Genomic DNA, 55515 nt, shown 5'->3' on the forward strand with positions numbered 1-55515 from the left:
CCCCGCGGCCCTGCTGCTCGGGGCGGCGCTGGCGCCGACCGACCCCGTCCTCGCCTCGGACGTCCAGGTCGAGGGGCCCACCCTCGAGGGGGACGACGACGACCTCGACGAGGACGACGAGGTGCGGTTCGCGCTGACGAGCGAGGCCGGGCTCAACGACGGCCTCGCGTTCCCGTTCGTCTGGGCGGCGATCTTCCTCGCCGGCGCGGCCCCGGCCGGCGGCGTGCTGCGCTGGGTCGGCTGGGAGCTCGTGGGGAAGGTCGTCGTCGGCATCGCGGTCGGATGCCTCGTCGGCTGGGTGCTGGCCCGGCTGGCCTTCCGGGCCTCGCGCCGCTCGCTGCGGCTGGCCGAGGTCGGTGAGCCGCTCCTCGCCCTCTCGGCCCTCCTCCTCGCCTACGGCGCGGCCGAGTTCGCGCACGGCTACGGCTTCCTCGCGGTCTTCGCCTGCGCGATGACCATCCGCTCCTTCGAGCGCCACGACCAGTACCACCGGCACATGCACGACGTCGTCGAGCGGCTCGAGACCCTGCTCACCCTCGTCATGCTGCTCGGGCTGGGCTTCGCGATCACGACCGGGCTGCTCGCCAACCTCGACTGGCGCGGCGTCCTCGTCGGGATGCTCCTCGTCTTCGTCATCCGGCCGGTCGCCGGCTACGTGTCCTTCCTCGGCCACCGCAAGGGCACCCGCACCGCGTGCCTCAGCGTGCCGGAGCGGCTCGTCATCGGCTTCTTCGGGGTCCGGGGCATCGGCTCCCTCTACTACCTCGCCTTCGCGCTCGGCCACGCGCGCTTCACCGAGGAGCGCTGGCTGTGGTCGGCCGTCGGGTTCACCGTGGCCCTCTCGGTCGTCGTCCACGGCGTCCTCGCCACCCCCGCCATGCGCTGGTTGGAGCGCCGGCGCGACGAGGCGGCCGCCGAGGGCGGGGGGCGCCCCGGCGGGCCGGGCGGACCGGACGGGATGGCCCGTGCGACCTGAGGTCCGTGACACCCCACTCGTCCTCGTCGTCGTCAACGACCCCGACAGCGGCCCCGGGCGCTTCGGGGCCTGGCTCGAGGAGGCCGGGGTGCGGCTGCGGGTCGTCGACGGCCTGTCCGTGCCGGCGACGACGGAGGGTCTCGACGGCGTGCTGCTCCTCGGCGGCGGCTTCATGCCGGACGCCGACGAGCGCGCCCCCTGGCTGCCGGCCGAGCGCCGGCTCGCGGCCGCCTGCCTCGACGACGGCACGCCGCTGCTCGGCATCTGCCTCGGCGCCCAGCTCCTCGCGCTCGTCGCCGGCGGCCGGGTCATGGCCGACTCGGGGCGCCCCGAGCGGGGGTCGGTCGTCGTCCGGCGCACGCCCGCGGCCACCGGTGACGCGCTGTTCGGCGGCCTCCCGGACACCTTCCCGGCGATCCAGAACCACCGGGACGAGGTGACGGCGCTACCCGAGGCGGCCGTGCACCTCGCGGCCTCCGACACCTGCCCGCACCAGGCCTTCCGGGTCGGCGCCGCCGCCTGGGGCGTGCAGTTCCACCCCGAGGCCTCGGCCGAACGCCTCGAGCGCTGGGACGCCAGCCGGGTCGCGGCCGAGGGGTTCGACCTCGACGCGCTGCGGGCCGCCGCCCGCGCCGCCGAGCCCGCGTCGGAGGCGGCCGCCCGGGCGCTGCTCGTCGCCTTCGTGGCCGTGGTCGGGCGAGGTCAGGAGCGGGCGAGCGAGCGGCCGGGGATCGCGTCCAGCAGCCGGCGCGTGTAGTCCTCGCGCGGGTCCGCGAACAACGCCTCCGGGTCCCCGTGCTCGACGATCCGGCCGTCCTTCATCACGTAGACCCGGTGCGCCACCAGTCGCACGACGGCCAGGTCGTGGGTGATGAACAGGTAGGACAGCCCGAGCTCCTCCTGGAGCCGGACCATGAGGTCCAGGACCTGCTCCTGGACGAGGACGTCGAGCGCGCTGACGGCCTCGTCCATGACGACGAGGCGCGGGTCGAGCGCCAGGGCGCGGGCGATGGCCACGCGCTGACGCTGCCCGCCCGACAGCTCGTGCGGGCGGCGCTCCGCGAGCGCGACCGGCAGGGCGACCCGGTCGAGCAGCTCGCGGACGGCGACCCGGCGGGTGCGGGCGTCACCGACGCGGTGGACGACGAGCGGCTCCGCGACGGCCTGGGTGCGGCCCCCGTCCTCACGGCGCCACACTGGGCGCGTGCCGTCCGCCGCCACCGTCCTCGCCTTCGCCCTCGCCTCGGTCGTCATCGTCGCGATCCCGGGACCGTCGGTGCTCTTCACCATCGGCCGCGCCCTCGCGGCGGGGCGCCGCGCCGCGCTGCTCACCGTGCTGGGGAACGCGGGTGGCATCCTCACCCAGATCGTCGCGATCGCCGTCGGTCTCGGTCCCCTCGTCGCCTCGAGCGCGGCCGTCTACACGGGGCTGAAGCTCGTCGGCGCCGGCTACCTGGTGCACCTCGGCGTCCAGTCGGTCCGCCACCGCCGCGACTTCGCGGCGGCGCTGTCGTCCGGGCTGCCGGCCGCGCCGGCCTCGCACGCGGTCCGGGCGGGCTACGTCGTCGGCGTCACCAACCCGAAGTCGCTCGTGTTCTTCATGGCGCTGCTGCCGCAGTTCGTCGACCGCACGGGCCCGGTCGCGCTCCAGCTCCTCGTCCTCGGCGCCGTCTTCGCGGTCGTCGCGCTGGCGGGGGACGGCGCGGTGGCGCTCGCCGCCTCGCGGTTCCGCGAGTGGTTCGCGTCGTCCCCGCGCCGGATGGAGCGGGTCGGTGGCGTCGGCGGGCTCATGATGGTCGGCCTCGGCACCGGCCTGCTCGTCACCGGCCGCCCCGACTGAGCCGGGCGTGGCCGGCGCCGGGAAACACGGCGGAGGCGCCCCCGACCGCGTCGTTAGACTCGCCGACGTGATCGACATCAGGCTGCTCCGGGAGGACCCCGACACGGTGCGCGCGAGCCAGCGCGCCCGCGGTGAGGACGACGGCGTCGTCGACGCCGTGCTCGCCGCCGACGAGCGCCGCCGCTCCTCGCTCACCGCCTACGAGCGGCTGCGCGCCGAGCAGAAGTCGATGGGCAAGGACGTCGCCCGCGCCCAGGGCGACGAGAAGCAGGCGCTCCTGGCCCGCACCAAGGAGATCGCCGCCGAGGTCAAGGCGCTCTCGGCCGCGGCCGACGACGCCCAGACCGAGCTCGACGCGCTGATGCGCACGATGGGCAACGTCGTCGAGCCCGAGGTGCCGGCCGGCGGCGAGGACGACTACGTCGTGCTCGAGGAGGTCGGGACGCCCCGCGACTTCGGGGCCGAGGGCTTCGAGCCGAAGGACCACCTCGCGCTCGCCGAGGGCCTCGACGCGCTCGACATGGAGCGTGGCGCCAAGGTCGCCGGCTCGCGCTTCTACTTCCTCAAGGGCGTCGGCGCGCGGCTCGAGATGGGCCTGCTGCACCTCGCGATGCAGAAGGCGATCGGCCTCGGGTTCGTGCCCCTCATCACCCCGACGCTCGTCAAGCCCGAGGTGATGGCCGGCGCCGGCTTCCTCGACCACCACGCCGACGAGGTCTACCGGCTCGAGGCCGACGACCTCTACCTGACCGGAACCTCGGAGGTCGCGCTCGCGGGCTTCCACGCCGACGAGGTCGTCGACCTGTCGGCCGGGCCGGTCCGCTACGCCGGGCAGTCGACCTGCTACCGCCGGGAGGCCGGCTCGTACGGCAAGGACACCCGCGGCATCATCCGCGTGCACCAGTTCAACAAGATCGAGATGTTCGTCTACTGCCGTCCCGAGGACGCCGCCGCCGAGCACGAGCGCCTGCTCGCCCTCGAGAAGGAGATGCTCGCGCTCGTCGAGGTGCCCTACCGGGTCATCGACACCGCCGCCGGCGACCTCGGTGGGCCGGCCGCGCGCAAGTTCGACTGCGAGGGATGGGTGCCCACGCAGGGCCGCTACCGCGAGCTGACCTCGACCTCGAACTGCACGACCTTCCAGGCGCGCCGCCTCAACACCCGCTTCCGGGGCGAGGCGGGCAACGAGGTGGCGGCCACGCTCAACGGCACGCTCGCCACGACGCGCTGGCTCGTCGCCATCCTCGAGAACCACCAGCAGGCCGACGGGTCGGTCGTCGTCCCCGAGGCGCTGCGGCCGGTCGTCGGCCTCGACGTCCTGACGCCCGTCCGCTGACCCGCCCCGCCCCGGCCACCCCGGCCGGTCAGGCCGGGAGGTCCGGGTTCCTGCCGAACCGCCGGATCTCGTGCGGCCAGCCGCAGGCCGCGGAGATGCGGGCGCCCCACTCCCGGGCGGCCGCGTCGTCGGGCACGTCGACGACCGCGAACCCGCCGAGGAACTCCTGCGTCTCGACGTACGGGCCGTCGGTGACGACCACCTCGTCGCCGACCGTCGGGTCGACGGAGTAGACCGGGGCGTCCTCCTCGAGGCCGCCCGCGAAGACGTAGACGCCGGCGGCGCGCATCTCGTCGACGACGGCCAGGGCGAGGGGGGCCCTCGACGCGAACCACTCGGCGGGGTGCTCCCCGACCCACTGCTGGTTGAAGTACAGGAGGTACTCGGCCATCACTCGTCCTTCCGTCACGGCGGCCCGCCCGTCGAGCCGTCCCACGTCCCGATGACGAGCGAGCCGCGCCGGGATCGACACGCTAGCGGCCCGATCCCGTGGACGGCGGCGACGGCGTCAGCGCACGGGCAGCCCGGCGGCGGCGAAGGCCCGGCGCGCGATGTCGCGCAGGACCTCCTGCTTGCGGGCGTTGTACTGCATCGCGTGCTCGCCGGCCCCGACCGCGGCGTCGGACGCCTCGCGCTTGACGGCGGCGTAGCGGTCGCGGTCGTCGTCGTGCGCGCGCAGCCAGTCGCGGAAGACGCGGTCGCGCCACGGGCCGGCGCTGTCGGGCCCGAACACGTGGAGGTTGGCCGCCGGGTCGGCGTGCCGCAGCAGGCGGTGGCCGTCCCACCACGGCTCGCGCACCCAGAGGACGAAGCCGGCGCCTCCAGCGCGGGGACGTAGTGCTCCTCGTCGTCGGGGTCCGCGACGACGAGGTCGAGGTCGATGACGGGCTTGGCGGGCAGGCCGGGGACCGATGTCGAGCCGATGTGGTCCAGCTGCAGGACCCGGGGCCCGAGCGCGTCGCGGACGAGGCCGTCGAGCCGCTCGAACGACGCCGGCCAGGCCGGATCCGGGTCGACGACGGCGACCATCGGGGACGGCCCTCCGGCGACCCACGGCGAGGCGCCGGGGGGCGGGGTGTCGTCGGGGAAGGACGCGATCTCCTCGGCGGTGGCCACCGCCGCACCCTAGTCCGGTGGGCCGAGGTCGGCTCCCCCTCGCGGGGGAGGCCGCACACCGCGGCCCCGACCTAGGCTGGTCGCCATGCCCAGCCCCGTGCGCTCCGCGCAGCCCGCGCGACCCGTCCTCGCCCGCGTCGCCGGGTGGTTCGGGGCCGACGAGACGTGGCAGCGGCCGCGACCGCCCGTCGGCCGCGCCGATGTCGCCTGGGCGGTCGCCATCGGGGTCTTCGGCCTCGTCGCGCTCGAGCTCGTCCGCAGCGTCGGCGTGCTCCGTGAGACCGGCGCCCCGTGGTGGGTGCAGTGGCTCGCCGTCGCCACCGGTGCCGGGCTGCTCGTCGGCCGGCGGCGCTGGCCGGTCACCGTCGCCGCGCTCGCCGCCGTCCACATGATCGTCGTCGGCGTGACGATGCCGATGGTCATGGGCCAGTTCACGATGCAGGTCATCTACTTCGTCGCCCTCATGTCGGGGGTGGCGTGGGCGCGCGACCGGCGCTGGATGCTCGTCGTCGTCGGGGTCATCGTCGTCGTGATGTTCATGTGGATCGCGCTGCAGTTCGCCCTCGGCAACGCGGCGCAGGACTACGTCGACGAGGCCACCGCGGGCGAGCGCTACGGGGTCCTCGGGCAGATCCCCGCGGCGGTCCTGCTCACCCTCGTCATCAACGTCGTGTACTTCGGCGGGGCGGTCGTCATCGGCCAGCTGCAGTGGCGCTCGGCGCGCGACCGCGCGGTGCTCGAGCGGCAGGCGGCCACCATCACGGCCCAGACCGAGGCGCTGCGCCAGCGCGCCGTCACCGAGGAGCGGCTGCGCATCGCGCGCGAGCTGCACGACGTCGTCGCCCATCACGTGTCGGTCATCGGCATCCAGGCCGCGGCCGCCCGGCGGGTCATGGACCGCGACCCGGAGGCCACGCGGACGGCGCTCGCCGGCATCGAGGGCTCCTCGCGGGAGGCGGTGACGTCGATGCGTGGCCTCCTCGGCACGCTGCGCGAGGTCGAGCGGCCGGGCGCCGCGTCGGACGACGCCGGCCCCGGGCGCGCGCCCCAGCCGGGCCTCGCCCAGCTGCCCGACCTCGTCGCGGCCTGCTCGACCCCGGGTCGCCGGGTGGCGCTCGACGTCGTCGAGGCCCGGCCCGGGGCCGCGTCCCGGCTCGGCACGCCGCTGGCCCACTCCATCCACCGCACGGTGCAGGAGGCGCTGACCAACGTCGAGAAGCACTCGACGGCCACGCGCGTCTCGGTCGTCGTCCGGCTCGACGACGTCGCGGGGTTCGCCGAGGTCGAGGTCGTCGACGACGGCCGCCCGCGCGCCGGCACCTCCGGCAGCGGCCTCGGTCAGCTCGGCATCCGCGAGCGGACGGCCTCGCACCGCGGCACCGTCGAGATCGGCCCGCGGCCGACGGGCGGCTACCGGGTCCGGGCCCGCTACCCGTGGCGCGAGGCGGCGCCGGGCGTCCCCGACAGCCCGGACGGCCTGCCCGACGCCGAGGTGGTGGAGCAGTGAGCGGCGAGACCGGCCCGACGGACGCGACCGACGCCGCCGCACCGCTGCGGGTGCTCCTCGTCGACGACCACGCGATGGTCCGCTCGGGCTTCACGATGATGCTCTCGGTCGAGGACGACCTCGAGGTCGTCGGCCAGGCCGCGAACGGTGCCGAGGCCGTGGTCGTCGCCCGCGAGACCAGGCCCGACGTCGTCCTCATGGACGTGCAGATGCCCGTGCTCGACGGCATCGAGGCGACGCGGCGGATCGTCGCCGAGGACCTCGGCCGGGTCGTCGTCCTCACGACGTTCGACCGCGACGACTACCTCTTCGACGCGCTCGACGCCGGGGCCAGCGGCTTCCTCCTCAAGAACGCCGAGCCCGAGCAGCTCGTCGAGGCCGTGCGCGTCGTCGGCTCCGGCTCGGGCATCCTCGCGCCGGAGGTGACGCGCCGGGTCATCGAGCGGATGACGAGCGAGCGCCCGGCCCCGCGCCGCCCCGACCCGCCGGGCCTGGACCGGCTGACCGAGCGCGAGCGCGAGGTGCTCGTCCTCGTCGGGCGCGGCCTGTCGAACGGCGAGATCGCGCGCACGCTCTTCCTCGGGGAGGCGACGGTCAAGACGCACGTGTCGAACTGCCTCGCCAAGCTCCAGCTGCGCGACCGCGTGCAGGCCGTCGTCCTCGCGCACGAGGCGGGCCTCATCACCCCGGCGGAGGGCTGAACCCACCCACGGGGGGATCCGCCGACGGCCGCGGGCGCCTAGCGTCGGAGGCATGTTGGAGATCAAGGGACTCACCCGGCGCTTCGGTGACACGACCGCCGTCGACGGCGTCAGCTTCGACGTCCGCGACGGCATCCTCACCGGCTTCGTCGGCGGCAACGGGGCGGGCAAGACGACGACCATGCGGATGGTCATGGGCGTCCTCGGCATCGACGGGGGGGAGGTGCGCTGGCGCGGCCGCCCGGTGACCGCGCAGGACCAGCGGCGCTTCGGGTACATGCCGGAGGAGCGCGGCCTCTACCCCAAGCAGCGCGTCCTCGACCAGCTCGTCTACCTCGCCCAGCTCAAGGGGATGGAGGCCGCGGTGGCGCGCGGTGCGGCGCAGGAGCACCTCGAGCGGTTCGGGCTCGACGGCCGTGCGGGCGACCGGCTCCAGGAGCTGAGCCTCGGCAACCAGCAGAAGGTGCAGGTCGTCGCCGCGTTGCTCCACCGGCCGACGGCGCTCATCCTCGACGAGCCGTTCTCCGGCCTCGACCCGACGGCCGTCGACTCGATGGCCGACATGCTGCGCGAGCACGCGAGCACCGGTGTGCCGGTGCTGTTCTCGAGCCACCAGCTCGACCTCGTCGAGCGCCTCTGCGACCGCCTCGTCATCCTCTCGCGGGGGCGCGTCGTCGCCTCCGGGGGCGCCGACGAGCTGCGCTCGCGCGGTCCCGTCCGCTACCGACTGAGCCTCGACCGCGACGCCGGCTGGGTGCGCGAGGTGCGCGGCATCCACGTCGTCGACGTCGACGGCCGCACCGCCCTCGTCGAGGTCCTCGAGGAGGGCGCCGAGCAGGCCGTGCTGCGCGAGGCCGCCGGGCGCGGCGCCGTCCACGAGTTCGCCCCCGTCCGACCGGCCCTGGCCGACATCTACCGAGAGGTGGCCGCCTGATGACCACGACGCTGACGCCCCCGCAGACCTCCGTCACCGACGAGCCGGTCGCCGGCCGCGCGGCGTGGACGCTCGTCGCCCGCCGCGAGGTCGTCGTCAAGCTGACCGACCGCGCGTTCGTCATCGGCACCGTCGTGACCCTCGTGCTCATCGCCGCGTTCATGGGCTGGCAGGCCTGGAGCGCCGAGCGCACGAGCACCTACACGGTCGCCGCGACGAGCGCCGACCGGGCGATGGCCGACCGGCTCGCGTCGTCCGCGACCGGCATCGACGACAAGGTGGAGGTGGGCGTCGACCCCGTGGCCGACGACGCCGCCGCCCGCGCGCTCGTGACGTCCGGTGACGCCGACGCCTGGCTGCACCGCGTCGACGGCGGGTGGGTGCTGACCTCCGACACCGAGTCGCAGGACGACCTGACCCGGGTCACGCAGGAGGTCGTCCGGCAGGCGACGCTCGAGCAGCAGGCCGGCGAGCTCGGGACGAGCGTCGAGCGGCTCGAGGCCGGCAGCCGGGTGACGACCTCGCTGCTCACCGGCGACGCCGAGAAGGCCGGCCTCGCGCAGGGCGTGGCGTTCGCGTTCGCCTTCCTCTTCTACATCGCGACGCTGACCTTCGGCATCACGCTGGCCAACAGCGTGGTCGAGGAGAAGCAGTCGCGCATCGTCGAGATCATCGCGACCTCGATCCCGGTGCGGCAGCTGCTCATCGGCAAGATCGTCGGCAACAGCGTGCTGGCCATCGCCCAGATGGTCCTCTACGCCGGGGTCGGGCTCGTCGGGCTGTCGCTCACGCCGTACGCGTCCCTCGTGACGGCGGTCAGCGGGCCGGTCGTGTGGTTCCTCGTGTTCTTCGTCGCAGGCTTCGTCGCCCTCGCCGCGCTGTGGGCCGTCGCCGGGGCCCTCGCCTCGCGCACCGAGGAGGTCCAGAGCACCGCGACCCCGCTGACGATGCTCGTCATGGCGGTGTTCTTCGGGTCGCTCTTCCTCGACGGGTCGGCGAAGGTCGTGGCCTCGTACGTGCCGCCGTTCTCGGCCGTGCTCATGCCGACGCGGGTCCTCGAGGGGACGGCGCAGTGGTGGGAGGCCGTCGTCGCCCTCGCCGTGCTCGTGGCCGCGGCGGTGCTCGTCCTCCGGGTGGCCGAGCGCCTCTACCGGCGGGCGCTGCTCCAGACGAGCGGCAAGCTCTCGATGAAGCAGGCCTGGGTGGCCCCCGAGTAGGCGCCCCACCCGTCGAGTGAACAGAACACGCCGTCCGTGGTCCGCCGCGCACGGCGTGTTCTGTTCACTCGACGGGGTCACTGCCGGGGGAGGGGCGCCTGCGCGGTCCCGATGGCGGGGGAGGTTGACGGCGGCACAGCGAGTGACGCTAAGGTGAGGCTCACCTAAGTAAGGCAAGCCTCACCCCGACTGGAGTCCATCGTGCCCTCGCGTCGCCGGCTGCTCACCGCCGCCCCCCTCGCCGCAGCCGCCCTCGTCCTCGCCGCCTGCTCGACCGGCCCGACCGGGGCCTCGACCCCGAGCGCGTCGACCGCCGCCACCGCCGACGCGGCCGCCTTCCCCGTGACGATCGAGCACGCCTACGGCTCGACGACGGTGACCCGGGTCCCCACGCGCATCGCGACCGTCGGATGGGCCGACGCCGACACCCTCGCCGCGCTCGGCATCGTCCCGGTCGGCGCCCCGAAGATCACGTGGGGAGGTAACGACGCGGGCTCGACCGACTGGTTCGACGAGCAGGTCGAGGAGATCGGCGCCGACACCTCCGGGATGACCCGCTACGACGACTCCGCCGGCATCCCGTTCGACGACATCGCGGCCACCACCCCGGACCTCATCCTCGGCCTCAGCTCCGGTGTGTCGCAGGAGGACTACGACAAGCTCTCGAAGATCGCCCCGACCGTGCCCTGGACCGAGAAGGCGTGGGGGACCCCGTGGCAGGACCAGGTGGCGGCGATCGGTCAGGCGGTCGGCAAGCCGTCGGAGGCGGCCGCGCTGACCGCGAGCACCGAGAAGACCATCGCCGACGCCGTCGCCGCCAACCCCGAGATCAAGGGCAAGACCGCCGCCTGGGCCTGGTTCACGCCCACCGACCTCAGCACGATCGGCCTGTACACGACCTCCGACCTGCGCCCGCAGATGCTGCGCGAGTTCGGGTTCGCCGACTCCCCGACCGTCGCCGAGCTGAGTGCGAAGGACCCGTCCGCGTTCACCGCCAACCTCAGCGCCGAGAAGGCGTCGAGCCTGCAGGCCGACGTCGTCGTCTTCTACGCCGAGCAGGGCGCCGGCGCCGAGGAGCTGCGCAAGAACGCGCTCATCGGCCGCATCCCGGCGCTCGAGGACGGCCATTACGTGGCGAGCGCCGACAACGAGGTCGCCCTGTCGATGTCGCTGCCCAGTCCGCTGTCGGTCCGCACGGCCGTCGAGGACTTCCTGCCCAAGCTCGTCTCCGCGGTCAAGGGCGAGCCGTCCGCGTGACCACCACCGCCGCGCCGCCGACCCGGCCCGCCCCCGCAGGGGGGTCGCGGGGCGGGTCGGCACGCGTCGCGCTCCCGTGGGCCCTGGCGGGGTCGGCGCTCGTCGTCCTCGCGGCGGTCGCGGCCTCGCTCCTCCTCGGGGTGCAGCACCTCGCGCCCGGTGCCGTCCTCGACGCACTGACGGGGGGTGGCGCCGACCCCGAGACGGCTGCGATCGTCTCCTCCCGCGTCTCCCGCACCGTCATCGGCCTCGTCGTCGGCGCGGCCGTGGCGCTGTCGGGAGTCGTCCTCCAGGGCCTGAGCCGCAACCCGATCGCCGAGCCCGGCATCCTCGGCCTCAACTCCGGGGCCGCGCTGGCGGTCGTCCTCGGCATCCGCTTCCTCGGGCTCGACTCCGTCGGTGGTTACGTCGTCGCCGCGATCGCGGGCACCCTCGCGGTCGCCGTGCTGGTGCAGTCGCTCACCCTCATGGCGCCGCGGGCCAGCGCGCCGGTCTCGATGGCGCTCGCCGGCGCGGCGGTGATGGCCCTGGCGCAGAGCCTCATCGGCGCCGTGCTCGTCACCGACCGCGGCTCGCTCGACAGCTTCCGGTTCTGGCAGGTCGGGTCGGTCGCCGGCCGGGACGCCGGCCAGGTCCTCGACGTCCTGCCGTTCCTCCTCGTCGGCGCCGCGCTCGCCCTGACCTCCGGGCCGACCCTCGACGCCGTCGCGCTCGGCGACGACCTCGCCCGCGGCCTCGGCCAGAACGTCGTGCTGCACCGCGGGCTCGCCGCGGCCGGCGCCGTGCTGCTCGCCGCCACGGCCACGGCCCTCGCCGGGCCCATCGCCTTCGTCGGGCTCGTCGTGCCCCACCTGGTGCGCGTCCTCGTCGGCGTCGGGCACCGTCGCGTCCTCCTCGTCTCGGCCCTGCTCGGCCCGGCCTTCGTCGTCCTCGCCGACGTCGTGGGGCGCCTCGTGGCCACGCCGTCGGAGGTGCAGGTCGGCATCGTCTGCGCGGTGCTCGGCGCGCCCGTCCTCGTCCTCGTCGTCCGCCGCGTCAAGGGGCTCTGATGTCGACCGCCGTGCGAGAGAGCGAGGTCCGCGACTCCTCCGCGACCGCCGACGCCCTGGCCCGGGCACGGCGCGGCCCGCGGCGTCGTCGCCGCCTCGTGGTGGGCGTCCTCCTGCTGCTCGTCGTCGCCCTCGTCCTCGTCCGCGCGCTGCTCGGCGACTACCGCGTGTCGCTCGTCGACGCCGTGCGCATCATCGGCGGCGAGCAGGTCCCCGGGGCGTCCTTCGTCCTCCTCGAGTCCACGCTGCCCCGCGCCCTCATGGCGGTGCTCGCCGGCGCCGCCTTCGGGGCCGCCGGGGCCGCGTTCCAGACGATGCTGCGCAACCCGCTGGCCAGCCCGGACGTCCTCGGCATCACCCTCGGTGCCAGCGCGGGCGCGGTGCTCGTCGTCGTCGCCTTCGGGGTGCGGGGCACCCCCGTCACGCTCGCGGCCCTCGCCGGGTCGGTCCTCGCGGCGGTGCTCATCCTGTCCCAGGCCGGGGGGAGCGGCGGGGCCACCGGCCGGATGGTCCTCGTCGGCGTCGCCCTCGCGGCGGGCCTGTCGGCGCTCGTGCACTGGCTGCTCGTGCGGGCCAGCATCTACCAGGCGCAGGACGCCCTGGTCTGGCTCAGCGGCAGCCTCAACACCGTCACGTGGACCGACATCCTGCGCCTGCTCGCCGTCGACGCCGTGCTCCTGCCGCTGCTGCTCGTCGCCACCGGGCGGCTGCCGGTGCTCGGGCTCGGCGACGACCTCGCCGCGGCCCTCGGGGTGCGCGTCGCCCGCCTGCGCGTCGGCGTCACCGTCCTCGTCGTCGGTCTCGTGGCGGCGGCCACGGCGGTCGTCGGCCCGGTCGCGTTCGTCGGGTTCCTCAGCGGCCCGATCGCCCGCCGGCTCGTCCCCGGTCGGCCGTCCGTCGGCGTCGCCGCCCTCGTCGGCGCCGTCGTCGTCGTCGCGTCCGACCACGCCGCCGCCTACGCCGTGCCGGGCACTGCGCTCCCGGTCGGCCTGGTCACCGGTCTGCTCGGTGCCCCCGTCCTGCTCTGGATGCTCCGCTCCCGTCCCACGTCCCAGGAGGGCCGATGACCGTGACCGAGACCGCACCCCGCGTGCCCCAGCACCCGGCGGAGGCGCCGGCCGGATCCCGCCTCGCCGCCCGCGACCTGCGGCTGGCCTACGACGACCGGGTGGTCGTCGACGGCGTGACCCTCGCCGTGCCGACGGGCCGGACGACGGCCGTCGTCGGCCCGAACGGCTGCGGCAAGTCGACGCTCCTGCGCGGGCTCGGCCGCCTGCTGCGGCCGCGCGGCGGCCAGGTGCTCCTCGACGGCGACGAGATCGGGTCGCTGCCGACGCGCGAGATCGCGCGCCGGCTCGGGCTGCTGCCGCAGCAGCCGATCGTCCCCGAGGGGGTCAGCGTTCTCGAGCTCGTCGAGCGCGGACGGCATCCGCACCACGGGCTCTTCCGCACCTGGGGTCGCGACGACGAGGTGGCGGTGGCCGACGCCCTCGAGCGCACCGACCTCGTGCACCTCGCCGGCGTGCCCGTCGACAGCCTGAGCGGCGGCCAGCGGCAGCGGGTCTGGCTCGCGATGGTGCTCGCCCAGCGCACGCCGGTGCTCCTCCTCGACGAGCCCACGTCCTTCCTCGACATCGCCCACCAGCTCGACGTCCTCGACCTCGTGCGCCGCCTGTGCGACGACGACGGCACGACCGTCGTCATGGTGCTGCACGACCTCGCGATGGCCGCGCGCTACGCCGACCACCTCGTCGCGATGCGCGACGGCCGGGTCGTCGCCGAGGGCACGCCGCACGAGGTCGTGACCCCCGAGGTCGTCGAGGCCGTCTTCGGGGTGTCCGCGCGGGTCATCGAGGACCCCGAGACCGGGACGCCGGTGGTCCTGCCGCGCCGGAGGGTGTCGTGAGCGCCGTGGCCCGCGAGCGCCGCACCGACGCCTCGACCGGCATCGTGCGCGCCGACTTCCCGCAGTACGCGGCGACCGTCGCCGAGGTGCACGACCTCGGGGCCGGGATGCGCCGGCTCGTCTGCGAGGCACCGGGACTGCGCGACTTCGTGCCGTGCGGCCCGGACGAGTACGTCGGCCTGCTCATGCCGCCGGCGGGCGCCCCGCTCGTCCTGCCCGACCCCGAGCCGGTCAACGTGCGCGCGACGGTGGCCGCGCTGCCGCCCGCCTGGCGGCCGGCGCTGCGCTGGTACACGGTCCGCGAGCACGACCCCGTCCGCGGGCGGGTCGACATCGACGTCGTGACGCACGGCGACAGCGGCCCCGGCTCGTCGTGGGTCTCGCGCGCCCGGCCCGGCGACGCCGTCGGCATCCGGGCGAGCGGGGCGCTCTACCGCGGGTTCGAGGCCGGCGGCCGTCAGGTGCTCGTCGCCGACGAGACCGCGGTGCCGTCGGTCGCGGCGATCCTCGACGCGTGGGGCGGCGCCGACGACGCCCGCGACCACGGGGTCGAGGTGCACGTCGAGGTCGCCGACCCGCGGGTGCTCGACGCCTACGACCTCGGCGACGCCCGTGTCCACGTGCGCCGGGGTCGCCCCGGGAGCGCCGTGCTGCCGGCCCTCGACGCCGAGCTCGCCCGGCGCCCCGGCCCGGTCGCCTACGGCTGGGCGTGCGGCGAGGCCTCGCTCGCCGCCGGCGCCCGGCGCGTCCTCGTCCGTCACGGCACCGACCGGCGCGACGTCTTCTTCTGCGCCTACTGGAAGCTCGGCCGCCCCCGCCCCTGACGCAAAACCCGGCACGTGCGGGGTTGTCGCTGTCAGAACAGGGCCGCGGGCTCGGGAAGCCCGCACGTGCGGGGTTGTCGCTGTCGGAAACGGGTGCCGGGCCCGATGAGCCCGCACGTGCGGGGTTGTCGCTGTCGGAACAGGGCCGCGGGCTCGATAAGCCCGCACGTGCGGGGTTGTCGCTGTCGGAACAGGGCCCCGGGGTCGTCGCCGGTCCGTGACGTGGACACCCGGCGTTCACCCCGCCTCGGTAGCGTGGGCAGCGATGAGAACTCCACACCTCGTGTGCCTCGACATCGACGGCACGACGGTCGACCACGACGGCCGCCTCCACGACCCCGTCCGCAGCGCCGTCCGCGCCGTCCTCGGGGCCGGCCACCACGTGACGATGGCCACCGGCCGCGGCGTCCTCGGCACGCTGCCGGTCCTCGACCAGCTCGGCCTCGTCGACGGGTACGCCGTCTGCGCCAACGGCGCCATCACCCTGCGCCTCGACCCCGCCCTCCCCGACGGCTACGAGGTCCTCGAGGCGGTGACCTTCGACCCCGCCCCCGCCCTGCGCGTCCTGCGCGAGGAGTTCCCCAGCGCGCTCGTCGCGGTCGAGGAGCTCGGCGTCGGCTTCAAGGTCTCCGCCCCGTTCCCCGACGGCGAGCTCGACGGCACGCCCCAGGTCGTCCCCTTCGAGGAGCTGATGGCCCACCCGGTGACGCGCCTGACCATCCGCGACCCCGAGAGCTCGAGCGAGGAGTTCCTCGCCGGCACCGAGCGCATCGGCCTGCACGGCGTCGAGTACGCCGTCGGCTGGAGCGCCTGGCTCGACATCACACCGGAGGGCGTGTCCAAGGCTGCCGCGCTCGAGGTGGTCCGGCGCCGCCTCGGCGTCGAGCCCGGCGCCACCGTGGCCGTCGGCGACCAGCGCAACGACCTCGAGATGCTGCGCTGGGCGGCCCGCGGGGTCGCGATGGACAACGCGCCCGACGAGGTCAAGGAGGCGGCCGACGAGGTGACCGGCCACGTCGACGAGCACGGCCTCGTCACGGTCCTCGACTCGCTCCGCTGACATCCGCGGGGGCGGATCTCGACGCCACCTCCCCGGGGGTGGCAGGGTGTCCTGCCATGAGCAGCGCCGACGTCTCCCGTGTCACCCGTGAGGCCAACGAGAGTCCTGTCGTCGAGTGGGGCGCACGGGTCGGGTACGCCGTCCTCGGGGTGCTGCACCTCGTCATCGCCTACCTGGCCGTCAAGATCGCCTGGGGCATCGGCAGCTCCGGCTCGCAGAGCGCGGACCAGTCCGGGGCCCTCTCGACGGTCGCCGGCTCCACGACCGGACCGTTCCTCCTCTGGGTCGCCGTCGTCGGCTTCGCCCTCCTCGGGCTCTGGAACCTCACCGAGGGCGCCATCAGCCACGGCGAGGCGACCGACCGGCTCAAGCTCGCCGCCAAGGGCGTCATGTACCTGTTCTTCGCGTGGACGGCGTTCAAGGTCGTCGCGCTCGGCACCGAGGGCTCGAGCGAGAAGGACACCGAGGACGCAACCCAGGCGCTCATGGGCAGCCCCGCCGGGCAGGTCCTCGTCGGGGCGCTCGGGCTCGTCGTCCTCGGCATCGCCGGGTACCACGTCTACAAGGGCTGGAAGAAGAAGTTCCTCGGCGACCTCACCGAGCACCCCGGGGACTGGGCGGTCCAGGCCGGCCGCGCGGGCTACGTCGCGAAGGGCGTGGCGCTCGTCGTCGTCGGCGTGTTCTTCCTCGTCGCGGCGGTGCAGCACGACGCCGACAAGGCGCAGGGTCTCGACGGGGCGCTCAAGTCGCTCAAGGACATGACGGGCGGCTCGGTCGTCCTCACCGTCGTCGCGCTGGGCATCGCCGCGTACGGCGTCTACTCCTTCGCCCGCGCGCGCTACGCGCGGCTCTGAGCCGCCCGGTCGCCCGACCCGTCCGTCGACGCGCCGGTGTCCCGGCGCAGGTAGCCCCACGCCAGCAGCGCGCACGCGATGCCGTTGGCCAGCCCGACGACGATGTCGGTCACGTGGTGCGCGCCCCGGTAGAGGCGCGCGAACGACACCGCGAGCGGCACGAGGACGCACACCGCGATGACCGCCCGGCGCACGGCGAGGTTCGGGATGCGGGTGGCCATGAGGACGAACGAGACGTACAGCGCGGTCGACGCGCCGACGTGACCGCTCGGGTAGCTCGACGTCGGCGGCGTGGGGTCGAGGCGCTCGACCGTGGGGCGGGGTCGCCCGACGACGGCCGTCGCGATGACGAAGATCGTCGCCTGCAGCGAGATCGCGAGCAGCGGGACGACGGCGAACCACCACTGCCGGGTGCGCCAGAGGACGACGAGGGCCACGAGCACGGCGACGGCGATGACGTACTCGGTGTTGCCGATCATCGACATGACCTTGGTGATGCTCTCGCCGACGGGCGTGCGGCGGTCCTGGAACCAGCGGCTCACCGCGTTCTCGGCCTCGAAGCCGCGCAGCGGGCCCATGATGACCAGCCCGATCGCGACGATGACGGCGAAGACGCCGACGCCCGGCAGGACGGCACGGACCGCCGCGTCGCGCAGGGCCGAGCCGAACGAGGGACGGGACGTGTCGTCGTCCCAGCGCGTGAGGAAGGACATCAGGACTCCTGGCGAGAGGCGGAACGGTCGGAGGCGACGTCGGTGTCGGCGGGGTGGCGCGTGGAGTCGGGGTCACGGGCGTCGTCGGGGTCGCGCGGGTTCCAGCCGGTGTAGCCCGCGTAGGAGGCGAGGACGAGGCCGGTGCCGGTGAGGACGCCGACGGTCACGTCGCTCGGGTAGTGGACGCCGAGGAACATCCGGTCCAGCGCCGTGACGACGACGACGGCCGCGCCGAGGACGACGGCGACCGTGCGGGCGGCGCGGGTCCTCAGCAGCGGCCACACCAGGATGAGCAGGACCGACACCCACGCCGCCGAGTTGAGGGCGTGCCCCGACGGGAAGGAGTACCCCGGTGCCTCGGAGACCGGGTCCTCGACGACGGGCCGGGCGCGCTGGAAGATGTACTTGGCGACGAGGCCGACGAACCACGAGAGCATGAGCGTCGCGAACGCCCACCAGGCCCGCGTCCGCATCCCCTTGCGCAGCCAGACCCAGAGGCAGACGAAGGTGCCGACGACGTGCAGGTTGACGGGCTGGCTCACGGCCTGCCACACGATGAACGCCTCGCGCAGACCCGGGTGGGCGCGGGTGACGTCGGTGAGGTGCCGGATGACGTCGTCGTCGAGGCTGATGAGCGGGTCCCAGCGGCTGCGGACGAGGAACCCGACCCCGAAGAGCACGAGCCCGGTGACCAGCGCGTAGAGGGCGGCCCGCCCGAGGCGGCGGGTGCGCGTGCGGGACGGGGTCGCCTCGTCGGTGCTGGTCATCCGGCATGTCTACCGCACCCGGGGCGGGCCGCGGTGGGCGCGGGCCCCTCCGCCGCGTGGGATGCTGGGCGCGCCATGGCCGAGCTCCACGTCACCTCCGCGACCAACCCGCGCCTCAAGGCCGTCGCCGCGCTCCGGCGCCGCCGGGCCCGCGAGGCCGAGGGGCTGACCGTCGTCGACGGCTACGACGAGCTGCTGCTCGCCGTCGACGCCGGGGTGCGGCCGCGCACGCTGCTCTACTGCCCCGAGCTGATGCTCGACGCCGACGCGCAGCTGGGGCTCGTCGAGCGGGTCCGCGACCTCGGGGCGAGCACGATCCGCTGCGGGCGCGCGGCCTTCGAGAAGGTGGCCTACCGCGAGGGGCCCGACGGCTTCATCGCCGTCGTCCCGGTCGCCGGCACGCCGCTGCGGACGCTCGACCTGCCCGAGGACCCGCTCGTCGTCGTCCTCGAGGGCCTCGAGAAGCCGGGCAACCTCGGCTCGGTCCTGCGCAGCGCCGACGCCGCCGGGGTCGCGGCGGTCGTCGCCGCCGACCCGGTCACCGACTGGGGCAACCCCAACGTCGTGCGCGCGAGCAAGGGCACGGTCTTCTCGGTGCCGGTCGCCTCCGCCCCGCTGCCCGAGGTGCTCGCCTGGCTCGCCGACCGGGGCATCCGGCTCGTCGCGACGACCCCCGACACCGAGATGCTCCACACCGACTGCGACCTGACCGGCGGGGTCGCCGTGGCCGTCGGCACCGAGAAGACGGGCCTGACCGACGCGGCGCTCGCGGCCGCCGACGCGCGCGTGCGCATCCCGATGGCGGGGACGGTCAACTCGCTCAACGCCGGCGTCTCCGCGGCGGTCGTGCTCTACGAGGCGGTGCGTCAGCGCCAGGGCTGAGTCGCCGTTCGGCCGACGCCGCGACGGCGGAACGGCCCGACGTCGCCGTCGGGTCGTGACCGGGGCCCGCCCGCGAACCTAGGGTCGGCAGGGCGGGGACCCCGCTGGAAGGTGGACCGACGTGGACCGGGACCGGATGTGCGAGATCGTCGACGGCGTGCGCGCGCGAGGTGGCGGTGACGTCGACCGGATGGCGGTCGTGCTGTTCGACACGCTCTGTGGGCTGGGCGCCGACGAGGTCGTCGCCTTCCATCGCGAGTGCGGGCGCCAGCACCGGCGGATGTTCGTCGACCCGCTCTGGTGCGCGGGCGACTTCGCCATCGGCCCGCTCGGCGACGACCTCTTCGCGGACCTGCGCACGCACCTGCTCTTCCGCGGTCTCGAGGTCGTCGACGAGGTGCTCGCGGACCCCGACGCCCTCGCCGGGTACCTGCCGGCACCCCCTCGGCGCCGTCCTCGACCCGGTGCGGTACGCGGAGGTGCTGCCCCGGCTGGCCCGCTGGCGGCGTCGGCGGACACCGTCGGGCTCCCGGCGGCACGGTGGCTTCTGAGCCGCCGCGGCCCGGGCGTCCCCCGGGGTGGTCATGCGACGCGATGGGGCTGCTGTGGCCGGTGGGACGTCTGAACCGGTACCGTCCGACCCCGGTCAAGAGCACCCGCGCGCGTGTGCGACCATGAACGGCATGCGAGTTGACCACGTCGTCTACGCGGCCGAGCACGATGGCGTGCACGCGACGGCCGAGCGTCTCGCGAAGCTGATCGGCGTCGAGCCGGTCGACGGGGGAGTCCACCCGCGCTTCGGGACGCGCAACGTCATCCTGCCGCTCGCCCACGAGCGGTACGTCGAGGTCGTCGAGGTCCTCGACCACCCCGCCAGCGACAAGGCGCCCTTCGGGCAGGTCGTCCGGGCGCGCTCCCAGGCCGGCGGTGGCTGGCTCGGCTGGGTCGTCCGCGTCGACGACATCGCCGAGCAGGAGCAGCGCCTCGGCCGCGAGGCCGTCAACGGCAACCGGCACCGCCCCGACGGGGTCGAGCTGCGCTGGCGCCAGCTCGGGGTCAAGGGCCTGCAGGCCGACCCCCAGCTCCCCTTCTTCATCACGTGGGAGGAGGGCACGCCGCACCCCTCCGAGGACGCCGACACCGAGGTGACCATCGAGTCGCTGACGATCGCCGGTGACCCCGACCGCGTGCGCGACTGGCTCGGCCTGCCCGCCGACTACACCTCGTCGGTCATCGAGTTCTCCTTCGTGGCGCCGCACGGCACCCCCGGGCTCATGGCCGTCACGTTCGACACCCCGCAGGGCGAGGTCGTCGTCTGACGCCCCGCACCCCGCGACGACGAGGCCCCCGCCGGACCATCCGGCGGGGGCCTCGTCACGTCCTGAAGCCGACTTCTTGCGAGTTCCGCCGCTCGACACACGGCGGGGCGGCGCGTCGAGCGGCGGAACTCGCAGTCAGTGGGGAAGGACGGGTCAGCCGCGGGGGGTCCAGCGGCGCAGACGCAGGCTGTTGGTCACGACGAGGACGCTCGAGGCGGCCATCGCGGCGCCGGCGACCATCGGGCTGAGCACCCCGGCGACGGCGAGCGGGATCGCCGCGACGTTGTAGCCGAACGCCCACCCGAGGTTCTGGCGGATGGTCCGCAGCGTGGCCCGCGAGAGGTCCATCGCGTCGACGACGGCCGGCAGCTCCGAGCGCAGGAGGACGATGTCGGCGGCATCGGCCGCGACGTCGGTGCCGCTGCCCATCGCGATGCCGAGGTCGGCCTGCGCGAGCGCCGCCGCGTCGTTGACGCCGTCGCCGACCATCGCGACGACCCGCCCACGGCGCTGGAGGTCGGCGACCATCGCGTGCTTGTCCTCGGGCCGGACGTCGGCGACGACGCGTCCGACGGGGATGCCCACGTCGCGGGCCACGGTGAGCGCGGCCCGGTCGTGGTCGCCGGTCAGGAGGTAGCAGACCAGCCCGGACTCGTCGAGGGCGCGCACGGCCCGCCCGGAGCTGCGCCGCACGGTGTCGGCGACGGTCAGCGAGGCCCGGGCCCGGCCGTCCCACCCGACCCAGACGCAGGTGCCCTCGGCGGCGGGGGTCGCGATCTCGCGCGGTACCTCGTCGAAGAGGTCGGCCCGGCCGACGACGACCTCGGTGCCCTTGATGCGAGCCCGCGCGCCCGCGCCGGGGAGCGCCTCGAAGTCGGAGGCCTGCGGGACGCCGAGTGCGCGGGAGCGGGCGGCCGCCACGACGGCCCGCGCCACCGGGTGCTCGCTGCCCTGCTCGACCGCCGCGGCGGCCCGCAGCGCCTGGTCCTTCGGCAGCCGGCCGGCGGTCGCGACGTCGACGAGCGTCATCTCGCCCGAGGTGACGGTGCCGGTCTTGTCGAGGACGACGGTGTCGATGCGCCGGGTGTCCTCCAGCACCTCGGCACCCTTGATGAGGATGCCCATCCGCGCGCCGCGGCCGGTGCCGACGAGCAGGGCCGTCGGCGTCGCGAGGCCGAGTGCGCAGGGGCAGGCGATGACGAGCACCGAGATGGCGACCTCGAGCGCGCGGGCGGGGTCGCCGGACCCCAGCCACCAGCCGACGAAGGTGAGCGCCGCGACGGCGAGCACGACCGGCACGAAGACGGCCGACACGCGGTCGGCCAGGCGCTGCACCGGCGCCTTGCTCGTCTGCGCGCGCTCGACCATCCGCGTGATGCCCGCCAGCGTCGTCTCGGCGCCGACGCGCGTGGCCTCGACGACGAGGCGGCCGGTGGTGTTGACGGTGCCGCCGGTGACCTCGGCGCCCGGCGCGACGTCGACCGGCACCGACTCGCCGGTGACGAGCGAGGCGTCGACGGCGCTGCGCCCGTCGCGGACGACGCCGTCGGTGGCGACCTTCTCGCCGGGGCGGACGACGAAGCGGTCGCCGACGCCGAGCCGGTCGACGGGGACGCGCTCCTCGACGGTGGCCCCGGAGACGGTGTCGGTGCGCAGCACCGCGACGTCCTTGGCGCCGAGGTCGAGCAGGCCGCGCAGCGCGTCGCGGGTGCGGTCGGTCGCGCGCGCCTCCATCCAGCGTCCGACGAGGAGGAAGGTCGTGACGACGGTCGCGGTCTCGAACCAGACGTGCGCGCCGTCGCCGTCCATCCCGCCGGCGCGGCCGGTCACCACGACGACGAGGGACGAGAGGTAGGCCGCGAGGACGCCGAGCGAGACGAGGGTGTCCATCGTCGAGGCGCCGTGCCGGGCGTTGAGCGCGGCGGCCCGGTGGAACGGCCAGCCGGCCCACGCGACGACGGGGGTCGCGAGGACGAGCTGTACCCAGGGCGAGGCCGTGAAGTACAGGCCGGGGACCATCGCGAGGACGACGACGGGGAGGGTGAGGAGGGCGGCGACCTCGGCGCGTCGGCGCAGGTCGTCCTGGCGGGAGACCTGGTGGTGGGCCGACGGCGCGACGGCGCGCTCGACCGCGGCGCCCGCGTCCGGGGCGGGCGACGCCGGGGCGGCGGTGGACGCGTCGTCGGCGGTGGTGGCGTCGGCGGCTGCGGTCGCGGCGTCGGCATCGGCGTCGGCATCGGCGGTCGGGGCGTCGCCGAGCACCTCGGCGCCGTACCCGGTGCGCTGCACGGTCGCGACGATGTCGGCGACGGTCAGCGGCCCGGTCCAGCGGACGGTGGCCTTCTCGGTCGCGAGGTTGACGACGGCGTCGACCCCGTCGAGGCGGCCGAGCTTCTTCTCGATGCGCGCCGAGCACGAGGCGCAGGTCATTCCGGAGATCGCGAGGTCGACCTCGTGGACCTCGTCGGCGGGACGGTCGGTGGTCTGGGTCATCTCAGCTCCTCACGAGGCGCGTGACGGCGGCGATGACCTCGTCGACCTTCTCGGTCGCGGCCTCGTCGGACTCGCGTGCGGCGTCGACGACGCAGTGGGCGACGTGCTCCTCGAGCAGGCCGAGGCTCACGGCCTGCAGCGCGCGGGTCACGGCGCTCACCTGGGTGAGGACGTCGATGCAGTAGGTGTCGTTCTCGACCATCCGGGCGATGACCCGCACCTGGCCCTCGATGCGCTTGAGGCGGCGCAGGTGGGCGTCCTTGGTCTCGGAGTAGCCGGGGACGACCGGCTCGGCCGCGGGGGAGGTGGTCATGCGTCGATGATACCCCCATGGGGTATCAGGCGACCATTCGGGGGCCGCCGTCCGGGTCAGCCGAGGTGCTCCTTGACGAGCTTCTTCGGCGCCCTGGTCGCCCACGCGTCGGTGATGATCTCGGCGAGCTCGAGGTAGTCCAGCCTCCCGAGGTCGCGCTCGCGGACGAGGACGGCGTCGTAGCCGTCGAAGTGCGGTGTCGTGAACCAGGGCTCGCCGAGCTGGAGGATCGACTCCTTGTCGTCCGGGCCGGGCACGACGATGCAGATGACGTCGTCCATCCGCTCACCGGTGTCAGGGTCGACCGCGTCCTTGCGCGGCCCCCGCCAGGTGACGAAGCCCTTGCCGCGCACCGCGTAGGACGGGTGGGTGTCGGTGCCCTCGCGCGTGACGTCGGGCAGGGCCATCGCGATGCCGTCGACGTCGTCACGGTCGACGGGACGCGGGTCGGTGCTGGACACGGCCCCACCCTCCCACGCCGGGCGTCCCGCGTCCCACGCGAAAGTGTGTGAAACCGCCGGGCGGCACCGGTGTCATGTGACAGGACCTGTCGGACATGTGGTGTCAGGACCTTTCGGACAGTAGTGGCCTCCAGGTGGTGCGGTCCTGGTAGCGGCGGGTGGGGTCGATGTGGAGGCGGGCGATGAGGGTGGCCTCGTGGAGGATGACCACGTCGTGGTGGTCGCGCACCACGGTGACGGTGGCGGCGGCCCAGGAACGGCCGATGCTGGTGACGGCGTCGCGGCCGAGGTTGACGTGACCGTTGGGGGCCACGGTGAAGCGGGTGGTGGTGACCGGGCCGGGGAGGGGTTGCGGGCTGGGCAGGGCCTTGGCGGTGGCGGTGTAGCGCTCGTGGGGGGTCTGGTCGGGGTCGAGGGCCTGGTGGGGGCGTTCGGTGTTGAACAGCACGTCGTAGGTGTCCAGGAGGCGTTGCAGCTCGGGGATGCCGCGGGCGGGGGCACGGGCGGTCAGCCAGCGGCGTAGGGGCTGCCAGTCGCGTTCCTTCTTCCCGCAGGTCTGGGGATGGTGCGGGCTGGCGGTGACGGGCTGGGTGCCCAGGGCGCGCACGCGGGCTTCGAAGGCGGTCATGGCGTGGGCGATGCGGCGGCCGTTGAAGGCCAGGGAGTTGTCGGTGAGCAGCATCGCCGGGGGGCCGTGGCGGGTGGCGCAGGCAGAGAACAGCTCCCACGCGTCGTGGCTGTTCTCGTTGGGGGCCACCCGGGTGCCCAGGATGTAGCGGGAGTGGTCATCGATCAGCCGCAGGATGCACACGGTGGAGGCGTCGGCCAGCCTCCACTGCTTGCCGTCCAGCTGCCAGCAGGCGTTGGGGCGGGGGTGCTCGAAGCGGCGGTAGGAGGAACGAGGCCGTTTCGCCGGCTGGGGGGTGATCAGTCCTTGACGGCACAGCACCCGGTGGATGGTGCGCGGCTGCGGGACATCGACGATCCCGGCCCGGCGTAGCCGGGCCGCGATGCTGCGCGCGCCATGGTCCCAGCCCGCGGCCGCCAGCTCCTGCCGGGTCGCCACGATCAACGCCACCATCGAGGCCGGTGTGGCCGTGGGAGAGCGCGAGGGGCGGCTGGAGTCATCCAGCAGCCCCTCCACACCCCGAGCGCGAAACCGCCTCAGGTACCGGTAGTAGGAGTCACGGCCGATGCCCAACGCGGCGCACTTGGCCGCGACCGTGCCCTCCGCATCCAGCATCGAGACGAACGCCACCTGCAAACGTGCCTCCATCGGCACCGACTTCCCGGCCATGAGCAATGCTCCCGGCCCGCTCGGTGTCCGACAGGTCCTGTCACATCAACCGTCCGAAACGTCCTGTCACTCGACACCGGGCGGCACCGGCGGGTTCACACGCGTTCGCAGAGAGGTGGAGGCGGAGGGGGCGGTCAGTCGCGCGGCGGGGCGACGATCTCGAGCGGGGCGCCCCAGCCGTCGTAGGTGATGGTGACCCTCGAGTCCCCCATCGTCGCGTTCGCGTCGCGCAGCAGGCCGTCCTCGTCGACCCGGACGATGTAGGTGACCGTGCCGGGCGACCCGGGCTGCGTCACCATGCCGAGCGCCGCCCAGGCGGCGTCCGCCCGCACGGCGACGGCGTAGGTGGTCAGGGTGTGGCCCTCGACCACCTCCGTCCTGCCCCGCGTCACCGACCGGACGCCGTCCTGCCATGCTCGGACGTGGTGCGACGGGCCGGCGGCCTCGAGTCCCTCCGGGCGTTCGTCGACCTCCGTCCACGGCGACCCGAGCGGCTCCTCGTCCTGGGTCCACACGACGTCGTCGATGACGACGACGTTGAGCGACTGCTCCGCGTCCCGCAGGAGGACCCGCTGTGCACCAGTCGAGAGCAGGAGGTCGGCGTTGAGGAACTCGTAGTCCGAGTCGACGACGACGTTGACCGAGTCCTGCCCCTCGACCTTCTCGAGGAGCCCACCGAGGAACGCCTCGGCGTCGACCGGCCCCGGCGCCGGGGTGGCCGACGTGGACGCAGCGGTACGCGACGCCGCCGGCGCGGTGGTCGGGGCGGTCGCGCCTCCGGCCGGGGTGCCGGTGCACGCACCCAGCGTCATCGCGCCGCCGACCGCCACGAGGGCAAGAACGGTCCGACCGCGCCACGAGGCGCGACGGAGCTCAGCGGTGGACCCACCCACGATGCAACCCCCTGGACGACTGGGCGCAGTCTCCCACCGCGAACGCGTGTGAACCCGCCGGTCGGCGCCGGCGTGTTCACACGCGTTCGCGGGAGGAAGGGGCGGGAGGAGGGGGCGGGCAGCGTCAGAGGGTGCGGGTGAGGAAGGTGCTGTGGCGGTCGGGGCGGTAGTCGCCGAAGGGCTCGCAGTCGACGAACCCGTGCGCGCGGTAGAGGCCGCGCGCCGGGGCGAAGACGTCGCCGGAGCCGGTCTCCAGGTTGACCCGCGTCGCACCGGCCGCGCGCGCCTGCTCCAGGGCGTGGTCGAGCAGCCGTCGCCCGAGGCCGGAGCCGCGCAGCGAGGGCGCGACCCGCATCGTCTTCAGCTCGAGGTGGCCGCCGCCGAGGTCCTTGAGCGCCACCGACCCGACGAGCGCGCCGGCCGCCTGCGCGACCCACAGCCGCACGGCGGGGTCGCGGAACTGCTCCAGCGAGAGCGCGTGACGGCTGCACGCCGGCGCGGTGGGCTCCATCTCGGCGAGGTGCTCGGCGACCAGCACGGCCAGCCGCGGGTCCTCGAGCCGCGCCGGGACGATGGCCACTGCCGCCGTGCTCACGGCAGGTGCCGCACCAGGGTGGGGGCGAGGCCGACGTAGGTCGCCGGCGTCATCGCGGCGAGGCGCTCCTCGACGTCGGCGGGCAGCCCGAGGCCGCGGACGAACGCGACGAGGTCGTCCTGGCCGATGCGGCGGCCGCGGGTCAGCTCCTTGAGCCGCTCGTACGGCTCCTCCATCCCCGGCACGCCGCGGGCGCCGAGCGCGCGCATCGCGGACTGCACCGGCTCTCCGAGGACCTCCCAGTTGGCGTCGAGGTCGGCGGCCATCGCGGACGGCACGGCGTCGAGGCCGTCGAGCCCTCGGTGCGCGTTGTCGATGGCGAGGAGGCTGTGCCCGAACGCGGTGCCGATGTTGCGCTGCATCGAGGAGTCGGTGAGGTCGCGCTGCAGGCGACTCTGGACGAGCGTCGAGGCGAGCACGTCGAGCAGGGCGTTCGAGACCTCGAGGTTGGCCTCGGCGTTCTCGAAGCGGATCGGGTTGACCTTGTGGGGCATCGTGCTCGACCCGACGGTGCCCTGACCGCGCACCTGGGCGAAGTAGCCCATCGAGATGTACGTCCACACGTCCGTGCACATGTTGTGCAGGACGCGGTTGAAGCGCGCGACGTCGGCGTAGAGCTCGGCCTGCCAGTCGTGGCTCTCGATCTGGGTCGTCAGCGGGTTCCACGTGAGGCCGAGGTGCTCGACGAAGGTCCGGCTGATGTCCTCCCAGTCGGCCTCGGGCACCGCGGCGAGGTGGGCGCCGTAGGTGCCGGTGGCGCCGTTCAGCTTGCCGAGGTACTCGGCGTCCTCGATGCGGCGCAGCTGGCGGCGCAGGCGCCACGCGAGGACGGCGAGCTCCTTGCCCATCGTCGTCGGGGTCGCCGGCTGGCCGTGGGTGTGCGCGAGCAGCGGCACGTCGGCGAGCTCGGTGGCCATCGACGTCAGCTGTTCGACGAGGGCGTTCGCCCGCGGCAGCCAGACCTGCTGCACCGCGCCCTGGACCATGACGCTGTACGAGAGGTTGTTGATGTCCTCGCTCGTGCAGCAGAAGTGGATGAGCTCGGCGAGGCCGGCGTCCTCCTTGGCGGGCGCGATGTCGCGCAGCCGCGCCTTGAGGAAGTACTCGACCGCCTTGACGTCGTGCTGCGTCACCCGCTCGGTGGCCGACATCTCGTCGATCTCGTCGGCGCCGAAGGTCGTGACGACGGCCCGCAGCCGGGCCTTCTCGTCGTCGGTGAGGCGGCGCACGCCGGGCACGACCTCGCGGTCGGTCAGGTGCAGCAGCCACTCGACCTCGACGTGCGCGCGGGCACGGTTGAGCGCCGGCTCCGACAGGTGGTCGACGAGCCCGGCCACGACGCCGCGGTACCGGCCGTCCAGCGCCCCGAGCGCGATGGGCGGGGCGACGTCGACGAGGGACTGGGCGGCGTGGAGCCCGGACGCGACCGGGGGCGTGCTCGACATGGCCCCCATCCTCCCAGAGTGCGCGCGGGCGTCGTCCCCGGCGTCCGGGCGCCGCCCGCTGCCGGGTCGGCGGTCAGGCGTCGAGGGCGCGGCGGACGTGCTCGACGATGCCCGGCACGGCGGCGCGGATCTCGTCGTAGGTCTGCTCGTACTCGGCGTCGCCGCCGTACCAGGGGTCGTCCATCCCGAGCTCGCCGACGGCCACGGCGTCCGGGTCGAAGGAGCGCACCAGCCGGACCTTCGCGGCGTCGTCCTCGTCGCGGGCGAGGCGGCCGAGGCGCTCGGCGTGCGGGTGGTCGGCGGCGAGGACGAGGTCGGTGTCGTCGAACCAGTCGGCGTGGAACTGCCGGGCGCGGTGGGCCGACCAGCCGACGTCGGGATGGCCGTGCCGGCGCAGCGTGGCGATGGTCCGCGGGTGCGCCGGGTTGCCGAGCTCCTCGGCGGAGGTGCCGGCCGAGTCGACCTCGACGCGGTCGCCGAGGCCGGCGTCGTCGAACGCCTCGCGCAGGAGCATCTCGGCCATCGGCGAGCGGCAGATGTTGCCGTGGCAGACGACGGTGACGCGGTAGGGGTGGTCGCTGGCGCTCATGCCCCCATCATCGCCGGGCTCCGTGCGGGTGCGGCGCCCGCCCCGGCCGGTCGTCAGGAGATGTCGAACCAGCCCGGTGCGGCGGCGGTGAAGTCCTCGGCGGTCATCGACCCCGCACCCGCGGGGATGCGTCCCCAGAGCGGCGCCCCGGTGACGCGCGGGAGGTCGACGAGGTTCTCGGTCTCGGCGAGCCCGGGGTCGGCCGGCCACGAGCCGACGACGACCCCGATGAGCGGCAGCGAGCGGGCGGCGAGCGCCTCGGCGGTGAGCTGGGCGGTGCTGAGCACGCCCAGGCCCGGCGACGCCACGAGCACCACCCCGCAGGAGACGCCCTTGTAGCGCAGGGCGGTGCCGAGGTCGGCGAGCGTGCCGCCGCGGGAGTCGAGACGCACGAGCAGGCCGCCCGCGCCCTCGACGATGGTGACGTGGGCCTGCGCCGCGAGCTCGCCGATCTGCCTGGCGTGCAGGGCGACCGGCGGAAGCGTCACGCCCTCGCGGCGGGCCGCGGCCTCCGGGGAGAGCGGGTCGCGCAGCCGGAGGAGCTCGTGCGTCACGAGGTCGGTGCCGACGAGCCGGCGCACCGCGTCGACGTCACCGGGGTCGCCCGGGCCGACGCCGGTCTGGGTGGGCTTGACGACCTGCACCTCGGAGCCCCGCCCGCGGACGAGTGCCGCGAGGGCGGCGGTGGCGACGGTCTTGCCGACGTCGGTGCCGGTGCCGGTGACGAGGACGACGGAGGGGAGTGCGCGCGGGTCGCTCACTGCTCGCGCCCGGGGACGATCTCGGCGAGGACGGCTGCGGCACGGTCGAGGTCGTGCGCCGTGTGGTGGGCGTGCGCGGTGAGGCGCAGCCGCGACGTGCCGTCGGGGGTCGAGGGCGGGCGGAACGCGCCGACGCGCACCCCGAGCGCGAGCGCCCGCTCGACGGCCTCGACCGTCTCGTGCGGCCCGGGCATCGGCACGGACATGACGGCCCCGGTCGGTGCCTCGACCCCGACGGCCTCGGCGAGGCGGGCGGCGTTGGCGTGCAGGCGGGCCGGGAGCTCCGGGTGGTCGCGCAGGACCTCGAGCGCGGCGAGCGCCGCACCGGCCGCGGCCGGGGCGAGGCCGGTGTCGTAGACGAACGGCCGGGCCGTGTTGACGAGGTGCTCACGGACCTCGGGGGCGGCGAGGACCGCTCCGCCCTGGGAGGCCAGCGACTTCGAGAGGGTCGTCGTGACGACGACGTGCTCGGCGCCCATCGACCCGGAGGCCGCCACGAGGCCGGCGCCGCCCGGCCCGACGACCCCGAGCGCGTGGGCCTCGTCGATGACGAGCAGGGCGCCGGCCTCGGCGGTCAGCGCGACGAGGTCCTCGACGGGCGCGACGTCACCGAGCACGGAGTAGACCGACTCCGCGACGACGACCGCGCGCGGGGTGTCACGGCGGGCCAGGAGCTCGGCGACGTGCTCGAGGTCGTTGTGCCGCGAGACCGTCACGGCGGCCCGGGCGAGGCGGCAGCCGTCGATGAGCGAGGCGTGGGCGTGCTCGTCGCTGACGACGAGGGAGCCGGCGTCGGCGAGGGTCGTGAGGACCGAGAGGTTGGCCGCGTAGCCGCTGGAGAGGACGAGGGCCGAGGGGGCGCCCGTCATGGCGACGAGCGAGGCCTCGAGCTGCTCGTGGACGTCGAGCGTGCCCGTGACGAGCCGGGAGGCGCCGGCGCCGGTGCCGTAGGTCTCGACGGCGGCGACGGCCCCGGCGACGACGGCGGGGTGGTGCCGCAGGCCGAGGTAGTCGTTGCCCGCGAGGTCGAGGACGTCGCGCGCCTTGGTCGTCACGAGACGCCGGGTCAGGCCCACGGCGTCGCGGGCCGCGGCGGCGTCCCTGATCCAGTCCAGCGGGCTGCTCATCCCTCGATCCTGCCATGCCCGGCCACCGGCACTTGTGACAAGTCCTTGACACAAGTGCCGCGAGCAGTCATCCTCCTTGTGTCAAGCATCCGGTACAAGCAAAGGAGACGACCGTGCTCGTCAGCATCCTCGCCCTGCCGCTCGCGCTCGTCGCCTTCGGTGTCGCCCTGGCGCGTCGCCACGTCGTCACCGTCGGGGTCAACGAGCACGCCGAGGTCGTCCGTATCGCCGACCGCACCCGAGGATGGCGGCTCGTCGGCCTCGCCCTGGGGCTCGTCGGCGGCGGGCTGCTGCTCGTCCTCGGGCAGCGGGTCGACGCGCTCGGCCGGCTGACGGCGCTCGCCCCGGCGGCCGTCGGCGCCGGGGTGCTGCTCGGCACGGTCGTCGGCGAGCTGGCGGCACGGCCCTCCGCCGGGGTCCGGCGCACCGCGGTCGTCGAGACGCGGACCGTGCGCTCGGTGCTGCCGCGGGGGCGGGCGACCCTCCTCGCGCTCGCCACCGTGGCGCTCGGCGGGGTCCTCGCCGCCGGGACCGCCTGGGGTTCGCCGGACGACCTCGGCCGCGCGGGTCGCGCCCTCTCCGAGCGGTGCACGCTGCTCGTCGACGGGGTCGCGACGCAGGTGGCGGGCTCGCGCGGGCCGTGGCCGGGGTCGTTCTACGCCCTGCCGCTCGCGGCGTCGTCCGGCGTCCTGGCGCTGCTGACGGTGCTCGCCCTGCGGGCGGTCGTCCGTCGGCCCCGCCCCGACCCGCACGGCCTCGGCCTGGACTCGGTGCTGCGCCGGTGGTCGGCCGGGACGGTCCTCACCGCCGCGCTCTTCGCGGTGCTCGGCACCCTCGGGCCGGTCGCCTCGCTCATGGTCGCGCCGCTCGCCGACCTCGACTGCGGCACCCCGGCCCAGGCCGTCGGCCGCTGGGTCGTCACCGTCCTCGGCCCGCTCGCGCTCGTCGGGGCGGCCGCCGCGCTCGGGGCGCTGCTCGTCACGCCGCGCGTGCGCGTCGACGACCTGCCGCGCCCGCTGCCGGGGGACGCGGCGCCGGTCGGGGCCCCGCGGCGATGACGCTGCAGTCCGTCACGGTCGACGTCCTCGACCCGACACCGCCCTACGAGCAGCTCCGGCGCCAGCTGGCCGACCTCGTCGGTTCCGGCGTGCTGGCGCCGGGCGACCGCCTGCCCCCGGTGCGGCAGCTGGCCGCCGACCTCGGGCTCTCGCCGGGCACGGTCGCCCGCACCTACCGCGAGCTCGAGCAGTCCGGCCACGTCCGCTCGCGCCGGGGCGGGGGGACCCGTGTGGCGCCGCACCCCCCGACCACCTCGACCCCCGAGCAGGCCCTCGAGGAGGCCGCGCACGCCTACCTCGAGCGGGCCCGCGTCCTCGGTCTCGGCCCCGCCGAGGCCGCTGCGGCCCTCGACCGCCTCACCCCCCGCTGACCCAGCCCCACCCGCCCCACCTTTTCGGGGGCACCCCGAAATGTCCACGAGACCCCGGCTCGGAGCCGGGGTCTCGTGGACGAACCCTTGTGTCGGGGTGCTGCCTCAGCCGGTGAACACCCGCAGGCCGCGCGGCGTGCCGATGCCGCTCGGGGCGTCGTAGCCCTTCACGCCGCGGCAGAGGTAGTCGCCGCCGCAGAAGCCGTTCGTGCCGCCGACGACGTCGTTGACGAAGGCGGTGCGGCCGTACAGCGCGCTCGTCCGCACGGTCCGGCCGGCGCGGGCCGCCCCGACCATCCCCGCGACGAGCGGCGCGGACGTGCTCGTGCCGCCGAGGACCACCCAGTCCGGGCCGAAGGGGTTCTCCCACGTGTCGTAGACGGCGACGCCGGTCTGCGGGTCGGCGACCGCCGAGATGTCCGAGACCGTGCGCATCGCGCAGTGCGTGTCCTTCTGGCCGGCCGGCTTGGGGAACCACGCCGAGCACCCGCTGCCCGCGAACTCCCAGACCCGCTCGGACCAGCCCCGTGCACTGGTGCTGCGGCGCAGCGACGTCCCCCCGACCGCGATGACGTCCGGCAGCGCCGCCGGGAAGCTCGCCGTCGTGAAGCCCCAGTCGCCCGAGGAGACGACGCTGATCATCCGGTCGCTGCGGTAGGGGCGCTTCACCGTGAGCGCGAAACCGGACTCGTCGGCGCCGTAGCTGTGCGACGCGACGCTCGCGCCGAGACGACGGGCCGTCTCGGTCGCGGCGGCGAGGTTCTCCAGCGACGGGTCGTCGGCCGTGACGAGGAGGATGCGGCAGGTCGGGCAGGCGGCCGAGACCATCTGGACGTCCATCGAGCCCTCGAGCGCCCAGCCGGGGTCGCCCGCCGGGAGGGGCGCGGCGCGGCCCTGCTGGTTGACCTTGCGGAAGCAGCCGGTCGACGAGCGGCACGGCGGCAGCTTGTACGTCGCGCGGTAGACGGCGAGGTCGGCCTCGGCGTGGGGCACGTCACCGGCGATGAGCACGGCGACGGTGGCGGTGCTGCCCGTCGCGGGGAGCCCGTAGGCCTTGCGCAGCTGGTCGGCGCCGTAGCCCGGCGGGCGGGTGGCCGCGGTGGCGAGGGCCCCGGTGCCCCGCGCCCCCACGAGGCGGTCGGTCGCGGCGCTCGCGGCCAGCCCGGCCTGGCGGGTGACGCGGTCGACGCGGCCCTTGGCGAGGCACCGTGCCTTGCCCGGACGTGGTGTCGCGCAGGCGTTCTCGACGACCGCGGGCGCGGTGAGCGTCACGTCCGCCGTGGCGGGCGACGGGTCGAGCGGAGCCGCGCTCGTCGGGGCGGCCACGAGGGTCGCGCCGACGACGGCGGTGGCGAGGAGGGCGCCCGCGGCCCGCAGGATGCGGCGGCCGGGACGGGGGGAGGCGGTGCGCTGACGGTTCATCGTGGTCTCCAAGGTCTCAGCGCACGGTCCACGCGCGGGTGATGGTCTGGGTGACGGTGCTGCTCGCCGAGTCGTTGGCACGGACGCGCAGGTCGGCGGTGCCGGCCGAGCGCGGGACGCGCAGGTCGAGGGCGAACGTGGTCGGCCCGGTACGGGTCCACGGCACCGTCGTCCACGGCCCCGAGCCGTACCTCACGTCGACGGCCAGGCTCGTCACGCGGGCCGTCGACAGGTAGGGCGTCAGGGTGAGGGTGCCGGTGCGCCGGCCGGGGAGCACGGTGCCGTCGTCCCCGATCCGGAGGTCGTAGCGCGGCTCCAGCATCGCGAGCGCGCTGCACGGCCCCACGCCGTCGAGGCAGTACTCGCCGGGCACGCTGCCCCGCGCGGTCCGCGGGACCTGCCAGGTCGTCGTGGTCGTCGAGTCCGCGAAGCCGAGGCGCCGCATCCGCTCGCGGTGCTGGATGACGACGGGCGCCGTGCCCTTCGGCAGCTCGACGAGGTCGACCATCGGGCCGTCGGACTCCCGGAGCACCCGCCCCGCGGTCGAGACCGACCACCGGACGCGCGACGGGTCGTCGACCAGGCCCCAGTGCGCGGGGTCGTTGTCGGAGAACGACGGCACGCCGAGGAACAGATAGCCGTCCTGGAGGCACGCGCCGCACACCGGGAAGGTCGGGCTCGGTCGGACGATGCTCGGGTGCGACGGCCGCTGGTTCCACACCTCGGAGTGCGAGGTGCCGGGGACGATGGGCCGCTCGGCGGACGTGAGGTACTCCGAGCCGACGTTGCTCTCCCAGTCGTAGGCGGCCGTGTACGACGCCGACACCGTGAGGCCCGCGCTGCCGCCACTCCACACCGTCGTCCGGGCGGGGGCCGGCCGGAAGAAGCCGATCCCGATGCCGCTGCCGTTCGGAAGGGTGATGCCGTGCTCGATGAGTGCGTCCATACCGCTGCGTGCCGTGCTGCCGCGGTACCGGTGCGTGACCTGCATCAGCTCCGACGGCTTCGGGTCGAGGGTGATGTCGGCGGGCAGGGCGCCCGGGAAGGAGGCACCGAGGTCGTACTGGTACGCCGGGGCCACGGGACGCCCGCGCTGGGCGGCGATGTAGCTGTAGTCGCTGTCGAGGGACCCGTGGACCACCGAGCCCGCCGGCACCGGCGAGTAGCGCACCGGCAGACCGTCGAAGCTCCACATCCCCAGCGACAGAGACCCGTTCTGCGTCGCGTCGACGCGGTTGACGTCGAGCGCGGCGAAGAGGGCGTCGGTCGGCTGCGGGGTGCTCGCGCGTGGCCGGGCCGTGGCGGTGGCGACGTCGAGCCGCAGCGTCGTCGGGCCGGTGACCAGGGCCTCGGGCTGGATGGCGAGCGCGCTCGAGGTCGGGTCGTCGAACATCGCAGCCACCTGGTAGTGGCCGGCCGGGACGCTGAGGCGGGTCTCGCCGCCCAGCGTGAACCCTGCGGTGACCGCCTTGCGCATGTCGTCGACGTTGGCGAGGATCACGAGCCCCTCGACCGGCTTCGCGCCGTCGCCCAGCCGGATCCTCACGGTGTGCATCGGGAAGGTCGGGCGGACGGTCGGCGAGGCGGCGGTGATGCCGGCGACGCCACGGAACACCGATGCGGCGGAGCGGGTCCGCAGGGCCTTCGCGAGCGCGGCCGACGACTGCGCGGTGACCACCCCGGTGGCGGTGCGCCCGGAGCGCTTCGTGATGCTCACGCCCGGGACCGCGGTCGGGGTCGAGGTGGAGTCGTACGTGACGGTGACCGGCGTCTGCGCCGGCTTGGTGGCGAGGGTGCGGGCGTCGAAGAGGGAGAGGTCGAGGCGGCCGACGAGGGGGCGGACCGCCGACGGCACGACGTACGTGTGGTCGGTCGTCCGCACGACCGAGAAGGACGAGCGCGACCCCGGGCTGCGGGTGACCGTGAGCGGCCGCCCGGCCCCGGGCAGCGTGACGACGTCACCGGTGATGAGGCGGACCCGCTGCGCCGCCGAGAACGCCGAGGCGTCGACGGCCGGGCTCGCGGTGGCGGCGCGTGGCGCGAGCGTCGGTGGTGGTGCGGCGTCGGCCGGGATCGTCAGGCCGGCCGCGGCGAGGGCCGCGACGGCGGCGACGGACGCGGCGCGAACCGCGGTGGAGATGGGTCGACGGCGCATGCTGTTCTCACCTTCAGGAGTCCCCGGGCACTGCTGTGGTGAGCGATGTCTACTCGGTATGTGCGCGGCTCCACAAGAGTCTTGCGAGAACTCGCAACCGTGCCCGTCGGCCCTCAGCCGTGGACGTCCGCGACGGCACCGACGAGGCCCGCCGTGAGGGTGGCCAGGTCCGCGTCGGAGGTGACGTAGGGAGGCATCGTGTATACGAGGTCGCGGAACGGCCGGACCCAGACCCCGCGGGCGATCGCCGCGGCGGTGACCTCGGGGACGCGTACCGGCTCACGCAGCTGGACGACGCCGACGGCACCGAGGACCCGAACGTCGGCGACCGCGTCCAGCGTTGTCGCAGAGGCGAGCCCGTCGCGCAGGCCGGCCTCGAGGCGCGTGACCTCGGCCTCCGTGTCGCGTCGGGCGAGGAGGTCGAGGTTGGCGACCGCGACCGCGCAGGCGAGCGGGTTGGCCATGAACGTCGGGCCGTGCATGAGCCCTCCGGCGGCGCCCCGGCTGACCCCCTCGGCGACCTCGCGGGTGCAGAGCACCGCCGCCAGCGTGAGGTACCCGCCGGTCAGCGCCTTGCCGACGCAGAGGATGTCCGGGGTCGTGGTCACGCGGTCGCCGGCCCAGCGCGGGCCGGTGCGGTGGAAGCCGGTCGCGATCTCGTCGTGGATGACGAGGGCGCCGTGCTCGCGCGCCAGCCCGTGCAGCACCTCGAGGACCCGCGGTGGGTAGACGTGCATGCCTCCGGCGCCCTGGAGGACCGGCTCGAGGATGACCGCGGCGATGTCGGCAGCGTTGCGCGCGAACACTTCTCGCGTGGTGGCTTCCCACGCGACGAGGGCGAGATCGTCCGCGGCGAGGTCGATCCCGCCGGGCGGGCGTGGGACGAAGACGTGCTCGGGCAGGACGCCGCGGAAGAGCGCGTGCATCCCGCTGTCGGGGTCGGTGACGGACATCGGTGAGAAGGTGTCGCCGTGGTAGCCGCCGCGGACGGTGAGGAAGCGGGTGCGTCGGCGGCCGGCGCCGAGCTGGTACTGGAGCGCGGCCTTCATCGCGACCTCGACCGAGACCGACCCGGAGTCGGCGAGGAAGACGTGCTCGAGCCCGGCGGGGGCGAGGGCCAGCAGGCGCCGGGACAGCTCGACGGCCGGCTCGTGGGTCAGGCCGCCGAACATCACGTGGGCCATGCGGTCGAGCTGCTCGGTGACGGCGGCGTCGAGCTCGGGCACGCGGTAGCCGTGGACCGCGCACCACCAGGAGCTCATCGCGTCGACGACCTCGTGCGCGTCGCCCGCGGCGTCACGCAGGCGCAGGCGCACGCCCTCGGCGGACTCGACGACGTACGGGTCGGTGGGCGTCAGCGCGGAGGAGTAGGGGTGCCACACGTGCGCGCGGTCGAAGGCGCGCAGGGCGGCGAGGGCGGCGGCATCCATCGCGGCCCATCATGCCCGTCGGTTCGTGCGGCCCCATCACGGCGAACACGTGTGAGCTCGCCCGGGGGCACCGGCGTGTTCACACGCGTTCGCTGGAGAGGCTCGAGGGGTGGGGGAGCGCCTCAGGCGGCGTCGCGGGCGCGCTCGACCTTGGCCGCGAGCGAGCGGACGAGGTCGCGCAGGGCGGCGTCGAGCTCGGCGTCGGCCAGGCGGCCCTCCTCGAAGGCCTGGAAGGCGGAGCCCACGCCGACGGTGTCCTCGAGGACGTCGGCGCCGGCGACCGTGAGGACCTTGACGCCCTCCTCGCGGGCCCACTGGGCGGCGCGCGGCGAGCCGCTCGCGCCGAGGACGGCGGCGGGCTTGCCGGCGACGGCCGCGGCGCCGCGGGGGCGCGAGACCCAGTCGACGGCGTTCTTCAGCGCGCTCGGGAGGGAGCCGTTGTACTCGGGGGTGACGAGCAGGAGCGCGTCGTGGTCGGCGACGGCGTCGCGCAGGTCGCGGGCGACCTCGGGCAGCGCGTCGTCGTGGTCGAGCTCCTCGGAGTAGTGCGGGAGGTCGGCGAGGCGCTCGAAGACGGTGGTGCGGACGCCGGAGGGCAGGTGGGCGACGGCGGCGTCGGCGAGCTGGCGGTTCGTGGAGCCGGCGCGCAGGCTGCCGACGAGGACGAGGACGTTCACAGTGGTGTTCTCCTGGTCGTGGCGATGGGCGGATCGGACAGGGCGATCGACGCTGATCAGGTCGTTGAACGCGCAACGACCCCCGGCTATTTCACCCAGCCGCCCGTCAGCCCCAGGTCGTGCGCTCGACGCTGCCGTGGGCCACGCACGTCGCGGTCCACGCGGCCGGGGTGACCTGCACCTTCATCCGGCGACGGCAGTGCACGCAGAAGCGCGGCGGGTCGAGCTCACCGCGACGCTCGCACGCCGCGTGGTCGCCGTCGGCCAGCGCGAGCCCGCACTGGCCGCACCACGTGCCGGGCTCGTCGCCCCGCGCGACCGGCTCGTGCGCCCCGGCATCCGCGAACACCATCGGGGTCAGAACGTCTCGTTGAGCGCCTTGATGGGCATCTCGAGCTCGTCGAGGAGCGCGAGGTCCTCGCGGGGGTCGCGCCCCAGCGTCGTCAGGTAGTTGCCGACGATGACCGCGTTGATGCCGCCGAGCAGCCCGTCGCGCGTGCCGAGGTCGCCGAGGGTCAGCTCGCGGCCGCCGGCGTAGCGCAGGATCGTCCGCGGCAGCGCGAGGCGGAAGGCGGCGATGGTGCGCAGGGCGTCGCCGGTGCCCATCGGCTCGAGGTCGCCGAACGGGGTGCCGGGGCGGGGGTTGAGGAAGTTGAGCGGCACCTCGTGGGGCTCGAGCTCGCCGAGCTGCGCGGCGAGCTCGGCGCGCTGCTCGAGGGTCTCGCCCATCCCGACGAGCCCGCCGCAGCAGAGCTCCATCCCGGACTCCTTGACCATCCGGCAGGTGTCGAGCCGCTCGTCGAAGCTGTGCGTCGTCACGACCTGCGGGAAGTAGGAGCGCCCCGCCTCGAGGTTGTGGTTGTAGCGGTGCACCCCCATGTCGACGAGCTCGTCGACCTGCTCCTGCGTGAGCATCCCGAGCGAGGCGGCGACCTGGATGTCGACGGCGGCCCGGATGGCGGCGACGCCCTCGCGCATCTGCTCCATGAGCTTCGCGTCGGGGCCGCGGACGGCAGCGACGATGCAGAACTCGGTGGCCCCCGTGGCAGCGGTCTGCTTGGCCGCGCGCACGAGCTCGGGGATGTTGAGCCACACCGAGCGCACCGGGCTCGTGAACTGGCCGCTCTGAGAGCAGAAGTGGCAGTCCTCGGGGCAGCCGCCGGTCTTGAGCGAGACGATGCCCTCGACCTCGACCGCGGGCCCCTGGTACTTCATCCGCACCTCGTGGGCGAGGGCGAGGAGGTCCTGGAGGCGGTCGTCGCCGGTGCGCAGGACCTCGAGCACCTGCTCCTGCGTCAGGGGGACGCCGCGCTCGAGCACCTGCTCGCGGGCGACGTCGAGGATGTCGGTGCCGGTGGCCTGTGCCGTCATGCGGGCGATTGTTGCAGCCGACGTCGCGTCGGGCGCGCCCCCGGGCCGGACGGACGGACCCCCGGCCGGCGCGCGCTGCACCGTCCGGGGGTCCGAGGAGCTCGTCCGAGGACCAGGGTCAGCTGAGGAACTGGCCGAGCATCCCGCCCTGCTGGCCGCCGCCGCCCTGGTGGCCGCCGTCGACGACGTTCTCGCAGGGCTGCACGAGCACGTAGCCCTGGCCGCCGAAGGCCATCTGGAGCAGCTCGCCGGTGCCGCCGCGGATCATCGAGCCGAAGCCGCCGGTGTCGACACGGACGTCCATCGAGACGCCGGAGGTCCACAGGACGACGGCCTGGGCGTCGGCGAAGGTCGGGGAGGAGGCGACGTCGAGGGCAATGGGGTCGCCCTTGGTCGTCACCGCGACGTAGCCGGTGCCGCGCAGCGAGACGTTGTAGAGGCCGCCGGTCATCGCGGCACCGCGGGCCTGGATGCGGTGGATGTCCCACTGGATCGAGCTGGAGAACGCGAGGACGTTGTTGCCGTTGACCGAGATCATGTCGTTCTCGAGGTACATGACCTGGATCTCGGCGGCCTCGTCGGCGACGAAGAGCTCGCCCTGGCCGGAGCACTCCATCATCTTGACGCCCTCGCCGGTCATCGCCGCCTTGAACATCTTGCCCATGCCGCCCGAGCCCTTGTTCGCGAAGCGGACGTCGCCCTGGTAGGCGACCATCGACCCGGTCTTCGCCTGGACGGGCCCGTAGCGCATGTCGATGCGCAGGAGCTTCTTGTTCTGGAGGGAGAACGGGTCCTGACTCTCCTTCTCGCGGAAGTCCTGGAACAAGGAGCCGTGGATCGTCATCGTGCCGCCTTCTCGTGTCGTCGGGGACGGCGTCCCCGCTGTCGTCAACGCTAGAAGAGACGAGGGGGTCGGCACTATGGTTCCGGGGAGTCCCGAGGGTCAGGTCAGGGAGGTCCCGGATGAGCTTCTTCGAGCGGGCGAAGGCGGCGGCGAGCGACCTCGCCGCCAAGGCCGACGTCGCGATGTCCAACGCCGGCGTCAACGTCCCGGGGATGGGGGGCGACCGCGCGCTGCGCGACCTGGGGGTGCTGGCGTGGCTCGAGGCCACCGGCCGCCCCGTCGACGCCGCCGACCGTGAGCGGGTGATGGCGACGCTGCGCGAGCTGGAGACCGCCGGGCGGCTCGGGCCGCTCACGGTGACGCCTGCGCAGCCCTACGGGGCGCCGCCGCCCCCGCCCGGGTCCGCGGGTGCGCCGCCACCGCCCGGGGCGAGTGCGCCACCGCCTCCGCCGCCCGCCCCGGGGGCCGGTGCGCCCCCACCGCCCCCGCCGGGTGGGGTCTCGCCCGCGGGGGACGCGCCCGCCGGCCCGCCGCCGGGCGCCGCCCCGGACCCGCGGCCGCCGCTGCCCGACACCGACGAGCGGCCCCCGTCGTCCACGCCGCCGCCCCCGCCGCCCCCCAGCTGGGCCTGAACGGGGTGGCCGCGGGGGCCGCGCCGACCTGGCGCGCCCACGCCGCGCACATCGCGGATCGAGACGGCAGGGTCCCTGAGAACGGGGAGCCGTGGTGTGCTCTCCCGGGATCCATGCTCCGCGGAAGGTTTACCTTCCCCTCGCAACCACACGTTTCACTCGCGGAAGGTCTACCTTTCGCGGCGCAAGGGATCTGTTGCCGGGTGGCAAGGGAAACCTTCCGCGGGGCAAGGAGTCGCGTGGGTGGGTCCGAGGATGGTTGCGCGCGGAAGGTAAACCTTCCGGAGCGCCAGGAGGCTGGGAGCACACACCTCCGGGGGCGGTGGCGACCGCCCGGTCGCCGATGGGCGGGCGCCGGTCAGGCCCGCCGACGGGCAGCGTCGAGGAGCCCACGGAGCACCGCGGCCTCGGCCGCGGGACGCTCGCCGTCCGCAGGGCGCCCCAGGGCCCGCAGCCGGTCGGCCGCCTCGACCCGCTCCGCCACCTCCTGCTCGACCACCGCTCGCACCTCGTCCTCGGAGAGCTCCCGCCGCGGGACGTCCGCCGCTCCCACCCCGAGGGCCGCCTCCTCCATCGCACCCGCCCGCGGGCGGTCGCCCGACGGGACGGCCTCGGCGTTGCCCAGCGCGGCGAGGGCCGAGCGCAGGGCCGAGACGGTGACCGCGTCCCGGGCCCGCATCGCCGGCACGAGGCCGGCCGACAGGGCCGCCCGCAGGTCGCCCGGCGCCGCCTCGCCGGTCACGACCAGGCCGCCACGAGGAGCGCCAACGGCGCGGCGAGGGCCACCGCGGCGATGGCGTAGGCGGTCGCGGCCAGACGGGGGTGCGGCCCCAGCGCGAGCAGCTGCATCCGGACCGGCGCCGACGTCCCCGCGCCCATCGCCTCGTCGGGGTAGCGGCTCTGGGCGATGGCCACGAGGGCCCGCGCCGTCGCCACCTCCCCGCTGCGACGCACGGCGGCCCGGTCGGCCAGCGCCTCGACGAGCAGCCGCACCTCGGTCAGCGCCCGGTGCGAGCGCAGCGCCGACGGCACCGACTCGTGGAGCACGGTGAAGAACTCCAGCAGCAGGTCGTGCCGGGCCCGCAGGTGCGCCTTCTCGTGCGCGACGACGGCCGCGAGCTGCTCCTCGGGGAGGGTGTCGAGCACGCCCTGCGACAGCACGACCCGCGACGAGCGCCCGGGGATGCAGTACGCCGTCGCGGTGGGGTGCTGCAGGACGCGCAGGCCGTCCCGGTCGTGCTCGGCGACGATGTCGACGATCTCGCGGTGCCGCGACCGGGCCGCCCGGATGCGGGTGCCGACGCGGTGCCCCGACACGAGCACCCGGACGATGAGGGCGGCGCTCACGCACGCGGCGACGACCACGAGCGCCGGGTGCTGACGCAGGTCGTCGGCCCCCGCGAAGAGCGGCAGCGCGGCGGGCGCCACGAAGAGCGCGGCGAGCACCCCGCCGAGCGAGACCGCCTGCCAGGCCACGAGCGCGGCCCGCGGCGCACGCCGGAAGCGCGGCTGGCGGGCGAGCAGCCCGGGCGCCACCCACACGAGGGCGACGGCCAGCCCGGCGAGGACGAGCGGGAGCACGCCCCCATGGTGGCAGGGGAGCCACCGCCGCGTCAGCCCGCCGCGGGCAGCGTCACCTCGGGCGCCCGGGCGCCCGGAGGGCGCAGCGCGGGGAAGGGCGGCAGGAGGGCCGTGGGGCCGGGCGAGGGGAGGTCGGTCTGCGCGGGGTCAGCGGCGCAGCCGACCGCGTAGACCCCGCGGGCTGCTCGCCCTCTCCTCGGCCTTCGCCTCGACCTCGGCGAGCACCGCCTTGATGTCGGCGATCTCCTCCGAGCTCGCGCCGTCGAAGAAGTGCAGGAGGGCGGCCCGGCGGTCGGTGACCTCCATGTCGTCGAGGGTGCGCCGCATCGTCTGCGCGGTGAGGGCCTCGCGGGAGTCGGCGGGGAAGTAGCGCCAGGCGCGGCCCTCCCGCACGCGCGTCACGAGCTCCTTCTTCGCGAGCCGGTCGAGCACGGTCATCACGGTCGTGTAGGCGATCTCGCGGTCGCGCTCGAGGATCTCGAAGACCTCGCGGACGGTCGCGCCGTCGGTGTGGCCGGCCTCCCAGAGGCGCTCCATGACCACGCGCTCGAGGTCGCCGAGTCGGGGTGCGGAGGTCGAGTGCGGCATGGCTACTCCTGGGGGCCGGGACGGACGGAGAGGTCGAGGACGGCGTCGAGACGGTCGAGCGCCTCGGGGCGGTGGCTCACGAGGACGACGGCGCGGTCGCGGGTCGCGTCGAGGACATCATCGAGCACGGCCGTGGCCGTCGGGTGGTCGAGGTGCGCGGCGGGTTCGTCGAGGAGCACGACCGGGCGATCCGCGAGCACCGCGCGGGCGACGCCCAGGCGGGTGCGCTCGCCGCCGGAGAGCCCGCGGCCGCCGGTGCCGAGCCGGGTGTCGACGCCGTCCGGCAGGCCGTCGAGCCAGCCCCGCAGGCCCGCGAGGTCGAGGGCGCGGCGCAGGGCGGTGTCGTCGCAGCCGGGCCGGGCCAGGCGGAGGTTCTCGGCGAGGGTCGTCGCGAAGACGTGGGGCTCGTCGTCGACGACCGCGACGTCGCCACGGGTGTCGGCGAGGGCCAGCCCACGGACGTCGGCGCCGCCGACGGTGTGCCGGCCGCCGCTGACGTCGAGGCTGCGGGCGAGCACGGCCAGCAGCGTGCTCTTGCCCGACCCGTTGGGCCCGACGACGGCGACGTGGCGGCCGGGCACGAGCTCGAGGTCGGTCGGGGCGAGGTCCTCGCGCGCCCCCGTCCACGACGCGCTCGCGGCCTCCAGCCGGACGCCTCCGCCACCGGCGGCGGAGGAGTCGGGGCGGGTCGCCGGGTGCGCGGGCTCGTGCACGGCGGGGTCCTGGTCGAGGAGCCGCTCGAGGCGCGCGCGGCTGCCCTGGGCGCGGGCGAGGGCACGCATCGTGTCGACGAGCGGGGCGAGGGCCTCGCCGACCGCGACCGGCACGAGCACGAGCAGCGCGGCGACCGGGCCCCCGGTGGCGGCCGGGTCGACGACGGTGGCGGCGGCGACCGTCGCGGCGGCCGTGCCGAGCAGCAGGAGGGCGGCGACGAGCGCGCGGCCCCGGCTCTGCCGCCGGACGGCGGCCCGCAGCGTCGCGTGCGCCGCGTCGAGCCAGCCGAGCGCGGCGTCCTCGGCCCCGATGGCCCGCAGCTCGCCGGCCTGGCGGGCGACGAGGTCACCGACGCGGGCGGTCTCGGCGCGGGCGGCGAGCAGCTCGTCACGCGACCGGGACTCGAACCACCACGCGAGGACGCACCCGAGGGCGACGACGACGAGCAGCCCGGCGACGACGAGCCCGACGGCGGGCGCGAAGGCTGCAGTCAGCGCGGTCGCGAGCAGCCCGGCGACGGCGCTGGAGACGAGCGGAACGGTGACCCGGACCTGGGCCTCGACGACGTCGGTCAGGTCGTCGACCACGCCGGTGAGGACGGCCGAGCGCGAGCGGCGCCCGAGGCGCGCCGGGGTCAGCGGCACGAGCGCGCGGTACACGGCGCCGCGCCGGTCGGCGAGGTCGGCGAGCGCCGCGTCGTGCGACACGATCCGCTCGAGGTAGCGGAAGAACGGCCGGGCCATCCCGAACGCGCGCACGGCGACGATGGCCGCGAGCAGGGTGAGGATGACGGGCCGCTCGCTCGCGCGGACGACCAGCCATCCGGACGTCGCCGTGAGGGCGATGCCGGCCGAGGTCGCGGCGCCCCCGAGGAGCCCGCCGAGGACGGTGGCCCGGGTCGGGCGCAGGACGGTCGTGGTGTCGCTCATCGGTGCACCTCCGCCCCGGTCGCCGTGACGACGACGTGCCGGTCGGCGAGGTGCACCAGCTCCGGGCGGTGCGTGACCACGACGACGGTGCGCCGCTCGGCGAGCTCCTGGAGCAGCGCGTGCACCTGGGCGCTCGCGTGCTCGTCGAGGTGGGCGGTGGGCTCGTCGACGAGCAGCACGGGCGCGGTCGACAGGGTCGCGCGGGCGATGGCGACGCGCGAGCGCTGGCCGGCCGAGAGCCCGACGCCGTCGTCGCCGAGCGGCGTGGCCAGGGCCTGCGGCAGGCCGGCGACGAAGCCCTCGAGCCCGACGGCCCGCAGCGCCCCCCAGAGCGCGTCGTCGGGGGCGTCGGTGCCCAGGCGCAGCGCGTCACGCAGGGTGCCGGCCGGCAGGAACGGGCGTTGCGTCACGAGGTGGGTGCGCCCGGTCGCGACGACCCCGGAGGACGGGGTGCGCAGGCCGGCGAGCAGCTCGAGGAGCGTCGACTTGCCGACGCCCGAGGGGCCGGTGACGACGGTGAGGCCGGGGCCGGCGGACAGGGTCACGTCACGGACGACCGGCTCGGGGCTGCCCGGGTAGGCGTACGAGACCTCCCGCAGCTCGGCCCCGACGAGGTCAGCGCTCCGTCCCGCGGGCGAGGGCGCCGGCTGGTCGGCCGTGAGGTCGTCGAGGACGGCGGCCACCGCCTCCGCCCCGTCGGCCGCGTTGTGGAACTCGGCGCCGACCCGACGGATCGGCCAGTAGGCCTCCGGCGAGAGGAGGATGGCGAGCAGGCCGGTCTGCAGCGCGACCGTCCCGTGCGTGAGGCGCAGGCCGACCGTGACGGCGACGATGGCGACCGAGATCGACGCGAGGAGCTCGAGCGCCGCGGAGCTCATGAAGGCCAGGCGCAGCGTGCGCATCGTCGCCGTGCGGTGCCGCCGGCTGACGTCGCCGACGACCTCGGCCTGGCGCTCGGCCCGTCCGTACCCGACGAGCGTGGGGAGCCCGCGCATGACGTCGACGAAGTGGCCGGACAGCTGCGAGAGGGCCTGCCAGCGGCGGTCGGTCTCGTCGCGGGTGGCGGCGCCGATGAGCGCCGCGAAGAACGGGAGGAGGGGCAGGGTGAGGACGACGACGAGAGCGCTCAGCGGGTCGACCCACAGCAGCGCCGCGACCGCCATCACGGGGACGGCCGCCCCGGCGACGAGGGCCGGCAGGAAGCGGGCGGCGTAGGGCTCGACCGCGGCGACCCCCTGCGCCGCGAGGGTGGCGGCGCGGTCGGGGTCCGGGCGCTGCTCCGCGGGAACGGTGAGCCAGCGCCGCAGGAGGGCGCTGCGCAGGGCGGCGGTCACCTCGACCCCGGCCCGGGCGGCCACCCGTTCGGAGGCCCAGCCGAGGCCGGCGCGCCCGACGAGCAGCCCGGCGAGCCAGGCCGCGGGACCGACGACCCCCGCGCCCTCGACGACCGCCACGACGAGCGCCGCGAGGGCGAACGCCGTGCCGATCGTGGCGGCCCCCTGGAGCACGCCGACGACCGCCAGGAGCAGGACGGGGCGGCGGGCCGCGGGGGCGACCGCGAGGACGCGGGGGTCGAAGGGCCTCATCGAGGGGTCAGGGTCCTCACTTGACCGCGACCGGGGCGGGGATGTGGTGCGTCCCGATCCGCTTGCGGAAGGTGTAGTAGGTGTACGCGGTGTAGAGGAGCACGATCGGCGTGAAGACGAGCGCCGCGCCGGTCATGATCTTCAGGGTGAGCGGGCTGCTCGACGCGTTCTCGATGGTCAGCGACCGACCACCGGCGAGGGTGGTCGGCATGACGTCCGGGTAGAGGGCCAGGAAGTACGTGGCCACCGCGGTCGCGGCCGTGACGGCCGTGCCGATGAACGCCCAGCCCTCGCGGCCCTGCGTGTTGGCGTAGATCGCCGCGAGGAGCGCGACGGCGGCGACGACCGTGGTCACCCACGACCACACCGAGCCGGTCGCGACGTTGAGCCAGAGCAGCGTGACCACGGCGAGGCCGGCCGTCACGAGCCCGAGGACGGTGCCCATCCGGCGGGCGTCCTCGCGGATCGACCCGCTGGTCTTCAGGGCGAGGAAGAACGCGCCGTGGGTGAGCGAGAGCGCCAGCACGGTGAGGCCACCGAGCAGGCTCAGCGGGTTGAGCAGGGTGAAGAGGTTGCCCGCGTACTCCGAGTCGGCGTCGAGCGGGACGCCGCGCACGACGTTGGTCAGCGCGACCCCGACGAGGAGCGGCGCGGCGACCGAGCCGCCGATGATGGCGATGTCCCAGCGCTTGCGCCAGGTCGCGTCGTCGCGCTTGCCGCGGTACTCGAAGCCCATGTTGCGCACGATGAGCGCGACGAGGACGAGCAGGAGCGGCAGGTAGAACGCGGAGAACATCGTCGCGTACCACTCGGGGAAGGCGGCGAAGGTGGCGCCGCCGGCGGTGAGGAGCCAGACCTCGTTGCCGTCCCAGTGGGGGCCGATCGTCGTGAGCATCACGCGGCGGCGCTTCTCGGTGTCCTCGGCGTCGGTGCCGGCGCCGAGCGAGGGGAGCAGGGCGCCGACACCGAAGTCGAAGCCCTCGAGGACGAGGTACCCCGCCCAGAGGAGGCCGATGAGGCCGAACCAGAGCAGCTGAAGAGTGTCCATGGTGTGCGAGTCCCTGTGGTCAGTAGGCGAACTGGAGGGGGGCGTCCTCGGGGACGTCCGTGTGGTCGGCCGGGTCCTCGAAGGGCTCGGCGCCACGGCGGACGTAGGTGAGGAAGAGCTTGACCTCGACGACGGCGAGCGCCGCGTAGAGGAGCGTGTAGACGACCATCGACACCCAGACCTCGCCGACGCTGACCGAGGGCGAGACGCCGGTGGCGGTCGTCATCAGGCCGTAGACGAGCCAGGGCTGGCGGCCCATCTCGGTGAAGATCCAGCCGAAGCTGTTCGCGGCGATCGGCAGGAGCGGGGTGAGGACGGCGACCGCGGTCCACCAGCGGGCCTGCGGCACACCGTTCTTGCGGGTGACCCAGAGCGCCGCGGCGGCGAGGAGGATCGTGAGGAAACCGGCGCCCATCATGAGGCGGAACGTCCAGTAGGCGACCGGGATGATCGGCGCGTAGTCGTCGGCCTGCACGAGCGCGGCGACGTCGGGGCCGTACTGCTGGCCGACCTTCTCGGCCATCGCGCGCTCGGAGACCTTGAGGTCGTTGATGCCCTCGACCGTCCCGTTGAAGTCGCCCGTGCCGAGGAAGGAGAGCAGCCCGGGCACCTGGATGACGCGGGTGGCGGTGCTGCCGTCGAGGGGGCCGATCGACAGGACCGAGAACGGGGCGTTGCTCGTCGTGTCGTAGAGCGCTTCTGCCGCAGCCATCTTCATCGGCTGGACCTCGGTCATGATCTTGCCCTGGACGTCACCGGAGACGATGACGCCGAGTGAGGCGACGAGGGAGACGACGGCGCCGACGCGGACGGCCTTGCGGTACATCGGGGCGTCGTCGGTGGCGTGGTCACGGCGCAGCAGCCAGAGCGCGACCCCCATGATCACGGCGCCGCCGACCATGTAGGCCGAGAGGACGACGTGGGGGAAGGTGACGAGCTGGACCTTGTTGGTCAGCACGGCGAGGAAGTCGGACATCTCGGCGCGGCCGGTCTCGGGGTTGAACCGGAAGCCGACCGGGTGCTGCATGAACGAGTTGGCCGTGAGGATGAAGTAGGCCGACAGCACGGTGCCGACGTGGGTGAGCCACATCGAGCTGGCGTGGAGCTTCTCGGGGACGCGACCCCAGCCGAAGATCCAGACGCCGAGGAAGGTCGACTCGAGGAAGAAGGCGAGCAGCGCCTCGAAGGCGAGCGGGGCGCCGAAGATGTCGCCGACGAAGCGGGAGTAGTCCGACCAGTTCATCCCGAACTGGAACTCCTGGACGATGCCCGTGACGAGACCGAGCGCGAAGTTGATGAGAAAGAGCTTCCCGAAGAACTTCGTGAGGCGGTAGTACTCGGGGCGGTGCGTGCGGACCCACTGGGTGTGGAAGTACGCGACGACGCCGGACATCCCGATGGTCACCGGGACGAAGAGGAAGTGGTAGACCGTCGTGATGGCGAACTGCCACCGGGCGACGTCGAGCGAAGATCCCATGCCTTGCTCCTGGAGCGCGTAGTACGACGTGATGTAGTACAAACTACACAACGTCGTAGATCGCGCCCAGCCGTCCCGGTGTGAGGCGGGTCACGCAGGCGAGCCTCCTCACGCGGGCGTCGGAGCGCGACACAAGGCTTCGTCTCCGAGACCCCGGCTCGGAGGTCGTGCCTCGTGGACATTTCGGGGTGACCCCGAAATGTCGATGCGTCGCGCGCCCCGGTTGTGCCGCCGCTCAGGCGTCGGGGTAGCCGTGCGGGTTGCGCGACTGCCAGCGCCAGGTGTCGGCGCACATGTCGTCGACGGTCCGCGTCGCGCGCCAGCCGAGCTCGGCCTCGGCCCGCGACGGGTCGGCGTAGGACGCGGCGATGTCGCCCGGCCGGCGGTCGACGACCTCGTGCGGCAGCTCGTGGCCGCAGGCCCGCTCGAACGCGTGGAGCAGCTCGAGCACCGACGTGCCGTGGCCGGTGCCGAGGTTCCACGTCGACACCGCGTCGTCGGTGCTCCCGAGGCGCGCCAGCGCGGCAACGTGTCCCGCGGCGAGGTCCTCGACGTGGATGTAGTCGCGCACGCCCGTGCCGTCCGGCGTCGGGTAGTCGCCGCCGAAGACGAGGAGCTTGTCGCGCCGGCCGACCGCGACCTGCGCGATGTACGGCATGAGGTTGTTCGGCACGTCGGACGGGTCCTCGCCGATCGTCCCCGAGGCGTGGGCGCCGACCGGGTTGAAGTAGCGCAGCAGGGCGACGCGCCACGTGGGGTCGGCGGCGGCGACGTCGCGCAGCACCTGCTCCTGCATCACCTTGGTCCAGCCGTAGGGGTTGGTCGCCGAGGTCGGCAGGTCCTCGTGCATCGGCACCGGCGCCTCGGCCCCGTAGACGGTGGCCGAGGACGAGAACACGAGACGGCGCACGCCGTGGCGGCGCATCGCCCGCACGAGAGAGAACGTCGACCCGAGGTTGTTCTCGTAGTACTCCAGCGGCTTCTCGACGCTCTCACCGACGGCCTTGAACCCCGCGAAGTGGATGACCGCGTCGAACGGCTCGTGCGCGAAGAGGTGCTCGGTCTTGTCGTGGTCGGTCAGGTCGAAGGAGCGGACGTCGAGCGGCTGCCCGGTGATCGCCTCGATGCGCCCGACGACGGTGGGCTTGGCGTTGGCGAAGGAGTCGACGACGACGACGTCGTGCCCGGCGCCGACGAGCTGGACGACCGTGTGGGACCCGATGTAGCCGGCACCGCCGGAGACGAGGACGCGCATGGCGTCGACCCTAGCGTTGGAGGGGTCGGGCTCAGTCGTCCTCGGGGAGGACGACGCTCAGCACCCACGAGACAAGGGTGATGACGATGGCCGCGAGCACGGCGTCCCAGAAGAAGTGGTCGATGCTGAACGACAGCCCGAGGCCGTTGCTGATCCACTCGGTGATCTGGAGCATCAGCGCGTTGACGATGAACGTGAACAGGCCGAGCGTCAGGATGATGAAGGGGAACGAGAAGAACTTCGCGATCGGCTTGATCACCGCGTTGACGAGCCCGAAGACGAGCGCGACGAGGACGATCGTGAGGATCTTGCGGCCGGTGGAGACCTGGTCCTCGGCGAGGTCGACCCCCTGGACGACGAGGGCGGCGACCCAGAGGGCGACGGCGTTGATCCCGACCCGGATGAGGAAGTTCGTCACCGCTCGATCATGACAGGTCGCGGGCCCGGGGTGACGGACCCGCGAGGGCGCATCCGGCCTACATCTCCTCGTGCGTGTCGGGGTCGCCGTCGAAGAGGCGCCCGTCGGGCCGGCCGAGGCCGGCGATGGCGGCCATCTCGTCGTCGGTCAGCGCGAAGCCGGTGACGTCGAGGTTCTCGCGCTGGCGGGCCGGGGTCGCGGACTTGGGCAGCGGCATCGAGCCGAGCTGCACGTGCCAGCGCAGGATGACCTGCCCGGGGGAGACGTCGTGCGTCGAGGCGGCCGCGGCGACGGGGTCGGCCCCGAAGGGCGCCTGCCGCTTGCCCAGCGGGCTCCACGCCTGGGTGAGGATGCCGAGCCGCGCGTGCACGGCCCGCATCTCCTCCTGCGGGAAGAGCGGGTGCAGCTCGACCTGGTTGAGCGCCGGGGTCACACCGGACTCCTCGATGACGCGGATGAGGTGCGCCTCGGTGAAGTTGCTGACGCCGATGGTCTCGACGAGGCCCTCCCGCTGCGCCTCGACGAGCGCCTGCCACGCCTGCGGGTAGAGGTCGCGGCTCGGGTTGGGCCAGTGGATGAGCGCGACGTCGATCCGCTCGAGGCCGAGCGTGCGCGCCGAGTCGCGCAGCGAGGTGAGCGCGAGCTCGCGCTCGTGGAAGCGGCCGGGGACCTTCGTCGCGACGCGCACCTCCTCGCGCGGGACGCCGCTGCGGCGCAGGGCCTCGCCGACCTCGGCCTCGTTCTCGTAGTTGACCGCCGTGTCGAGGTAGCGGTAGCCCGCCTCGAGCGCGGAGACCATCGCCTCGATGCCCTCCTCGCCGCGCAGCGGGTAGGTGCCGAAGCCGACGAGGGGCGCGGTCGTGCCGTCGGAGAGCCGGTGCGGGATGGGGTCGGAGGCCATGCGCCCACGCTAGCTGCGAGGCGTCCCCGCACCGGTCCCACCCGTCGAGTGAACAGGACGCGCCGTCGGGGCGGACGCTCGCACGGCGCGTCCTGTTCACTCGACGGGGTGCGAGGCCGGAGGGCGGCGGCGCTCGGCGGCGGCGCTCGCCGGCGGTCCTACAGTGGAGGCCATGACCGACGACCTCACCGCCGAGGCCGCGGCGCACCCCACCCCGGTGCGCCTGCGCGACGCCCTCGGCTCCCTGCCCGCGTACGCCCCCGGCAAGCCGGCGACGACCCGCGAGGGGCTCGTGACCTACAAGGCGAGCAGCAACGAGAACCCGTTCCCGCCGCTGCCGTCGGTCCTCGACGTCGTGCGCGACGCGGCGGGCGGCATCAACCGCTACCCGGACATGGCGGTGACCGCGCTGACCGAGGCGATCGCCGCCCGGCTCGGCGTCCCGGCGGCGCGGATCTCGACCGGCCCGGGGTCGGTCGGCGTCCTCGACCAGCTCGTCCGCGCGACGTGCGACGACGGCGACGAGGTCCTCTTCGCCTGGCGCAGCTTCGAGGCCTACCCGATCCTCACGACGCTCGCCGGCGCGACGCCCGTCATGGTGCCGCTGGCGCCCGGCGAGCGCCACGACCTCGACGCGATGGCCGACGCCGTCACCGAGCGCACGCGGCTGGTCCTCGTCTGCACGCCGAACAACCCGACGGGCACGACGGTCGGCGCCGACGAGCTCGAGGCGTTCCTCGCGCGCGTGCCGCGCGACGTGCTCGTCGTCATCGACGAGGCCTACCTCGAGTTCGTCGACGCCCCGGACGCACCGGACGCGATGGCCGTCCACGAGGCCCACCCCAACGTCGTCGTGCTGCGGACCTTCTCGAAGGCCTACGGGCTGGCCGGCCTGCGGGTCGGGTACGCCGTCGCGCACGAGCCGGTGGCGCAGGCGCTGCGCAAGTCGGCGCTGCCGTTCGGGGTCAACTCCCTCGCGCAGGTCGCGGCCCTGGCGTCGCTCGACGCCGCCGACGAGCTCGACGTGCGCGTCAAGGAGCTCGTCGCCGAGCGCGAGCGGGTCGTCGCGGCGCTGCGCGAGCAGGGCTGGGACGTGCCGCAGCAGCAGGCGAACTTCGTGTGGTTCCCGCTCGGGGACGACACCCCGGCCTTCGCGGCGGCCTGCGACGAGGCCGGGCTCACCGTCCGGCCGTACGCCACCGACGGGGTGCGCGTCACGATCGCCGAGCCCGAGGCCAACGACCGCCTCCTCGAGGTCGCCGGCCGCTGGCGCGCGGCCCACCCCGCCTGACGCCGCCTCTCCTTCCTCCTCCCACGAACGCGTGTGAACTCGCCGGGGTCGCCCGGCGGTTTCACACACGTCCGCCTGGCCCTGACCCGTGACCGACGACCCCGCACGTGCGGGGTCATCGCGTCCCGTCCCCCGCCGGCGTGGCAGGGGGCGTTGCCGGGGGCGCGGGCGGTGGCGCAGGAGCCGGGGTGATCGCCCCACCTCCTGCGCCATCAGCCACGCCACCGACCCCGCCGTCCGCGGTTCCCGCCGCCGTCCGCCCGCGCTGAAGACAGCGGCCACCCACCGGCTCCTTCACGTGCTCCTCCTCGCGAACGCGTGTGAACCCGCCGGGTCGCCCGGCGGGTTCACACGCGATCGCGGATGGTCGAGCGCGGCAGGGCAGGATGGCGCGCGTGCGCATCCTCCTGACCGGCGCGGCCGGGTTCATCGGCACGGCGACCCGGCGCGAGCTCGTGGCCGACGGCCACGACGTCGTCGCGGTCGACCTCCTCCTGCCCGAGGCCCACGCGGCCACGACGCGCGACGACCCGCCGGCGGGCGTCCACGTCCTCGACGTCCGCGAGGCCGGGGGCTGGGCCGACCTCCTCCAGGGCTGCGACGCCGTCGTCCACCTCGCCGCGATGGTCGGCGCCGGCGCGACGGCGGCCGACCTGCCGCTCTACGCCGGCCACAACGACCTCGGCACCGCCGCGCTGCTCGCCGCGATGCACGCCGCGGGCGTGGGCCGGTTCGTCCAGGCGTCCTCGATGGTCGTCTACGGCGAGGGCCGCTACTCCTGCCCGCAGCACGGCCCGCAGGCGCCCGGCCCGCGCACCCGCGAGGCGCTCGACGGCGGCGAGTTCGACAACCCCTGCCCGGTCTGCGGCGGCCCGCTCGACTGGGACCTCGTCCCGGAGGACGCCCCGTTCGACGCCCGCAGCAGCTACGCCGTCAGCAAGGTCGCGCAGGAGGGGTACGCCGCGGCGTGGGCGCGCCAGGCCCCGGGCGCCGCCATCTCACTGAGGTACCACAACGTCTACGGGCCGGGGATGCCCCGCGACACCCCCTACTCCGGGGTCGCCGCGATGTTCCGCTCCTCGCTCGAGCGCGACGAGCCGCCGACCGTCTACGAGGACGGCCGGCAGATGCGCGACTTCGTCCACGTCGCCGACGTCGCCCGCGCCAACCTCGCCGCGGTCCGCGGGGTGCTGGAGGCCCCGGTCGCGAGCCACCGCGCCTACAACGTCTGCTCGGGCACGCCGATCGCCATCGCCGACGTCGCGCGCCACGTGGCCGCCGGCTCCGGCCGAGACCTCGAGCCGCGCATCACCGGCCAGTACCGGATCGGCGACGTGCGCCACGTCGTCGCCTCGCCGGAGCGGGCCCGCGAGGAGCTGGGGTTCACGGCGTCCGTCACGCCCGAGGAGGGCCTCGGCGCCTTCGCGACGGCCCCGCTGCGCGCCTGAGGAGCCCGCGCGCCCGGCATCACCTCCGCCGCGCGCCCAGGTGCGGGCTACACCGCAGTAGGTGCTGCGCTGGCGACACGTACTGCGGTGTAGCGCGCGATGGACGCGGTCACCAGACGGTGCGGACGAGGTGCTGGACGAGTAGCGCGAGCACCCCCTGGCCGACGAGCACCGGCCGCCGCCAGCGCTCGGGCAGCCACAGCGTGCCGAGGAGCATCCACGGCACGAACGGCAGCCAGATGCGCTCGACCTCGGCCTTGCTCATGAGCGAGAGGTCGGCGACGGCGACCATCCCGACCCCCGCGGCGACGAGCGGGCCGGCGGCGCGCTCCCACGTGGCCGCCGACGCACGACCGGCCGCGCTCACGAGCCGCACCACGGGCCCCGACGCCGCCGCGACCCCCGCGGGCAGGGCGAACCCGGCGCAGATGACGAGGGCGCCGAGGTTGCCGACGACCCAGTACCAGGCCGGCCGGCGGCTCGCGACGTCGCCGGGCGCCCAGTAGCGGTCGTGGAGGACCGGGAAGGCCTCCCACCAGGCGAAGCCGAGCGCCGCGAAGGTGAGCACCACCCCGAGGGCCACGAGCGCCGCCACCGCGGCCACGCGCACCCGCTCGGCCCACGTGGTCCGCGCGGCGAGCAGCACCCCGACGGCGAGCAGCCCGGCGAGGACGAGCCCGTAGGACTCCATGACGCACCAGCCGAGCAGCAGCCCGGCGACGACGGCGAGCGCCCAGTGGCGGCCGCCGCCGGCCCGCAGGGCGGCGGCGAGCGCGGCCATCCCCCAGGCGACGGTGGCGGCGAAGACGGCGTCGGCCGAGACCGCGGCAATGAGCGCCGACGGCCCGACGACGAGGAAGGGCAGCGCGCGGCGGGCGGCGTCGCGGGCGCCGAGGCGGTCGAGGGTCACGGCGACGGCGACCGGCGTGGTGGCGGCGACGGCCACGACGATCGGCCCCGCGACCTGCCAGGCGCCCAGGCCGATCCGGTCGAGCCCGATGAACATGAGGACCGCGCCCGGCGGGTGCCCGGCCAGGTGCACCGCCCAGTGCCCGGGCGCGTCGAGGGGGATGCGCGAGACGTAGACCCGCAGCATCTCGCCGACGTCGTCGATCGTGCGGGCGCTCTCGAGGTACTCGGTGCCGTGGTCGAGGACCCGGCCGAGGCCGGCGTACCCGTCGACGAGCGCGAGCGAGACCATCCAGACGGCCCCGACCACCCACGACGCGAGCAGCAGCCGCCGCCACGGCACCCGCTCGACGAGCGACGGCAGGCGCGGGTGCGCGAGGGCCACGACGACGAGGACCGCGACGACGCTGCTCGGCCCGTACCGCAGGACCCAGTCGCCGATGAGGGGAGCCGCGCCCCCGGCGACGACGTCGACGCCGGTGAGCACCGGCACGAGGACGGCGAAGCCGGCGACGAGCGCGCCCGCGAGCAGTCCCCACCCGGCGCGCCGGCCGGCGCCGTCGACCCGCGCCGCGGGCGGTCGGGTCGTCACGGGCGCGGAGGTCATGGCCCCAGCATGCCCTGCGCACCTCGACCGCCCGCCCTCCGCGACCGACCCCCACCTACGACGTCGCACGAGGGAGGCCGTGCGCTCGGCGCGTCCGGGCGACCGCGCCCACCTAGGCTCGCGCCGTGACCACCTGCGACCTCGTGCTGCCGTGCCGTGACGAGGCGGCGGCCCTGCCCGGCGTGATGGCGCGCGTGCCCGAGGGCTTCGCGGTCATCGTCGTCGACAACGGCTCCCGCGACGGCACCGCCGAGGTCGCCCGCGGCCTCGGCGCCACCGTCGTCGCGGAGAGCCGGCCGGGCTACGGCGCGGCGGTCCACGCCGGCGTCGAGGCGGCCAGCGCCGAGTACGTCGCGGTGCTCGACGGCGACGGGTCGATGGACCCCGCCGAGCTCGTGCCGCTGCTGGAGGAGGTCCGACGCGGCGAGGCCACGATGGCCGTCGGCCGCCGCCGCCCGGGCGCGCGCGGCGTCTGGCCGTGGCACGCCCGCACCGGCAACGCCGTCGTCCTCGCGTGGCTGCGCCGGCGCACCGGCCTCTCCGTCCGCGACATCGCGCCGGCGCGGGTCTG

At 74.7% G+C, this 55515-nt stretch carries 56 protein-coding genes and 1 pseudogene (2 of these 57 running past the window's edge); 24 read left to right on the forward strand and 33 right to left on the reverse strand.

Annotation, left to right across the window (positions count from 1 at the left end; translation table 11 throughout):
• Positions 1-976, forward strand: the 3' portion of a protein-coding gene (locus LG324_RS02310; RefSeq protein ID WP_404351483.1) for a cation:proton antiporter. It extends 377 nt beyond the left edge of the window; only the last 976 of its 1353 coding nucleotides appear in the window; its start codon lies beyond the left edge, outside the window; it ends in the stop codon at positions 974-976.
• Entirely contained in the window at positions 966-1733 is a 768-nt protein-coding gene (locus tag LG324_RS02315) for a type 1 glutamine amidotransferase (protein WP_404351485.1), read from the forward strand. Before LG324_RS02310 ends, LG324_RS02315 begins: the two co-directional genes overlap by 11 nt.
• Here the strand turns inward: LG324_RS02315 and LG324_RS02320 are convergent.
• Entirely contained in the window at positions 1679-2197 is a 519-nt protein-coding gene (locus tag LG324_RS02320; protein ID WP_404351487.1) for an ATP-binding cassette domain-containing protein, read from the reverse strand. The genes LG324_RS02315 and LG324_RS02320 overlap by 55 nt on opposite strands.
• Here LG324_RS02320 and LG324_RS02325 point away from each other — a divergent pair.
• Together LG324_RS02325 and serS are read left to right on the forward strand one after the other, a co-directional pair.
• Entirely contained in the window at positions 2181-2816 is a 636-nt protein-coding gene (locus LG324_RS02325; protein WP_404351489.1) for a LysE family translocator, read from the forward strand. The two genes, LG324_RS02320 and LG324_RS02325, sit on opposite strands and share 17 nt — an antisense overlap.
• A gap of 67 nt (positions 2817-2883) precedes the next feature.
• On the forward strand, positions 2884-4152 hold the full coding sequence (serS, locus tag LG324_RS02330; protein WP_404351491.1) for a serine--tRNA ligase: 1269 nt from the start codon (positions 2884-2886) through the stop codon (positions 4150-4152).
• A gap of 28 nt (positions 4153-4180) precedes the next feature.
• On the opposite strand, the gene LG324_RS02335 is transcribed toward serS, so the two are convergent.
• Both LG324_RS02335 and LG324_RS02340 read right to left on the reverse strand, forming a co-directional pair.
• Complete coding sequence (locus tag LG324_RS02335; protein ID WP_207023945.1) at positions 4181-4543, reverse strand: YciI family protein; 363 nt, start codon at positions 4541-4543, stop codon at positions 4181-4183.
• Between the two features lie 117 nt (positions 4544-4660).
• A pseudogene (locus tag LG324_RS02340) lies at positions 4661-5181 on the reverse strand (GrpB family protein).
• A gap of 172 nt (positions 5182-5353) precedes the next feature.
• Here LG324_RS02340 and LG324_RS02345 point away from each other — a divergent pair.
• The 11 genes from LG324_RS02345 to LG324_RS02395 all read left to right on the forward strand — a co-directional run bounded on the left by LG324_RS02345 (position 5354) and on the right by LG324_RS02395 (position 16577).
• Positions 5354-6775 carry a sensor histidine kinase gene (locus LG324_RS02345; RefSeq protein WP_404351493.1) on the forward strand — a complete coding sequence of 474 codons (1422 nt, stop codon included), beginning with the start codon at positions 5354-5356 and terminating at the stop codon, positions 6773-6775.
• A gap of 74 nt (positions 6776-6849) precedes the next feature.
• On the forward strand, positions 6850-7476 hold the full coding sequence (locus LG324_RS02350; RefSeq protein ID WP_051750285.1) for a response regulator transcription factor: 627 nt from the start codon (positions 6850-6852) through the stop codon (positions 7474-7476).
• A 52-nt stretch (positions 7477-7528) separates the two neighbouring features.
• Positions 7529-8410, forward strand: coding sequence for an ABC transporter ATP-binding protein (locus LG324_RS02355; protein WP_030527104.1), 882 nt, complete (start codon positions 7529-7531; stop codon positions 8408-8410).
• Positions 8410-9627, forward strand: a complete 1218-nt coding sequence (locus LG324_RS02360; RefSeq protein ID WP_404351495.1) for an ABC transporter permease — start codon at positions 8410-8412, stop codon at positions 9625-9627. The genes LG324_RS02355 and LG324_RS02360 overlap by 1 nt, the downstream gene beginning before the upstream one ends.
• 201 nt (positions 9628-9828) lie before the next feature.
• Positions 9829-10884 carry an ABC transporter substrate-binding protein gene (locus tag LG324_RS02365; RefSeq protein WP_404351497.1) on the forward strand — a complete coding sequence of 352 codons (1056 nt, stop codon included), beginning with the start codon at positions 9829-9831 and terminating at the stop codon, positions 10882-10884.
• Positions 10881-11933 carry a FecCD family ABC transporter permease gene (locus LG324_RS02370; RefSeq protein WP_404351499.1) on the forward strand — a complete coding sequence of 351 codons (1053 nt, stop codon included), beginning with the start codon at positions 10881-10883 and terminating at the stop codon, positions 11931-11933. The genes LG324_RS02365 and LG324_RS02370 overlap by 4 nt, the downstream gene beginning before the upstream one ends.
• Positions 11933-13000 carry a FecCD family ABC transporter permease gene (locus tag LG324_RS02375; protein ID WP_404351501.1) on the forward strand — a complete coding sequence of 356 codons (1068 nt, stop codon included), beginning with the start codon at positions 11933-11935 and terminating at the stop codon, positions 12998-13000. The genes LG324_RS02370 and LG324_RS02375 overlap by 1 nt, the downstream gene beginning before the upstream one ends.
• Positions 12997-13839 carry an ABC transporter ATP-binding protein gene (locus LG324_RS02380; protein ID WP_404351503.1) on the forward strand — a complete coding sequence of 281 codons (843 nt, stop codon included), beginning with the start codon at positions 12997-12999 and terminating at the stop codon, positions 13837-13839. The genes LG324_RS02375 and LG324_RS02380 overlap by 4 nt, the downstream gene beginning before the upstream one ends.
• The gene (locus tag LG324_RS02385) at positions 13836-14663 is read left to right on the forward strand and encodes a siderophore-interacting protein (RefSeq protein ID WP_404351504.1); all 828 of its coding nucleotides are present in this window, start codon (positions 13836-13838) and stop codon (positions 14661-14663) included. Before LG324_RS02380 ends, LG324_RS02385 begins: the two co-directional genes overlap by 4 nt.
• Before the next feature lie 265 nt (positions 14664-14928).
• Entirely contained in the window at positions 14929-15723 is a 795-nt protein-coding gene (locus tag LG324_RS02390) for an HAD family hydrolase (protein WP_404351506.1), read from the forward strand.
• A gap of 56 nt (positions 15724-15779) precedes the next feature.
• The gene (locus tag LG324_RS02395; RefSeq protein ID WP_404351508.1) at positions 15780-16577 is read left to right on the forward strand and encodes a DUF1206 domain-containing protein; all 798 of its coding nucleotides are present in this window, start codon (positions 15780-15782) and stop codon (positions 16575-16577) included.
• Here the strand turns inward: LG324_RS02395 and LG324_RS02400 are convergent.
• The gene (locus tag LG324_RS02400; protein ID WP_404351510.1) at positions 16562-17290 is read right to left on the reverse strand and encodes a phosphatase PAP2 family protein; all 729 of its coding nucleotides are present in this window, start codon (positions 17288-17290) and stop codon (positions 16562-16564) included. The genes LG324_RS02395 and LG324_RS02400 overlap by 16 nt on opposite strands.
• Complete coding sequence (locus LG324_RS02405; RefSeq protein ID WP_404351512.1) at positions 17290-18057, reverse strand: phosphatase PAP2 family protein; 768 nt, start codon at positions 18055-18057, stop codon at positions 17290-17292. Before LG324_RS02405 ends, LG324_RS02400 begins: the two co-directional genes overlap by 1 nt.
• Positions 18058-18132: 75 nt before the next feature.
• Here LG324_RS02405 and LG324_RS02410 point away from each other — a divergent pair, with 75 nt between their 5' ends.
• From LG324_RS02410 to LG324_RS02420, 3 genes are all read left to right on the forward strand, one after another.
• Positions 18133-18939: a TrmH family RNA methyltransferase gene (locus tag LG324_RS02410; RefSeq protein ID WP_404351514.1), complete on the forward strand. Its 807-nt coding sequence runs from the start codon at positions 18133-18135 to the stop codon at positions 18937-18939.
• Between the two features lie 121 nt (positions 18940-19060).
• Positions 19061-19564 (forward strand): DUF4240 domain-containing protein, encoded by a 504-nt coding sequence (locus LG324_RS02415; protein WP_404351516.1) that lies wholly within the window; start codon positions 19061-19063, stop codon positions 19562-19564.
• A 58-nt stretch (positions 19565-19622) separates the two neighbouring features.
• Positions 19623-20258 (forward strand): VOC family protein, encoded by a 636-nt coding sequence (locus LG324_RS02420; RefSeq protein WP_030527091.1) that lies wholly within the window; start codon positions 19623-19625, stop codon positions 20256-20258.
• A 153-nt stretch (positions 20259-20411) separates the two neighbouring features.
• Here LG324_RS02420 and LG324_RS02425 read toward each other — a convergent pair whose 3' ends face one another.
• The 10 genes from LG324_RS02425 to LG324_RS02470 all read right to left on the reverse strand — a co-directional run bounded on the left by LG324_RS02425 (position 20412) and on the right by LG324_RS02470 (position 30232).
• Entirely contained in the window at positions 20412-22751 is a 2340-nt protein-coding gene (locus LG324_RS02425; RefSeq protein WP_404351518.1) for a heavy metal translocating P-type ATPase, read from the reverse strand.
• Between the two features lies 1 nt (position 22752).
• Complete coding sequence (locus LG324_RS02430) at positions 22753-23064, reverse strand: metal-sensitive transcriptional regulator (RefSeq protein WP_404351520.1); 312 nt, start codon at positions 23062-23064, stop codon at positions 22753-22755.
• A 56-nt stretch (positions 23065-23120) separates the two neighbouring features.
• Entirely contained in the window at positions 23121-23525 is a 405-nt protein-coding gene (locus LG324_RS02435) for a hypothetical protein (RefSeq protein WP_030527088.1), read from the reverse strand.
• A gap of 103 nt (positions 23526-23628) precedes the next feature.
• Positions 23629-24822, reverse strand: a complete 1194-nt coding sequence (locus LG324_RS02440; RefSeq protein WP_404351522.1) for a helix-turn-helix domain-containing protein — start codon at positions 24820-24822, stop codon at positions 23629-23631.
• Between the two features lie 134 nt (positions 24823-24956).
• Positions 24957-25715 carry a hypothetical protein gene (locus tag LG324_RS02445; protein ID WP_404351524.1) on the reverse strand — a complete coding sequence of 253 codons (759 nt, stop codon included), beginning with the start codon at positions 25713-25715 and terminating at the stop codon, positions 24957-24959.
• A gap of 124 nt (positions 25716-25839) precedes the next feature.
• Positions 25840-26310, reverse strand: coding sequence for a GNAT family N-acetyltransferase (locus LG324_RS02450; RefSeq protein ID WP_404351526.1), 471 nt, complete (start codon positions 26308-26310; stop codon positions 25840-25842).
• A complete protein-coding gene (purB, locus tag LG324_RS02455) occupies positions 26307-27755 on the reverse strand; it encodes an adenylosuccinate lyase (protein ID WP_404351528.1) in 1449 nt (482 codons plus the stop codon). Before purB ends, LG324_RS02450 begins: the two co-directional genes overlap by 4 nt.
• A 73-nt stretch (positions 27756-27828) precedes the next feature.
• Positions 27829-28344: a low molecular weight protein-tyrosine-phosphatase gene (locus LG324_RS02460; protein WP_404351530.1), complete on the reverse strand. Its 516-nt coding sequence runs from the start codon at positions 28342-28344 to the stop codon at positions 27829-27831.
• Positions 28345-28397: 53 nt separating this feature from the next.
• Positions 28398-29105: a dethiobiotin synthase gene (gene bioD / locus LG324_RS02465; RefSeq protein ID WP_404351532.1), complete on the reverse strand. Its 708-nt coding sequence runs from the start codon at positions 29103-29105 to the stop codon at positions 28398-28400.
• Complete coding sequence (locus tag LG324_RS02470) at positions 29102-30232, reverse strand: 8-amino-7-oxononanoate synthase (protein ID WP_030527082.1); 1131 nt, start codon at positions 30230-30232, stop codon at positions 29102-29104. The genes bioD and LG324_RS02470 overlap by 4 nt, the downstream gene beginning before the upstream one ends.
• A 113-nt stretch (positions 30233-30345) precedes the next feature.
• On the opposite strand from LG324_RS02470, the gene LG324_RS02475 reads away from it, so the two are divergent.
• Together LG324_RS02475 and LG324_RS02480 are read left to right on the forward strand one after the other, a co-directional pair.
• Positions 30346-31290: a hypothetical protein gene (locus LG324_RS02475; RefSeq protein WP_404351533.1), complete on the forward strand. Its 945-nt coding sequence runs from the start codon at positions 30346-30348 to the stop codon at positions 31288-31290.
• Entirely contained in the window at positions 31287-31661 is a 375-nt protein-coding gene (locus LG324_RS02480; protein ID WP_404351535.1) for a GntR family transcriptional regulator, read from the forward strand. Before LG324_RS02475 ends, LG324_RS02480 begins: the two co-directional genes overlap by 4 nt.
• A 105-nt stretch (positions 31662-31766) precedes the next feature.
• On the opposite strand, the gene LG324_RS02485 is transcribed toward LG324_RS02480, so the two are convergent.
• The 7 genes from LG324_RS02485 to LG324_RS02515 all read right to left on the reverse strand — a co-directional run bounded on the left by LG324_RS02485 (position 31767) and on the right by LG324_RS02515 (position 39560).
• The gene (locus LG324_RS02485) at positions 31767-33083 is read right to left on the reverse strand and encodes a S8 family serine peptidase (protein ID WP_404351536.1); all 1317 of its coding nucleotides are present in this window, start codon (positions 33081-33083) and stop codon (positions 31767-31769) included.
• Positions 33084-33099: 16 nt separating this feature from the next.
• Entirely contained in the window at positions 33100-35238 is a 2139-nt protein-coding gene (locus LG324_RS02490) for a hypothetical protein (RefSeq protein ID WP_404351538.1), read from the reverse strand.
• 113 nt (positions 35239-35351) lie between these two features.
• Positions 35352-36668 (reverse strand): adenosylmethionine--8-amino-7-oxononanoate transaminase, encoded by a 1317-nt coding sequence (locus LG324_RS02495; RefSeq protein ID WP_404351540.1) that lies wholly within the window; start codon positions 36666-36668, stop codon positions 35352-35354.
• A gap of 122 nt (positions 36669-36790) precedes the next feature.
• Positions 36791-37345: an NADPH-dependent FMN reductase gene (locus LG324_RS02500; RefSeq protein WP_030527076.1), complete on the reverse strand. Its 555-nt coding sequence runs from the start codon at positions 37343-37345 to the stop codon at positions 36791-36793.
• 106 nt (positions 37346-37451) lie between these two features.
• Entirely contained in the window at positions 37452-37697 is a 246-nt protein-coding gene (locus LG324_RS02505) for a hypothetical protein (protein ID WP_404351542.1), read from the reverse strand.
• Positions 37698-37702: 5 nt separating this feature from the next.
• Positions 37703-38716 (reverse strand): biotin synthase BioB, encoded by a 1014-nt coding sequence (bioB, locus tag LG324_RS02510; protein WP_404351544.1) that lies wholly within the window; start codon positions 38714-38716, stop codon positions 37703-37705.
• Positions 38717-38834: 118 nt separating this feature from the next.
• The gene (locus LG324_RS02515) at positions 38835-39560 is read right to left on the reverse strand and encodes an AIM24 family protein (protein WP_030527073.1); all 726 of its coding nucleotides are present in this window, start codon (positions 39558-39560) and stop codon (positions 38835-38837) included.
• A 119-nt stretch (positions 39561-39679) separates the two neighbouring features.
• On the opposite strand from LG324_RS02515, the gene LG324_RS02520 reads away from it, so the two are divergent.
• Positions 39680-40192 carry a hypothetical protein gene (locus LG324_RS02520; protein ID WP_404351547.1) on the forward strand — a complete coding sequence of 171 codons (513 nt, stop codon included), beginning with the start codon at positions 39680-39682 and terminating at the stop codon, positions 40190-40192.
• A gap of 358 nt (positions 40193-40550) precedes the next feature.
• Here the strand turns inward: LG324_RS02520 and LG324_RS02525 are convergent, their stop codons facing one another.
• The 10 genes from LG324_RS02525 to LG324_RS02570 all read right to left on the reverse strand — a co-directional run bounded on the left by LG324_RS02525 (position 40551) and on the right by LG324_RS02570 (position 50689).
• Positions 40551-40934 carry a hypothetical protein gene (locus LG324_RS02525; protein WP_404351549.1) on the reverse strand — a complete coding sequence of 128 codons (384 nt, stop codon included), beginning with the start codon at positions 40932-40934 and terminating at the stop codon, positions 40551-40553.
• The gene (locus LG324_RS02530) at positions 40931-41773 is read right to left on the reverse strand and encodes a M56 family metallopeptidase (RefSeq protein ID WP_404351551.1); all 843 of its coding nucleotides are present in this window, start codon (positions 41771-41773) and stop codon (positions 40931-40933) included. Before LG324_RS02530 ends, LG324_RS02525 begins: the two co-directional genes overlap by 4 nt.
• A gap of 147 nt (positions 41774-41920) precedes the next feature.
• Positions 41921-42361: a BlaI/MecI/CopY family transcriptional regulator gene (locus LG324_RS02535; protein ID WP_036829083.1), complete on the reverse strand. Its 441-nt coding sequence runs from the start codon at positions 42359-42361 to the stop codon at positions 41921-41923.
• Between the two features lie 2 nt (positions 42362-42363).
• Positions 42364-44004 (reverse strand): thiol reductant ABC exporter subunit CydC, encoded by a 1641-nt coding sequence (gene cydC, locus LG324_RS02540; RefSeq protein WP_404351553.1) that lies wholly within the window; start codon positions 44002-44004, stop codon positions 42364-42366.
• Entirely contained in the window at positions 44001-45590 is a 1590-nt protein-coding gene (gene cydD / locus LG324_RS02545; protein ID WP_404351555.1) for a thiol reductant ABC exporter subunit CydD, read from the reverse strand. The genes cydC and cydD overlap by 4 nt, the downstream gene beginning before the upstream one ends.
• Before the next feature lie 16 nt (positions 45591-45606).
• Positions 45607-46638, reverse strand: a complete 1032-nt coding sequence (cydB, locus tag LG324_RS02550; RefSeq protein ID WP_404351557.1) for a cytochrome d ubiquinol oxidase subunit II — start codon at positions 46636-46638, stop codon at positions 45607-45609.
• 19 nt (positions 46639-46657) lie between these two features.
• Positions 46658-48115, reverse strand: a complete 1458-nt coding sequence (locus tag LG324_RS02555) for a cytochrome ubiquinol oxidase subunit I (protein WP_404351559.1) — start codon at positions 48113-48115, stop codon at positions 46658-46660.
• A gap of 235 nt (positions 48116-48350) precedes the next feature.
• On the reverse strand, positions 48351-49370 hold the full coding sequence (gene galE, locus LG324_RS02560; RefSeq protein ID WP_030527064.1) for a UDP-glucose 4-epimerase GalE: 1020 nt from the start codon (positions 49368-49370) through the stop codon (positions 48351-48353).
• 31 nt (positions 49371-49401) lie between these two features.
• Positions 49402-49788, reverse strand: coding sequence for a phage holin family protein (locus LG324_RS02565; protein WP_404351561.1), 387 nt, complete (start codon positions 49786-49788; stop codon positions 49402-49404).
• Positions 49789-49846: 58 nt separating this feature from the next.
• A complete protein-coding gene (locus tag LG324_RS02570; protein WP_404351563.1) occupies positions 49847-50689 on the reverse strand; it encodes an aldo/keto reductase in 843 nt (280 codons plus the stop codon).
• 172 nt (positions 50690-50861) lie between these two features.
• Here LG324_RS02570 and hisC point away from each other — a divergent pair, with 172 nt between their 5' ends.
• Positions 50862-51980 carry a histidinol-phosphate transaminase gene (gene hisC, locus LG324_RS02575; RefSeq protein ID WP_404351565.1) on the forward strand — a complete coding sequence of 373 codons (1119 nt, stop codon included), beginning with the start codon at positions 50862-50864 and terminating at the stop codon, positions 51978-51980.
• Positions 51981-52366: 386 nt separating this feature from the next.
• Complete coding sequence (locus LG324_RS02580) at positions 52367-53428, forward strand: NAD-dependent epimerase/dehydratase family protein (protein WP_404351567.1); 1062 nt, start codon at positions 52367-52369, stop codon at positions 53426-53428.
• A gap of 109 nt (positions 53429-53537) precedes the next feature.
• On the opposite strand, the gene LG324_RS02585 is transcribed toward LG324_RS02580, so the two are convergent.
• The gene (locus LG324_RS02585; protein WP_404351569.1) at positions 53538-54944 is read right to left on the reverse strand and encodes a hypothetical protein; all 1407 of its coding nucleotides are present in this window, start codon (positions 54942-54944) and stop codon (positions 53538-53540) included.
• A 125-nt stretch (positions 54945-55069) separates the two neighbouring features.
• Here LG324_RS02585 and LG324_RS02590 point away from each other — a divergent pair, with 125 nt between their 5' ends.
• Positions 55070-55515 carry the 5' portion of a glycosyltransferase family 2 protein gene (locus LG324_RS02590; RefSeq protein ID WP_030527058.1) on the forward strand. The gene runs 226 nt beyond the window's last position, so the window shows 446 of its 672 coding nt (coding positions 1-446); its start codon is at positions 55070-55072; its stop codon lies beyond the right edge, outside the window.

Source organism: Phycicoccus jejuensis, from assembly GCF_044797865.1.
GTDB lineage: Bacteria > Actinomycetota > Actinomycetes > Actinomycetales > Dermatophilaceae > Phycicoccus > Phycicoccus jejuensis.

Excerpts from the sequence above, each read along its gene's own strand:
- LG324_RS02380 (WP_404351503.1), top strand. The coding sequence starts at position 12,997 with ATGACCGTGACCGAGACCGCACCCCGCGTGCCCCAGCACCCGGCGGAG.
- LG324_RS02485 (WP_404351536.1), bottom strand. The coding sequence starts at position 33,083 with ATGAACCGTCAGCGCACCGCCTCCCCCCGTCCCGGCCGCCGCATCCTG.
- LG324_RS02395 (WP_404351508.1), top strand. The coding sequence starts at position 15,780 with ATGAGCAGCGCCGACGTCTCCCGTGTCACCCGTGAGGCCAACGAGAGT.
- LG324_RS02460 (WP_404351530.1), bottom strand. The coding sequence starts at position 28,344 with ATGAGCGCCAGCGACCACCCCTACCGCGTCACCGTCGTCTGCCACGGC.
- LG324_RS02355 (WP_030527104.1), top strand. The coding sequence starts at position 7,529 with ATGTTGGAGATCAAGGGACTCACCCGGCGCTTCGGTGACACGACCGCC.
- hisC (WP_404351565.1), top strand. The coding sequence starts at position 50,862 with ATGACCGACGACCTCACCGCCGAGGCCGCGGCGCACCCCACCCCGGTG.
- LG324_RS02440 (WP_404351522.1), bottom strand. The coding sequence starts at position 24,822 with ATGGCCGGGAAGTCGGTGCCGATGGAGGCACGTTTGCAGGTGGCGTTC.
- LG324_RS02515 (WP_030527073.1), bottom strand. The coding sequence starts at position 39,560 with ATGACGATCCACGGCTCCTTGTTCCAGGACTTCCGCGAGAAGGAGAGT.
- LG324_RS02585 (WP_404351569.1), bottom strand. The coding sequence starts at position 54,944 with ATGACCTCCGCGCCCGTGACGACCCGACCGCCCGCGGCGCGGGTCGAC.
- cydB (WP_404351557.1), bottom strand. The coding sequence starts at position 46,638 with ATGGACACTCTTCAGCTGCTCTGGTTCGGCCTCATCGGCCTCCTCTGG.
- LG324_RS02490 (WP_404351538.1), bottom strand. The coding sequence starts at position 35,238 with ATGCGCCGTCGACCCATCTCCACCGCGGTTCGCGCCGCGTCCGTCGCC.
- LG324_RS02400 (WP_404351510.1), bottom strand. The coding sequence starts at position 17,290 with ATGTCCTTCCTCACGCGCTGGGACGACGACACGTCCCGTCCCTCGTTC.
- LG324_RS02495 (WP_404351540.1), bottom strand. The coding sequence starts at position 36,668 with ATGGATGCCGCCGCCCTCGCCGCCCTGCGCGCCTTCGACCGCGCGCAC.
- LG324_RS02520 (WP_404351547.1), top strand. The coding sequence starts at position 39,680 with ATGAGCTTCTTCGAGCGGGCGAAGGCGGCGGCGAGCGACCTCGCCGCC.
- cydD (WP_404351555.1), bottom strand. The coding sequence starts at position 45,590 with ATGAGGCCCTTCGACCCCCGCGTCCTCGCGGTCGCCCCCGCGGCCCGC.
- LG324_RS02335 (WP_207023945.1), bottom strand. The coding sequence starts at position 4,543 with ATGGCCGAGTACCTCCTGTACTTCAACCAGCAGTGGGTCGGGGAGCAC.
- LG324_RS02555 (WP_404351559.1), bottom strand. The coding sequence starts at position 48,115 with ATGGGATCTTCGCTCGACGTCGCCCGGTGGCAGTTCGCCATCACGACG.
- LG324_RS02360 (WP_404351495.1), top strand. The coding sequence starts at position 8,410 with ATGACCACGACGCTGACGCCCCCGCAGACCTCCGTCACCGACGAGCCG.
- LG324_RS02420 (WP_030527091.1), top strand. The coding sequence starts at position 19,623 with ATGCGAGTTGACCACGTCGTCTACGCGGCCGAGCACGATGGCGTGCAC.
- LG324_RS02570 (WP_404351563.1), bottom strand. The coding sequence starts at position 50,689 with ATGGCCTCCGACCCCATCCCGCACCGGCTCTCCGACGGCACGACCGCG.
- LG324_RS02535 (WP_036829083.1), bottom strand. The coding sequence starts at position 42,361 with ATGCCGCACTCGACCTCCGCACCCCGACTCGGCGACCTCGAGCGCGTG.
- LG324_RS02410 (WP_404351514.1), top strand. The coding sequence starts at position 18,133 with ATGGCCGAGCTCCACGTCACCTCCGCGACCAACCCGCGCCTCAAGGCC.
- LG324_RS02430 (WP_404351520.1), bottom strand. The coding sequence starts at position 23,064 with ATGACCACCTCCCCCGCGGCCGAGCCGGTCGTCCCCGGCTACTCCGAG.
- cydC (WP_404351553.1), bottom strand. The coding sequence starts at position 44,004 with ATGAGCGACACCACGACCGTCCTGCGCCCGACCCGGGCCACCGTCCTC.
- LG324_RS02505 (WP_404351542.1), bottom strand. The coding sequence starts at position 37,697 with ATGGTGTTCGCGGATGCCGGGGCGCACGAGCCGGTCGCGCGGGGCGAC.
- LG324_RS02390 (WP_404351506.1), top strand. The coding sequence starts at position 14,929 with ATGAGAACTCCACACCTCGTGTGCCTCGACATCGACGGCACGACGGTC.
- LG324_RS02580 (WP_404351567.1), top strand. The coding sequence starts at position 52,367 with ATGGCGCGCGTGCGCATCCTCCTGACCGGCGCGGCCGGGTTCATCGGC.
- bioB (WP_404351544.1), bottom strand. The coding sequence starts at position 38,716 with ATGACGGCACAGGCCACCGGCACCGACATCCTCGACGTCGCCCGCGAG.
- galE (WP_030527064.1), bottom strand. The coding sequence starts at position 49,370 with ATGCGCGTCCTCGTCTCCGGCGGTGCCGGCTACATCGGGTCCCACACG.
- LG324_RS02345 (WP_404351493.1), top strand. The coding sequence starts at position 5,354 with ATGCCCAGCCCCGTGCGCTCCGCGCAGCCCGCGCGACCCGTCCTCGCC.
- LG324_RS02350 (WP_051750285.1), top strand. The coding sequence starts at position 6,850 with ATGGTCCGCTCGGGCTTCACGATGATGCTCTCGGTCGAGGACGACCTC.
- LG324_RS02470 (WP_030527082.1), bottom strand. The coding sequence starts at position 30,232 with ATGAGCAGCCCGCTGGACTGGATCAGGGACGCCGCCGCGGCCCGCGAC.
- LG324_RS02405 (WP_404351512.1), bottom strand. The coding sequence starts at position 18,057 with ATGACCAGCACCGACGAGGCGACCCCGTCCCGCACGCGCACCCGCCGC.
- purB (WP_404351528.1), bottom strand. The coding sequence starts at position 27,755 with ATGTCGAGCACGCCCCCGGTCGCGTCCGGGCTCCACGCCGCCCAGTCC.
- LG324_RS02375 (WP_404351501.1), top strand. The coding sequence starts at position 11,933 with ATGTCGACCGCCGTGCGAGAGAGCGAGGTCCGCGACTCCTCCGCGACC.
- LG324_RS02425 (WP_404351518.1), bottom strand. The coding sequence starts at position 22,751 with ATGACCCAGACCACCGACCGTCCCGCCGACGAGGTCCACGAGGTCGAC.
- LG324_RS02480 (WP_404351535.1), top strand. The coding sequence starts at position 31,287 with ATGACGCTGCAGTCCGTCACGGTCGACGTCCTCGACCCGACACCGCCC.